This is a genomic window from Gemmata algarum, assembly GCF_034097035.1.
In the GTDB taxonomy this organism is placed as follows: Bacteria; Planctomycetota; Planctomycetia; order Gemmatales; family Gemmataceae; genus Gemmata; species Gemmata algarum.
This window is the reverse complement of record NZ_JAXBLV010000201.1, coordinates 1-53,210: the sequence shown is the minus strand read 5'-3', so window position 1 is coordinate 53,210 and position 53,210 is coordinate 1. Positions and strand designations below refer to the sequence as shown.

38 protein-coding genes and 1 tRNA gene are annotated in these 53,210 nt (G+C 69.3%); 21 read left to right on the top strand and 18 right to left on the bottom strand.

Features of this window, described 5'->3' with window-relative positions; genetic code table 11:
• Positions 1-64: 64 nt before the first annotated feature.
• The 3 genes from R5W23_RS22535 to sthA all read left to right on the top strand — a co-directional run bounded on the left by R5W23_RS22535 (position 65) and on the right by sthA (position 4,488).
• On the top strand, positions 65-1,321 hold the full coding sequence (locus tag R5W23_RS22535) for a coiled-coil domain-containing protein (protein ID WP_320688239.1): 1,257 nt from the start codon (positions 65-67) through the stop codon (positions 1,319-1,321).
• A 590-nt stretch (positions 1,322-1,911) separates the two neighbouring features.
• Positions 1,912-2,325: an FHA domain-containing protein gene (locus tag R5W23_RS22530; RefSeq protein ID WP_320688238.1), complete on the top strand. Its 414-nt coding sequence runs from the start codon at positions 1,912-1,914 to the stop codon at positions 2,323-2,325.
• A gap of 747 nt (positions 2,326-3,072) precedes the next feature.
• On the top strand, positions 3,073-4,488 hold the full coding sequence (gene sthA, locus R5W23_RS22525) for a Si-specific NAD(P)(+) transhydrogenase (RefSeq protein ID WP_320688237.1): 1,416 nt from the start codon (positions 3,073-3,075) through the stop codon (positions 4,486-4,488).
• A 115-nt stretch (positions 4,489-4,603) separates the two neighbouring features.
• Here sthA and R5W23_RS22520 read toward each other — a convergent pair whose 3' ends face one another.
• From R5W23_RS22520 to R5W23_RS22510, 3 genes are all read right to left on the bottom strand, one after another.
• On the bottom strand, positions 4,604-7,147 hold the full coding sequence (locus R5W23_RS22520; RefSeq protein WP_320688236.1) for an excinuclease ABC subunit UvrA: 2,544 nt from the start codon (positions 7,145-7,147) through the stop codon (positions 4,604-4,606).
• A gap of 257 nt (positions 7,148-7,404) precedes the next feature.
• The gene (locus tag R5W23_RS22515) at positions 7,405-8,688 is read right to left on the bottom strand and encodes a GIY-YIG nuclease family protein (RefSeq protein WP_320688235.1); all 1,284 of its coding nucleotides are present in this window, start codon (positions 8,686-8,688) and stop codon (positions 7,405-7,407) included.
• An 8-nt stretch (positions 8,689-8,696) separates the two neighbouring features.
• Positions 8,697-9,338, bottom strand: a complete 642-nt coding sequence (locus tag R5W23_RS22510) for a hypothetical protein (RefSeq protein WP_320688234.1) — start codon at positions 9,336-9,338, stop codon at positions 8,697-8,699.
• 397 nt (positions 9,339-9,735) lie between these two features.
• On the opposite strand from R5W23_RS22510, the gene R5W23_RS22505 reads away from it, so the two are divergent.
• A tRNA-Ser gene (locus R5W23_RS22505) sits at positions 9,736-9,822 on the top strand.
• A gap of 198 nt (positions 9,823-10,020) precedes the next feature.
• Here R5W23_RS22505 and R5W23_RS22500 read toward each other — a convergent pair.
• From R5W23_RS22500 to R5W23_RS22470, 7 genes are all read right to left on the bottom strand, one after another.
• Positions 10,021-11,181 (bottom strand): DUF1501 domain-containing protein, encoded by a 1,161-nt coding sequence (locus tag R5W23_RS22500; protein WP_320688233.1) that lies wholly within the window; start codon positions 11,179-11,181, stop codon positions 10,021-10,023.
• 171 nt (positions 11,182-11,352) lie between these two features.
• Entirely contained in the window at positions 11,353-12,690 is a 1,338-nt protein-coding gene (locus R5W23_RS22495) for a DUF1800 domain-containing protein (RefSeq protein ID WP_320688232.1), read from the bottom strand.
• Between the two features lie 3 nt (positions 12,691-12,693).
• On the bottom strand, positions 12,694-15,570 hold the full coding sequence (locus R5W23_RS22490) for a sigma-70 family RNA polymerase sigma factor (RefSeq protein ID WP_320688231.1): 2,877 nt from the start codon (positions 15,568-15,570) through the stop codon (positions 12,694-12,696).
• Positions 15,571-15,708: 138 nt separating this feature from the next.
• Entirely contained in the window at positions 15,709-18,552 is a 2,844-nt protein-coding gene (locus R5W23_RS22485; RefSeq protein WP_320688230.1) for a sigma-70 family RNA polymerase sigma factor, read from the bottom strand.
• Positions 18,553-18,665: 113 nt separating this feature from the next.
• A complete protein-coding gene (locus tag R5W23_RS22480) occupies positions 18,666-21,623 on the bottom strand; it encodes a sigma-70 family RNA polymerase sigma factor (protein WP_320688229.1) in 2,958 nt (985 codons plus the stop codon).
• 132 nt (positions 21,624-21,755) lie between these two features.
• Entirely contained in the window at positions 21,756-22,865 is a 1,110-nt protein-coding gene (locus R5W23_RS22475; protein ID WP_320688228.1) for a prenyltransferase/squalene oxidase repeat-containing protein, read from the bottom strand.
• On the bottom strand, positions 22,862-23,428 hold the full coding sequence (locus R5W23_RS22470; protein WP_320688227.1) for a hypothetical protein: 567 nt from the start codon (positions 23,426-23,428) through the stop codon (positions 22,862-22,864). The genes R5W23_RS22475 and R5W23_RS22470 overlap by 4 nt, the downstream gene beginning before the upstream one ends.
• Positions 23,429-23,821: 393 nt before the next feature.
• On the opposite strand from R5W23_RS22470, the gene R5W23_RS22465 reads away from it, so the two are divergent.
• Positions 23,822-24,826, top strand: coding sequence for an ABC transporter ATP-binding protein (locus R5W23_RS22465; protein WP_320688226.1), 1,005 nt, complete (start codon positions 23,822-23,824; stop codon positions 24,824-24,826).
• Positions 24,827-24,913: 87 nt separating this feature from the next.
• Positions 24,914-25,726 carry an ABC transporter permease gene (locus tag R5W23_RS22460; RefSeq protein ID WP_261183964.1) on the top strand — a complete coding sequence of 271 codons (813 nt, stop codon included), beginning with the start codon at positions 24,914-24,916 and terminating at the stop codon, positions 25,724-25,726.
• A gap of 97 nt (positions 25,727-25,823) precedes the next feature.
• On the opposite strand, the gene R5W23_RS22455 is transcribed toward R5W23_RS22460, so the two are convergent.
• Positions 25,824-26,369: a hypothetical protein gene (locus R5W23_RS22455; RefSeq protein ID WP_320688225.1), complete on the bottom strand. Its 546-nt coding sequence runs from the start codon at positions 26,367-26,369 to the stop codon at positions 25,824-25,826.
• Positions 26,370-26,668: 299 nt separating this feature from the next.
• Positions 26,669-27,469 carry a DUF2231 domain-containing protein gene (locus R5W23_RS22450; RefSeq protein WP_320688224.1) on the bottom strand — a complete coding sequence of 267 codons (801 nt, stop codon included), beginning with the start codon at positions 27,467-27,469 and terminating at the stop codon, positions 26,669-26,671.
• A 242-nt stretch (positions 27,470-27,711) separates the two neighbouring features.
• On the opposite strand from R5W23_RS22450, the gene R5W23_RS22445 reads away from it, so the two are divergent.
• The 4 genes from R5W23_RS22445 to R5W23_RS22430 all read left to right on the top strand — a co-directional run bounded on the left by R5W23_RS22445 (position 27,712) and on the right by R5W23_RS22430 (position 29,065).
• Positions 27,712-27,948: a hypothetical protein gene (locus tag R5W23_RS22445; protein ID WP_320688223.1), complete on the top strand. Its 237-nt coding sequence runs from the start codon at positions 27,712-27,714 to the stop codon at positions 27,946-27,948.
• Between the two features lie 43 nt (positions 27,949-27,991).
• Positions 27,992-28,177, top strand: a complete 186-nt coding sequence (locus R5W23_RS22440; RefSeq protein WP_320688222.1) for a hypothetical protein — start codon at positions 27,992-27,994, stop codon at positions 28,175-28,177.
• 179 nt (positions 28,178-28,356) lie between these two features.
• On the top strand, positions 28,357-28,545 hold the full coding sequence (locus tag R5W23_RS22435; protein ID WP_261183957.1) for a hypothetical protein: 189 nt from the start codon (positions 28,357-28,359) through the stop codon (positions 28,543-28,545).
• 112 nt (positions 28,546-28,657) lie between these two features.
• A complete protein-coding gene (locus tag R5W23_RS22430; protein ID WP_261183956.1) occupies positions 28,658-29,065 on the top strand; it encodes a DUF2171 domain-containing protein in 408 nt (135 codons plus the stop codon).
• A 113-nt stretch (positions 29,066-29,178) separates the two neighbouring features.
• On the opposite strand, the gene R5W23_RS22425 is transcribed toward R5W23_RS22430, so the two are convergent.
• Positions 29,179-30,195, bottom strand: a complete 1,017-nt coding sequence (locus R5W23_RS22425; RefSeq protein WP_320688220.1) for an ATP-binding protein — start codon at positions 30,193-30,195, stop codon at positions 29,179-29,181.
• Between the two features lie 295 nt (positions 30,196-30,490).
• Here R5W23_RS22425 and R5W23_RS22420 point away from each other — a divergent pair, with 295 nt between their 5' ends.
• Positions 30,491-32,143, top strand: a complete 1,653-nt coding sequence (locus R5W23_RS22420; protein WP_320688219.1) for a YegS/Rv2252/BmrU family lipid kinase — start codon at positions 30,491-30,493, stop codon at positions 32,141-32,143.
• A 111-nt stretch (positions 32,144-32,254) separates the two neighbouring features.
• On the opposite strand, the gene R5W23_RS22415 is transcribed toward R5W23_RS22420, so the two are convergent.
• Complete coding sequence (locus R5W23_RS22415; protein ID WP_320688218.1) at positions 32,255-32,779, bottom strand: hypothetical protein; 525 nt, start codon at positions 32,777-32,779, stop codon at positions 32,255-32,257.
• Positions 32,780-32,843: 64 nt separating this feature from the next.
• A complete protein-coding gene (locus tag R5W23_RS22410; RefSeq protein ID WP_320688217.1) occupies positions 32,844-33,383 on the bottom strand; it encodes a DUF308 domain-containing protein in 540 nt (179 codons plus the stop codon).
• 180 nt (positions 33,384-33,563) lie between these two features.
• Between R5W23_RS22410 and R5W23_RS22405 the strand changes: the two genes are divergently transcribed.
• The 3 genes from R5W23_RS22405 (at position 33,564) to R5W23_RS22395 (ending at position 42,454) form a co-directional block, all read left to right on the top strand.
• Positions 33,564-34,826, top strand: coding sequence for an MFS transporter (locus R5W23_RS22405; protein ID WP_320688216.1), 1,263 nt, complete (start codon positions 33,564-33,566; stop codon positions 34,824-34,826).
• A gap of 125 nt (positions 34,827-34,951) precedes the next feature.
• Entirely contained in the window at positions 34,952-40,054 is a 5,103-nt protein-coding gene (locus tag R5W23_RS22400; protein ID WP_320688215.1) for an alpha-2-macroglobulin family protein, read from the top strand.
• A 516-nt stretch (positions 40,055-40,570) separates the two neighbouring features.
• The gene (locus R5W23_RS22395) at positions 40,571-42,454 is read left to right on the top strand and encodes a M61 family metallopeptidase (RefSeq protein WP_320688214.1); all 1,884 of its coding nucleotides are present in this window, start codon (positions 40,571-40,573) and stop codon (positions 42,452-42,454) included.
• 6 nt (positions 42,455-42,460) lie between these two features.
• On the opposite strand, the gene R5W23_RS22390 is transcribed toward R5W23_RS22395, so the two are convergent.
• Positions 42,461-43,042: a hypothetical protein gene (locus R5W23_RS22390; protein WP_320688213.1), complete on the bottom strand. Its 582-nt coding sequence runs from the start codon at positions 43,040-43,042 to the stop codon at positions 42,461-42,463.
• Positions 43,043-43,641: 599 nt separating this feature from the next.
• Here R5W23_RS22390 and R5W23_RS22385 point away from each other — a divergent pair.
• The 3 genes from R5W23_RS22385 to R5W23_RS22375 all read left to right on the top strand — a co-directional run bounded on the left by R5W23_RS22385 (position 43,642) and on the right by R5W23_RS22375 (position 45,957).
• Positions 43,642-44,025 carry a hypothetical protein gene (locus tag R5W23_RS22385; protein WP_320688212.1) on the top strand — a complete coding sequence of 128 codons (384 nt, stop codon included), beginning with the start codon at positions 43,642-43,644 and terminating at the stop codon, positions 44,023-44,025.
• A gap of 298 nt (positions 44,026-44,323) precedes the next feature.
• Positions 44,324-44,671, top strand: coding sequence for a hypothetical protein (locus R5W23_RS22380; protein ID WP_320688211.1), 348 nt, complete (start codon positions 44,324-44,326; stop codon positions 44,669-44,671).
• A 365-nt stretch (positions 44,672-45,036) separates the two neighbouring features.
• Positions 45,037-45,957, top strand: a complete 921-nt coding sequence (locus tag R5W23_RS22375; protein ID WP_320688210.1) for an alpha/beta hydrolase — start codon at positions 45,037-45,039, stop codon at positions 45,955-45,957.
• Positions 45,958-46,014: 57 nt separating this feature from the next.
• Here R5W23_RS22375 and R5W23_RS22370 read toward each other — a convergent pair whose 3' ends face one another.
• Positions 46,015-46,950, bottom strand: coding sequence for a WD40 repeat domain-containing protein (locus tag R5W23_RS22370; RefSeq protein ID WP_320688209.1), 936 nt, complete (start codon positions 46,948-46,950; stop codon positions 46,015-46,017).
• Between the two features lie 124 nt (positions 46,951-47,074).
• On the opposite strand from R5W23_RS22370, the gene R5W23_RS22365 reads away from it, so the two are divergent.
• Complete coding sequence (locus tag R5W23_RS22365; RefSeq protein WP_320688208.1) at positions 47,075-48,364, top strand: Gfo/Idh/MocA family protein; 1,290 nt, start codon at positions 47,075-47,077, stop codon at positions 48,362-48,364.
• A 546-nt stretch (positions 48,365-48,910) separates the two neighbouring features.
• Here R5W23_RS22365 and R5W23_RS22360 read toward each other — a convergent pair.
• Positions 48,911-50,575, bottom strand: a complete 1,665-nt coding sequence (locus R5W23_RS22360) for a hypothetical protein (protein WP_320688207.1) — start codon at positions 50,573-50,575, stop codon at positions 48,911-48,913.
• Between the two features lie 121 nt (positions 50,576-50,696).
• Between R5W23_RS22360 and hemF the strand changes: the two genes are divergently transcribed.
• From hemF to R5W23_RS22345, 3 genes are all read left to right on the top strand, one after another.
• A complete protein-coding gene (hemF, locus tag R5W23_RS22355) occupies positions 50,697-51,587 on the top strand; it encodes an oxygen-dependent coproporphyrinogen oxidase (RefSeq protein WP_320688206.1) in 891 nt (296 codons plus the stop codon).
• Between the two features lie 276 nt (positions 51,588-51,863).
• Complete coding sequence (locus R5W23_RS22350; RefSeq protein WP_320688205.1) at positions 51,864-52,271, top strand: hypothetical protein; 408 nt, start codon at positions 51,864-51,866, stop codon at positions 52,269-52,271.
• Entirely contained in the window at positions 52,258-52,704 is a 447-nt protein-coding gene (locus R5W23_RS22345) for a hypothetical protein (RefSeq protein ID WP_320688204.1), read from the top strand. The genes R5W23_RS22350 and R5W23_RS22345 overlap by 14 nt, the downstream gene beginning before the upstream one ends.
• The last annotated feature ends 506 nt before the right edge of the window (positions 52,705-53,210 follow it).

Here is a 53,210-nt window from a genome sequence, read left to right as displayed (position 1 = left end):
AACAGTTCCCGCTGTGCCGATAATTCCGGGTATACAGGTTTTACTGTCGGCGTGGGGCGCGGATATGCCAGAAATCGACGACGACCTCGGTCAAGCGGGCTCTGACCGGTCGGAGGCGCGGCGGCTCCTCGCGGAGGCCCGAGCCGCGCACCGCACCGTCGAACGTGCTCGGGCCAAACTGGAGGCCGACCGCAAGGCGCTCGAATCGCGCGTCCTGCGGTTCAACCAGGTGCAGTCGGATTTCAACACCACGATGGCGACCGACCGCGACCGGCTGCGCGACTCGTGGGCCGAGTTCCACGCGCGCCAAAAGCGGCTGGCCGACGAGTGGGACGAGGTGAACCGGTTCCACGCCGAGCAGGCGGCCCTGCTCGACGTCCGGGCGGCCGCTCTGGCGGTTCGTGAGAAGGACGACGCCGACGCTCGCACCCGGCTCCAGCGGGAACTGGTCGAGTTGCGCGAGGAGGCCAGCGCGCTCGACGCCCGCGCCCGAAACGCACGCCTGGTGGTCGAGGAGCTGGAGCGCCAGCGCGAGCAGTTGCGGGCGGACGTGCTGGCCCCGCCCCCCGAGCCGCCGCTGGACCTGAAGGTCGCGCTGGACCGCGCCACCGACCGCGACCTCGCCAAGTGGGCCAACGAACTGGCCAAGAGGGAGGACCGGTTGAACGTGGAGCGGGCCTCCGTGACCGCGCTGTTCGCGTCGGTGGCGCGCGACAAGGCCGGCATCAACGACCAGCGCCGGGTGCTGGCGGAGCAGTTCGCTCAGCTCGCGGCCGCTCGCGCCGGCTGGCAGGCGGCCGAACGCGCCACCGTGCTCGAGATGGAGCAACTCGCCCGCACGTTGCGCCACCGCGAGGCCGAGCTCGACGCCCGCGAGCAGCGCCTGAACCGCGCCGACGCCCACCGCCGCGACGAGGGGTACGCCCTCTGGCAGCTCCGGTTGCGATTGGAGGCGTGGCAGTCGAAGCTGGTCGCGTTCGAAATGCGGTGGCACACCGAGCGCGAGCAGCTCGAGGCCGAGTTCGCGAAGCGCGAGGACACGCTGGCCGTGTACGAGGCGCAGGCGCACGAGGGCGACGACTCGGGAGCGGTGCCTTACGCGACGTGGGTGCCGGAAACGACCCTCCCGGCGATCCCGGCGGAGCTCTCCGCGCTCCGCGATGAGGTGGAACGCATGGCCGCCGTTCTGCTCGAAACGGATCTGCCCGAGCGCCCCGAGCCGGCCGACGCCGAACTGCCCTGGGGCACGGAAGAGGTGCGCGGGTTCGTTGGCAGCACGATCGAGTCCGGTGTGGCGCTGTTCGATGCCCGGGCGGCCTGACCGGCCGGGGCCGTGAGAAACCAGGGCTCGTGCTCATCGGCCGGATGTGTGGACCGCTCTCATCCATAACGCGACTGGTTGTACCTGTTTCTTGTGGCCCGGACGTTCCGGCCTGTGTGGCGCGAGAGGGACCACAGGGCGGAACGTCCGGGCCACAAAGACATAAGTCGAAACGGGACCAGTAACCCGCCCCTTCTCGGGGCTGTGCTTCCAGCAATCCCCTCCTATCAGCTCCTCATTCGGTCGGCCCGAGTGTCGGGTTTTGCGTCAGTGTCCGATTTACGGACGCGAAATTGCCACTCTGTGGGGTCGATTGCAAGTTCCGCGCACTAAGGTGCGGTGAGCGAACTCGTCGGCGGGCTGAGCCCCACAGTGGGTGATGCCCCAATACGGGCGCCGGCCCGGCCCGCACTCGCAAACTCGGGGGCTGGCGGTCGTCGGTCGCCGTCCGGTGGACGAACAGTACTCGCGCGTGTTCCGGCCGTGAACCTTGTCTGCCACGCTCGGCCCCGTGGCACCGTTCGGCGACCCGGCTACCGTCTCCAGCCGCCCGCGAGCCAAACCGGGTGGCAAACGCTCCGGACTTTCCGATGAACGACCTCGAACAACACCCGGTCCACCAAACGATCCCCGCGACCGACCCGGCCGACCACCAGCCGACCGCGCCGGCGGTGCCGGCGGTGAAGCCGAAACTGGTGGTGCTCCGCGGGATGCGGATCGGCGCCGAGTACCCAATCTACGAGGGCCGAAACGTGGTCGGCCGGTTCGCCGACAAGCCGGTGGACATCGACCTCGTGAGTCAGGAGTCCGTGGAGCAGATCTGGTGTTCGCGGCAGCACGCGGTGCTGGTGCTCGACGACGGGAACGTGCAGATCGAGGACCTGAACAGCTTGAACGGCACCTGGCTCAACGGGGTGCGCGTTCGCGCCGGGCAGCCGCGGCCGGTCAAACCCGGTGATGTGGTGCAGGTCGGTACTGTTCAAATGAAGCTCATCCTGGTCTGATCTCGCCGCGCCGGGGGCGGCCCGTTCACGCCCGGCCGTCCGAAACAAATCTCGCCTGAACGGCAACCGGCGTGCTTCGCGCGGCGCGCTCCTTCGACCGGGACGCGGCGGCACGCGAACGCCTCTCCCCGCCGCACACACCTGCTCTTCAAATCGCGAGCGACCGTCACCCTTCAAATTGGGCCAAGACGGGCACCCCACTGTACGATCTCGATCGCTTGGGACCGGATTTCTGAGACTGATCGCGTCCTTTGCGTGGTACCGTGTTTTCGGCGGGTCGGCTTGCGGTTCGCCCACGGCGGAGCCGTCCCGTTTCCCTGATACGTGAGCCCGCCGTGGGTGTCGCTTTCTGACGAGCCGCGACCATCGGTCACGTGTACGAGAACGGGTGGCTTTTGCGGCCCGTGCGGGGCGCATGCTTCGGAAGGGAGTTTTTGACAGGATCGACAGGATGAACAGGATAAAGACTGATTGATTTTAAATCCGGTTCATCCTGTCAATCCTGTCAAAACTGCCTTCGCATCTCCACAGCGCGTTTGCGCTCCGCCCCCGGCGGTCTCGGCTCGTCGAGAAATACGACACGACCACCGGGCACGTGTACGAGACACCACGTCACATTCGCGAAGCAGCACATGGGCCGCTGGCCCCGGTTTTGCTCACCTCGACGCCCCGGACGGGTTCGTTACGCGAGCCCGTTCCAGTTGTCGCCCGTGCCGGCGCCACGCCACCCCACACCGAAGCGTGCTGATGTCCGAACCCGAGATGTTCGATTTGGTGGTTGTCGGCGCCGGGCCGGCCGGCCTCCACGCCGCACTGTCTGCGGCCGCGCTGTTCGGCAAACGCGCCGCCGTTGTCGAGAGGGACGCGACCGTCGGCGGGGCGACAACCGTCACCGGGACGTTGCCGAGCAAAACGCTGCGTGAAACCGCCCTAGCGCTGTCCGGGTACCGGGCCCGTAAGCTGTACGGCGTCGATCTGTCGCTCCGCCGCCGGGCCACGGTCTCGGAACTCCTGTCCCACGAGCGGACGGTTAAGGCGGCCGAGCAGGCCCAATTCCGCGGGCTGCTGGAGCGGTTCGGGGTGCCGCTCGTCCGCGGCGCGGCCACGTTTGCCGACCCGCACACGGTCCGGGTCGCCCGGCCGGACGGCGGCGAAACGTTCCTGCGGGGCGGCGCCGTCGTCCTGGCTACGGGATCGGTCCCGGTGCGCCCGCCCCTGTTCCCGTTCGACGACCCGCGCGTTCACGACTCGGACGAACTGGTCGACCTGGCTGAGATCCCCGAGTCGTTGGCGGTGATCGGGGCCGGGGTGATCGGGGCCGAGTACGCCTGCATGTTCGCTGCCCTGGGGGTCAAAACCACCCTCATCGACGGCCGCTCCAAGCTCCTCGAATTCCTCGACCCGGACGTGTCGGCGGCCCTGGCGAACGCCATGACGGGGCTCGGGGTGGAGTTCGTTTGGGACGAGCGGGTGACCGGGTGCGCCGCGCCGCCCGGCGGGGACGTGACGCTCACCCTGTCGTCCGGCCGAACGTTGGCTGCCGATCACGTTCTGGTCTGCGCCGGCCGGGTCAGCCGGGCCGACGAACTGAACCTCGCGGCCGCCGGGGTGGAGCCCGGGAGCAAGGGCCGGCTCAAGGTGAACGAGCACTTCCAGACCAACGTCCCGCACGTCTACGCGGTCGGCGACGTGATCGGCTTCCCGGCCCTGGCATCCACCAGCGCCGAGCAGGGCCGGGCCGCCGCGGCGCACGCCCTGGGGGCCACGGGACTGGCCGGCATGACGCCGCTGCTGCCCACCGGCATCTACACGATTCCGGAAGTGGCGTCGGCCGGTGCGACCGAGGCCGAGCTGAAGCTGAAGGGCGTGCCCTACGTGGTCGGGCGGGCCGACTACGCGAAGAACCCGCGGGGCAAGATCGTCGGGGACGAGGGCGGGTTCCTGAAGCTCCTGTTCCGGGAGCCGGACCTCGCCCTGGTCGGAGTCCACATGATCGGCGAGCTCGCGACCGAGCTGGTTCACACCGGGATGATGGTGATGCGGGCCGGCGGCGGCATGGATCTGATCCTCAACACGTGCTTCAACTACCCGACCCTCGGGGGGCTGTTCAAGCAGGCCGCCTATGCGGCTCTGCTGGCGCGAGGCGCCGAAGCGCACCGCTGATTTCGCGAACCAGAAACCGATACGCGCCCTCGCCGGAACCGTCCGGTGTCGATCTGCCTCCCGTTTTCATTCCAAAGCAAGCGGCATCAACCGGGCCATGTAAGGACGCAGTCGATCAGGATAACGCACGCAAGAGGTACGGGGCCGTGCGACTCGCCTTGCTCCGCGCCACATCCACCGGTGTGCCCGTGGCGACCACCGTACCGCCTTCGTCGCCCGCACCGGGGCCGATGTCGATGACCCAGTCGGCGCGGGCGATCACCTGCATGTCGTGCTCCACGACGACGACGGTGTTGCCGGCAGCGACGAGTCCGTCCAGTTGCGCGAGGAGCATTTCGACATCCGCGGGGTGGAGGCCGGTCGTGGGCTCGTCGAGCACGTACAGCGTGTCGCCGCGGTCGGCGCGCTGGAGCTCGGTGGCGAGTTTGATCCGCTGCGCTTCGCCGCCGGACAGCTCCGTCGCGGGCTGACCGAGCCGCAAATACCCGAGCCCGACATCCCGTAACGCCGCGAGGGGCCGGCGCACCTGCGGCTCGTCGGCGAAAAACGCCCACGCGGCGTCCACGGTCATGCCCAGCACGTCGGCGATGCTCTTCCCGCGGTACTCGATCTCGAGGGTCTGGGCGTTGTACCGCGCGCCGCGGCACGCCGGGCACGGCGTGTACACGCTCGGCAGGAACAGCAACTCGACCATCACGAGGCCTTCGCCCGAGCACGTCTCGCACCGGCCGCCGGCCACGTTAAAGGAGAACCGCCCCGCGCCGTACTTGCGGCCCTTGGCCGCCGGGGTGGCCGCGAACAGCTTCCGCACGTGGTCGAACAGACCGGTGTAGGTGGCGAGGTTCGAGCGCGGCGTGCGGCCGATCGCTTTCTGATCGACGACCACCAGGCGCTTGACGCGGTCCGCGCCGCTCGCGATGCGCCCGCCGACGGGTTCGACCGGGGCGCGCTCCAGTTCGTTCCCCTCGTCCTCCTCCGCCAGCGGCTCGCGCCCGAGGTGGGCCGCGACGAGTTCGACGAGCGCCTGGCTGACGAGGCTCGACTTGCCCGACCCGGACACGCCGGTCACCGCGGTGAGCGTGGCGAGCGGGAACGCGGCGTCGATGCCGCTCAAGTTGTTCCGGGTCACCCCGGTCAGCCGGAGCCACGCGCCGGGCGCCCGCGGGGGCGCGGGGCGGTGGACGCCCGCGGCGAAGAGGTGCGCCCGCGTCCGGGACTCTTCAACCGCTCTCAACCCGGCGGGCGGCCCGCTGTAGAGCACCCGCCCGCCGCCCTCCCCGGCCCCCGGCCCCACGTCAACGATCCAGTCGGCGTGCCGCACCACTTCGAGTTCGTGCTCGACGACGAAGAGCGAGTTGCCGGCCGCTTTGAGCCGGTCGAGCGCGCGCAAGAGCGCCTCGGTGTCGGCGGGGTGGAGCCCGGCCGAGGGCTCGTCCAGCACGTACACCACGCCGAACAGGTTCGAGCGCACCTGGGTCGCGAGCCGCAGCCGCTGGAGCTCGCCGGGCGAGAGCGTGGGGGTGCTCCGGTCGAGCGTGAGGTACCCGAGCCCCAGGTCGAGCAGCACCTCGAGCCGGCCGGTCAGGTCCCGGGCGATCCGCCGAACGACCTCGACCTTCTCCGGGTGCTCCGCCGCGAACGTCGCGCGGCCCGCCGCGCTCCCGTCGGCGTGGGGTTGGAAGAGCGCGAGCAGGCGCTTGAGCGGCTGGCGCGACAGGTCGGTGATGTCGGAGCCGCCGAAGGTGACGGCGAGCGCTTCGGGCCGGAGCCGCTTGCCGCGGCACGTCCGGCAGTCGGTGCTCACCAGGAACTGCGCCGCCCGCCGCTTCATGAGCGGGCTCTCGGACTTGGCGAACGTCTCCAGCACGTACCGGCGGACGCTGGTGAACGTGCCCAGGTAGTCGTGCCGCTCCTTCTTCTTCTGCGCCCGCTTGACCTCCTCAAGACTGGCGTGCGGGTAGACGGGCACCTGCGGCTGCTCGTCGGCGAACAGGATCCAGTCGCGCTCCTTCTTCGGCAGGTCCCGCCAGGGGGTGTCGATGTTGATGCCGCGGGCGGTGACGATGTCGCGGAGGTTCTGCCCCTGCCACGCCTGGGGCCACGCGGCGACCGCCCCGCCGCGGATCGAGAGCGCGGCGTCGCGCAGCATGGACGCCTCGGTCGCGTCGTACACGCGGCCCAGCCCGTGGCACGTCGGGCACGCGCCCTCGGGCGTGTTCGGGGAGAACGACTCGGCGTACAGGAGCGGTTGGCCGGGCGGGTAGTCGCCCGCGCGGGAGTAGAGCATACGGAGCAGGTTCGAGAGCGTCGTCACGCTCCCCACCGAGGACCGGGTGGTCGGCGCCCCGCGCTGCTGCTGGAGCGCGACGGCCGGCGGCAGGCCCTCGATCTCATCGACCTCGGGCACCCCGACTTGGTGGAACAGCCGCCGCGCGTACGGGGAGACGGACTCCAGGTAGCGCCGCTGCGCTTCCGCGAACAAGGTGCCGAACGCGAGTGACGATTTGCCCGACCCGGACACGCCGGTGAACACGACGAGCGCGCCGCGAGGAACGTCGACATCGACGCTTTTCAGGTTGTGCGTCCGCGCCCCGCGGACGCGCACGAACCCGCCGGGCTCGCCGCCGGTCGTCGCGCGTGGGCGGTTCTTGGTGCTCATAACGAAACGGCCTTGTGACGCCCCGCCACCGCGTCCCGCATCGGACATGCGATCCGGGTTCTTCGCGGTGTGCCATCGGCTCGGAGCGTCACGGGGCTGGAGCCGATGGGCTTCCGAATCCGTTCAGGGTAGCAATCCTCGTACCCACTCACGAAGAGCGCCTCGCGTGGGTGTTGCGCGTGCGAGAGCCGTCCGATCGCAGTCGTTCAGAATCCCCGCGGGCTTGTGGCGTGTCACCTGCGGCTGATGGTCTCGGTTTAGTCATCGGCCGCGACCGGTAGTGCGGCTTCGGCACGGGCGTGGGCCTGTTCAATCACCTGCAACTCGGCCTCGGTCGCTGACCGGCTGTTCAGGTACTCGAGGGCCTCTGGGTCGGCCATGTACTCGACCTCGCCGTGGTGCGCGCGGACGGCGGTCGCGATGTCCTCGATCGGCACCCGGAAGAACTCCTTCCGTAAGTTCACCCGGTTCACCCGGTGGTCTCGAAACGTTTGGTGCAGTGCCGCCTCAAGAGCGGGAGCGTCGTCGCACCGAATCATCATGTGAACGTCGAACGGGAACGGCACGGACGCGTCACCCAGTTCGTCCACCCGGTGCTGCGGCTCTTTGCGCCGGGTCATTCCGATCTTGAACACGTCCGGCCCGAACGAGCCGATGTTGGAGATCACGTACACGTGGCCGTTCCGGGTCTGTTGGGCCAGCGACTTCGCGCGCTGCGACTTGGCCTCGGCTTCGGCCAGTTGCGCCCGGAGCTGCTCTACCTCAGTCGCGTGCCGCCCGGCCACGTCCGTCAGCGCCCGCTCGAGCGCGGCCGCTACCGCCGCCCGCTCGCGCTCCGCCTGCTCGGCTTGGCGCGCGAGTTCCTCGGCCTCCCGCTGTCGGGCCTGCTCCTCGCGGGCCTGATCTCGGAGCCGGGCTTGCACCTCCCGCTCGACCTGCGCGCGGGTCACCCGCTCGAACTGCTTGTGGAGCGCGGTTTGTGCCGCGTCCTCCTCCTCCAGTGTCAGTCCGACACCGTCCGCCCGGACCTGTCGGGCCGCGGCCTGCACCCGCTGGACCGCGGTCGCGAACGTGGTCGGGCCGACCTGCCGCCGCGCGGCCGACGCGATCTCCTCGAAATACAGCCGCCCGAGCCGGTCCCGCTGGTCGGCTGCGGACGACGCGCCGGACCGGCTCGCGTGCTGGACCTGTTCCAGGTACGCCGCGTGAACCGCCGCGTTCTTCAACTCGGTTCGGAGCAACTGGTTCTCGGCGGTCAGGTCGTTGTAGCTGATTACGCGGCGCTCGAGGGCCGCTTCCCGTGTGCCGAGATCGGCGGCCCGGCGGTCGTTCGCGGCGACCGCCGCGGCCAGTTGCCGCGACCGCTGCTCGTGGGCGCGGAGCGCAATCTCCAGCTCTTCCCGGTCGGCCTCCAGATCCTCACGGTCCCGCAGCACCGCCGCGAGCCGCTTCAGCGCCTCCCGGCGCGGCGCGTCCATCAGGAAGTAAGTGGCCGTGCTCCCGCCGGCCAGCGCGAGAACGATCAGGGCGACAGCGAACATGCGGCGTCTCACACAAGCTGGTGGGTCAGAACGAACGGGCAGGTGTGCCGGCACGCGACACACGGGAACGGGTCGAGCAGCCGGACGAGCGGCACTGCGACTACGTGACCGCACCCGGAACACTTTCCGTGCGCCGGCCGGTGCGGGTCGCTCGTGCGGGTGTAGCGGAGCGCGCCGGGAGCCGGGGCCACGGTTACGGCTCCTTCGGCGAGCCAGACGCGGACGATCTCGGGGGACGTGAGGCACGCGGGGTCGAGATCGATCTGAACCCCGGGGACCGCGGACAGCCGCCCCCACAGCGCGACCGCCTGGGCGAGTCGCCCGCGGGCTGCCGTCAGCCGCCCCGGCACGTCCGGGAGCGCGGCCCGCTCCGTTCTGGTACCGCTCAGGTACCACGCTTCGACCGCGTCGAGCGAGGCACGAAGGAACAACGGTGGCGCGTTCCGCAGTAGCACGTCGAGCGTCGGTGCGATCGGTTCGGCCGTGAGGTAGCGGCGGCGGTAGGCCATCGCGGGGTGGACGAGCGGCAGGCTTGTCTCGGCCGTCCGGATGGCGCCGCGCAGGTCGTTGCGGGCCTCGGCCTGGGTCGTCGCGGCGCACGCCGCCCGGTACCGTTCGTACCCGGCTTCCAGTTCGGCTTTAGTGGCCATAGGCGTTGGGCTGTTGAATGCGTCAAACCGGTGTCGGGCAGACATTGTGCGGCCACCGAGCACCGGTTTCAAGCGCCCATGCCCTGCGGTTCGCTGACCGCTCACGCCTCCCGCCCTCGGTTCGTGGGCAGGTTGCCCGGCGGGACACGATTCGGGCGTGATGCGCAGACCGCCTGTAACGCGCAACAAAGGCAGGAGCGTCGGTTGGGGGCTGCTTTTCGCAGGGGGCGCGAACTGCTAGACTGTTTCATGCGTCCCTTATTCGTTCCACGGGCTCGGGGCGCCGATTACAGTCGGTCGCAACCGCCGTCAACGACTCGTAACGGGCGTAAGGGTAGTCAATCGCAGAAGTGGCAAAACGAGGACGGTGACCGAAGTGCTGGACGTGTGAGGACTGGGAAGGGTGGCAGAGTGGTCGATTGCACCGGTCTTGAAAACCGGCAACGCCGAAAGGCGTTCCAGGGTTCGAATCCCTGCCCTTCCGCTGCAAGCTCGGCAAATCTCGTCAGAAGCGGGCCGCCTCCAATCTGGCCCGTTAGGAACAGGCACACCGAAATGAGCCCGGGCACAAGTGCTCCGGGGGCGAACGACGCCCTCGTGTGGTCTTGTTTTTCTGACCACCTTCACGAGGGGGTGTGTATCACGGTGGTTCGCTTAGTTGAGGTTTGCTTGGTTCGTGAGATCACCGGAACAGCTTCACTTCGGCGCCGGCTTTCAGCGCCCCGTCAGCGGGTACGCCCATAAAATCCGTTAGCACCGCCCGGTAGACGCCACGAAAGTCGGTCGTCGCTTTTGGCTCCCCAGCGTCCAGCTCGGTCAGGCTGGGCATCGCACCCACCAGGCCGCCCCGGACCGACGGTCCCGCGACGAAGCACGCGCCGACGGTGCCGTGGTCGGTGCCGGCGGAGCCGTTCTCGCGGATCGTTCGGCCGAACTCGCTAAACGACAGCAGCGTCACCCGGTCCGCCAGCTTCGCCTCGGCCAGGTCGGCGAAGAACGCGGCCACGGCGCCGGCGAACTCGCCGAGCAGTCCGGAGTGAGTGAACTGCTGTTGTGCGTGCGTGTCGTAACCGGACTGCTGGGCGTAGAACACCCGCGCGCCGATGTCGGCCTTCAGGAGTTGGGCAACGAGCTTCAGCCGCTCGGCGAGTTCCGTTTGCGGGTACGTTGCCCCACCGCGGCTACCGGCCAGTGACGCCAACTTCTCGGCCGCGCCGTGGGCTTCGACCGACTGCCGCCGGACGAACTCGAACAGGTCGTTGCCGCCCGTTTGCCCCGCGCCGGCTTTAGCCGCGCCCGGGTCGGCGAGTAGGACCTCTTCGAGCCGCTTGAACGCCACGGCCGAACTGCGCCGGCCGCGGAGCGCCGGCGGCACCTCACCGCCGACGGCGAACAGGTGACCGCCCGACGGGTCCAGCGCCCGGCCGAGCCAGCCGTAACCCTTGCGCGCCTCGGCGTCGAGACCGGCGGTGTGCCAGGTCGCCATGCTGTCGAAGTGCGACCGGCTCGGGTTCGGGTACCCGACACCCGGCACCACCGCCAGGTGCCCCGCCTGGAGCAACTTGTCCAGCGGGCGGAGGGCCGGGTGCAGGCCGACGCCGTCGGTCAGTTTGACGACGTTGGCCGGGTTCACGTTCAGCTTCGGACGGAGTCTGATGTAGGCCTCGTCGGCGTGGGGAACGACGGTGTTGAGGGCATCGTTACCGCCGTCCATCTCGACGACGACAAGGACGCGGGCGTCCTTCTCCGGTGCGGCGGCCCGCACCGACCGGGCAATAAACAACGGCACCGTCGGCGCGAGGGGGAGCAGAGCGGACTTCAGGAGCGAGCGGCGGGTGATCATGGACGACCTCGGGTTTGAGAATACGAGTCCGCAGAGCGAACCCGAACGCGGCAAGGGAGTGTGCTGAGGTTCCGAGCCCGATTCGCGCGGCACGCGGGTGCGGTGCCGTTGGCAACTGGGGGTGAGTACCGGCGGTTGAAGTCGCACACCGCCTCAACCGCGGGGCCAGCGTCAGCCCAGTTGGGCCTCGGGGGACGACAGGAGCGCGGTGACCGCCCGCGCGGGCGTGAGTGATTCGAGCCGCTTCCGCGCGTCGGCGGGCGGCTCGGTGCCGAACAGCAAGCGGTGGTGGAAGGTGAGGACATCGGCGGCGGCCGGCCCGAAGCCGTGCTGCTTCGCTCGCGCCACCGGATCGTAGGCGACGCTCCGGCCGCTGTTCGGGCCGCTGACCAGGGCGGCGGCGTAGTTCGCGCGGGCGATCAGGCTGCGGCTGTGGATCCACTTCCGGCCGACGGGCCAGCCGCCCACGTTCGGCGGGTCGAACACGTCCTGACCCATCCGCGCCGACCAGTCGGCCATCGCCAGTGTGCTCGGCGCGGGGTCGAACAGCTCCAGCGCGCGGGCCGCGCCGGTCACGTACTCGACGGGCGTCAGCGCGCGGGAGCGGAGGTTCTCGTCGGCGAAGAACAGGCGCGAGCGCAGGACCGTCGCGACCGCCCAGCCGATGTCCAGCTCGCGCTCGCGGAGCCCCGCGGCGAGTTGCTTCGCGGCGTCCGCCGGGACGCCCCCCTCGCCGAAAAACTGGCGAACGAGCTTCGTCACCAGTCGGTCGGCGACGCACGGCTGTTTCAGCAACAGTTCGATCAGCGCCGCGCCGTCGAACGTCCCTTCGGCACCCAAGATCGTCTTCCGGCCGTCGTCGTGCCGCTCGCGCACCTCGACGAACGCGCCGTCCTCCACGCCCCAACCGGTGAGCGCGCGGGCGGCCTCCTTGACATCCGCCTCGGAGTAGTTGCCGACGCCGAGCGTGAACAGCTCCAGCAGCTCGCGGCCGAGGTTCTCGTTCGGGTGCCCCTTGCGGTTGGCCGGTGCGTCCAGGTACAGCAGCAGGGCCGGCTCCCGGGCGGCGGCGTTCAGCAGGTCGGCGAACCGGCCCGCGGCGTGCTTCCGCAGGGCGTCGTTCTGTCGCCGCATCAGGGCGGGGCTGTCTACCTTGCTGTTGGCGGTGGCGAAGTGGTCGTGCCACAGCAGGGTGAGCTTCTCGCGGAGCGGGTCCGGCCCGAGCAGGAAGCGGTAAAACCACCCGGCTTTCAACCGGCCGATGTCGCCCTGCGTCACGGCCGCGCTGAACAGGAGTTCGCCGGTGGCGTCGAACTCCGGCGCGGGGTGCCGGTTGGCGGTCCCGGCCAGCAGCCGCGTCACGGCCGGCCCCGGGCCGTCCTTCAGGTCGCGCTGGAGTTCGTCCCAGGTGCCGGCGAACGCCGCGCGGCGGTGCAGGTGAACCACCCGCGCCAGGTTCCAGGGCTGTTTGGCGTCGGGCGCGTATGGGACCCAAAGGCTCTCCGCCATTGGTTATTCTCCTTTGGTTTTGGTCGGTTGCAGTTTCAGGTCGCCGACCTTGAGCGTGTCGCCGTGTTTCTCGATGCGAAACGCCGGGGCCTGGTGGACCTCGGGGCCGAACTGCCGTTGCCCGACGCTGAGCGTGAAGCGGAAGTCGTACCCGGGTAACAGTTCGTCGAACGCGAAGGTGCCGTCGGCGCCGGTGTCGGCGGTCCGGTTTTTGTTGAGCGAGCCGTAGATTTCGGCCACCTCGCGGCGGTCGAAGTGCAACGTTACGGTCACTCCTGCCGCGGGTTTGCCGTCCGCGCCGACGACGCGACCCTGCGCCGTCCCGCCGGCCCCGAGCTTGAGCACCGGGGCCGGTTCGTCCTCGCCGATCTCCGCCGCGCCGACCTGCTTCCGCTCCGGCAGCCGCGCCACCACCAACCGCTTCTCCTTCGGCTCCAGGTCGAAGACGGGGATGGTGTCGGTGTCGCCGATCGACTCCGCGTAGTGCCACGGCGAACGGGTGAAGCCGGTGGCGCGGGCGTTCTTCGCCGGCTTGCCGTCTGCGTCCACCACTTTCACCAGCTTCTTCGACACCGGCTCCAGTTCGACGTCCTGCCTCACTTCCGTGTCCGTTTCCTTCGCGTCGATGACCTTGCACCAGTTGCCGTTCACGCCGCCCTGTCCGCCGGACACCGCGAAGTACCCGAGGCCCTCGCCGCGGTTCGGTTTGGTGAACAGGTGCGGGTAGGCGGGGTCGGCCTTGGGCGGGCCGTACAGCGCGCGGACGCCGTACTCGCCGTTGCCGCACGTCAGCAGCACCGGGCCGGGGATGACAAGGATGCGGTAGGTGCCGTCGGCCCTGCCGTCGGAGTCCTCGAGGCTCGCATACCGGCCCAGTGACGGGTACCGCTTGGCGAACGTGTTTCCGGCGAGCACGTGGGCGCTCAGCCGGGCGCCGGGCACGGGCCGGCCGGTCGCCTTATTCCGCACCGTGCCCGTCACCACCACTCCCCTCTGGCAGGCGATGTCGGCGATCACGGGCTCGTGGCCGACGGTGTCCTTCACTTCCGTCTGTGCGGGCAGGTACCCTCTCTCGACATCTTCCCGCATGCTCACGCCGTAGGTCGGCAGCTTCTTCGCCCCGTGCAGTTCGTACCGGCCGTCGGCGTCGGTCGTTGCGCGGTGCCCCACCCGGGTGACGCCGTTGTCGGAACTCATCGTGACCTCCACCCCGGCCCGCGGCTTGCCGGTCTTCGCGTCGGTCACCCGGCCACGAACCGGCTTCTCGGCTTCCAGCGGCAGGGTGAAGTTCGGGGCGGAGAGGATCGGGTTGAAGTCCCACGTCAGCCGTTCACCGGTCTTCGGCTGGAGGCGGAGCGTCGCCTCGTTGAGGGGCTTCACGTCAAGGCCGGCCCGCGTAGCCACGCACACCGCCCCGTCTTCCCGGCCGGTCGCCTTGATCTCCAGGCTCGCCAGCCGTTCGCCGCCGATGCCGGTCAGCTCGAACCGCCCGTCGGCGTCGGTCTTCGTGCGGAACGGCCCGTCCGCCGGGTGCCAGAAGAAGCCCACCGACTCGACCGGGTGCTCGCGGAAGTCCGTCCGCTTCGGCAGCGAATCGAGGAACGCTTGCATCGACTCGCCCGCGAACGTCTGGACCAACTCCAGGCGGACCGTTGCGCCGGCGACGGGCTTGCCCGCCCCGTCCACGACGCGGCCCTTCACGGGTACGTCTTTGACCAGTTTGAACGTCACGTCGGTCGGGGTGTCTGCGGTCGGCGCCAGAAAGGCGACCCCGAAACCGTCGGCACGCGCGATCAGGAACAAACCGCGTTCGCGGAGCGTGACCGTCACGCTGAACGTGCCATCAGTGGCCGTCTTGCCGAGTGACTCGGTCTTGCTGGTGCTCCATCGGCGCCCGTCCACCCAACTGCGGTTCTCGAACAACAACAGTTCCGCCTGATGGGGCTTGCCGTCGGGATCGACCACCTTGCCGGTGATCGTCCGCTCCATCACCATCGGCCTCTTCGGCTCGTCCTTCGGGTCCGCTTTCGCGGCCGGCGTTTCGACCTTCGCCGTAGCCGTGGGCTGTTCGGCGGCGGTCGGCACCGTCACCAGCCCGAGCCCAGCCACGAGCGTCACTACAGCCAGTAGTCCCTTGAGCTTCCAGCCGTTCACGATCCCCTCCTTCGCGAGCGTGGCCGCGGCGGGAGACGGCGAACCGTTCGCCGCGGCCAGCACGGACTTGGTCAGTCGCGGCGGGGACGCCCCCGCCGAGGAGGTCGTGGTCAGCAGGAGGGCCACGCCGAGCGCGCACCCGCGGGCGGTGAGCGCGTCGGCCAGCTTCTTCCGGCCGCGTTCGAGTTGACTCTTCAGCGTCGCGACCGGCACGCCCAGGCGGGTCGCGGCCTCGTCCCGCGTCAGCCCTTCCAGGTAGCACAGGATCAGCGGCTCGCGGTACCGCGGCGGCAACCGCTCCAGCTCCTCGTCCAGCGCCGCCAGCAGTTCTGGCCCGGTCAGGGTGTCCGCGGGTGGCACCGCTTCGGTCACCGCCGCGGCCTCCTCGCGCCGGATCCGGCGTGTGGCCGCGACGCGGGCGTTCCGGGCGACCTTGCGGGCGGTGGCGTACAGCCAGTTGGCCACCGACGCCTGCCAGCGGGTTGCCCCGGCCCTCTTTGACAGGATCAGGAACACCGCCTGGCACGCGTCCTCGGCGTCCGCCGGCGCGTGGAGCACCCGCTTGCACACGCCGAACACCATGCCCGCGTGCCGTTCCGCCAGCGCCGCGAACGCCGACTGGTCGCCGGCCTCCGCGAACCGCCGCAGCAACTCCTTGTCGCTGGCCGACTCGTCGGGTTCCGCCGACCGCGCCGCCTTCAGCAGCGCCGCCGCTTGCTTCGCCATGACACGCCCCTCGAACGAACCTCACCCGTGTCATGTGCGCCGGGCCGCGATCGGCCGCAGCGCGCTCCGGTTTCCTGCCGCGTCGCCGGTGCCGCCGCACTTCGCCGCGTCCTCTCGGAAGGGCGGTTCGCGTGAGGGCTATCGCAACACCTCCAGCGTGCGGTCGCCTAACGCCTTCGTCTCGCCGGGCTTTAGGGTGATCGGGCCGAGCTTCGGCTTGCCGCCGAAGTAGTGCTCGCCCTTGCGGATCTGGAGGTGGAACGCCATCCCGGGCACGACCGCGGGCAGGGTGAACTGCCCCTTCGCGTCGGTCACCGTTCGCGGTCGCTCCTTCACGGTGAAGCGGTACAGTTCGGCGATGACGCGCTTCTGGGCATTCGCGGTGATCTCGGCCCCGACCAGCGGTCCCCCGTCCGCCTCGGTGAACCGCCCGGTCACGGTGCCCGCCGGCGCCAGTTTCACCACGACCGGCTCCTTCTCGTCGCCGCGGATCGTCGCCACCGCCCCGAGGTTCTCCGCCGGGTGGTACACGGCGATCGTCCGCGGCTTGTCCGGGTTGAGGGCGTAGATCGTGGCGGTGGATTCGGGCAGCTTGCAGTAGATGATCGGCCACGACGCCGTCACTCCCGCGACGAACACCCCGGTCAGCGGCTTGCCGTCGGCGTCCTGCACCTCAATGCGCCCCGTCCGCCCGCGATCGACCGTCACCTCGACGTCCGTCTCGCCGGTCTCCTTCAGGTCGACCACCCGCACCGCCTGTTCAGTGCGGAGGAACTCGAGCGAACCGTCCGCGGCCGTCACCATCCAGGTGTCGTCGTCGGGGTCGTATCGGAACAACTCCTTGTGCGCCGGGTCGGGCTCGGCCGCTCGGTAGGGGTTCAGGTGCGCGCCGTTAAACGTCTCGTCGCCGAAGGCCTGCACCATCAGCAGCGACTGGCCCGGAATCGTGGTCAGGCGGAACTTGCCGTCCTTGTCGGTCGCGCGCATCGTTTTGTCAGAGCGGTAGGCGTCGGAGCCCGGCCCCTTGCCGAAGAACGCGTTCCCCGGCAGTGGGGCGAGCCGCACACCGGCACGCACGCCCTTGCCCGTCTGCTTGTCGATCACCCGCCCGGTAACCACCACGCCCCGCGCCAGCTTGATGTCGAGGGCGACGGGTGCGAACCCGTCGGTGTCCGCGGCGCCCCCGGACGAACTCAGGTACCCGCCCCCGTCCGGTATTTGGACGTGGACCCCGTACCCCTTCGGGCGCTTGGCCACGCCGACCAGCTTGTACTTGCCGTCCGCCCCGGTCACGGCCGCCAGCGCGTCCCCGAAGCCCGTCGGAATGCTGACCGCGGCCCCGGCCACGGGCTTGCCGGTGGCGGCGTCGAGGACGGTGCCTTCGATCGTCTTGCCGCGCTCGGCCACGAGCGTCGGGGCCGGCCCGTTCAGCCCGCGGAAGTAGTTCAGCTCCCGAAGGTCCTGGTGCTCCTTCCGGAGCAGCACGTCGTTGTAGGGCTTGGGGTCGAACCCCGTGCGGGTGATGACCATCGGGTTCTGCCGCGCCGTCCCGCCGCCCTCGACGACCAGGTGGACGATGCGCTCGCCGCCGAGCCCGCTCAGCGCGAACCGTCCGTCGGCGTCGGTCGTGGCGGCCCCGGTGATCGCCGTCAGCGGGGAGTACACCCGCTTCCTCGGGGACGACATCGCCTCGCGCAGGCTCGCCTTCCAGCCCGTCAGGTAGTCGTCGAGCTTCTCGTCCCGCGGGACGTACACGGCCACCGCCGTGACGCTGACGCCCGGGGCCGGTTTGCCCTCCGTGGTGATGACGCGGCCGCGGATCGGCACGTCCGGCACCAGCCGGAGCGTTACTTCCTCGGCCGGGTTTTCGGCCCAATCGATACCCGCCCCCGGCGCGTGGGCGATCAGGTATTCGCTCGGGGCCTTGTCGGTCAGGGTTGCGCGGAACTTGCCCGCGGCGTCCGTCCGCGCGACCTCCTTCAGGACGACGTCGGACGGCGACGTGAGGCGCGGCCCCTTCAGTGCCGGGCGGAAGAGCTTGGCTCCGGCGACCGGCTTCCCGTCGGTGCCGAGAACCGTGCCCCGGACCGTTCGTTCGTCGGCCTTGGCCACCGGCGCGTCCGCCGTTGTCGCCGGTTTCCCGGTCTTGTCGGCCTGCTTTTGTGGGTCGGGGTTCGTGCCCGCCGCGAGCACGAGGCCGAACCCCGCCGCAGCGACCGCTACGGCCAGCAGCCCCTTGAGTTTCCAACTGGTCACGGCACCCTCCCTCACGAGAGCGGCCACGGCGTCCGGCGGCGCACCGCGGACCGCGGCCAACACGGACTCGGTCAGTCGCGGCGGGGACGCCCCCGCCGGGAAGGTGGCGGCAACGGCCAGCAGCCCGGCGCCCAGCCCGATGCCCTTCTTGCCGAGGGCATCCGCGAGCCGCTTGCGCCCGCGGTCCAGGCGGCTCTTGAGCGTGGCCGGCGGCACACCCAGCCGGGCCGCCGCCTCGTCGCGGGTCAGCCCTTCGAGGTGGCACAGCACGAGCGGCTCGCGGTAGATCGGCGGGAGCCGGTCCAGTTCGGCGTCGAGCGCGGCGAACGCCTCCCGGCCGGTCATCTGGTCGAGCGCCGAGGGCACGTCCGGCGGAGCCGGGCGCGCCTCCCGCCGGACCCGCCGGTGCGCCGCGCGGTTGGCCCGCGCCGCGATCCGGCGGGCGGTGCCGTACAGCCAGTTGGCGACCGACGGCTGCCATTTGACCGCCCGGGCTTTTTGGGCCAGGATCAGGAACGTGGCCTGGCAGGCGTCCTCCGCGTCCTGCACCGTCGGCAGCACCCGCCGGCCCACGCCCAGGACCATCCCGGTGTGCCGGGCGACGAGCGCCGCGAACGCCGCGTCGTCGCCCGCGGTGAAGCGGTCCAGCAGTTCCCGATCCGTCTCGGTGGCGCGCCGCGCCGCCATCAGAACTGCCGGGGCCGCCCGCCCGCCGCGCGTCGCCATGTCTGCTCCTTCAACCGTTGCGGAACCTCCGGAGGAGTCATCCCCGCCGGGCGGGAAACGGACGCAAGGAATCGCTAACGCATCGCCTTCGGTGACCGTTGCCGGAGCCGGCGTCATTCCTGGTCCTTGGTCGGTTCCAACTCCAGCTCTCTCATTTTCCACTTCTGACCCGGGAACTGGACCCGCTCCTTCGGGGGCAGGTGGCCTGGGTCGTAGCGCCGTTGGCCGCGGAAGAAGTTCAGTTGGAATTCCTGGCCCGGGAACAGACCGTCGATGCGGTACTCGCCGTTGCCGTCGGTAACGGTGGTGTCCGACCCGTTCAGCCCCCGGAACGCTTCCGCCACCTCCCGCCGCGCGTGCCAGACGTGGACGGTGAGCCCGACCAGGGGTTTGCCGTCCTTACCCACTACCCGGCCGGTGATGCTTCCGGGCTCGGTCAGCATGACCGCCGGGTTCTTGTCCGCGGTCGTGAGTGTGAGCGTGCCGACCAGCTTCTTTTGGTCGTGGTAGACCGCCAGCAGTCGGCCCGGCTTCTCCTTCGGCACGCCCATCGCCAGTGCGACGATGTCCTGCTTCGGCTCCGGCATTGGGAGGTCCAGGTTGTAGACGGTAAGTGTGTCGCCGGCGGTTGCTTTCGGGCGGGCGAACTCGACGTGCGTGATGCCGGTGGCGTACGCCCCGGTGACCGGTTTGCCGTCCGTGTCCACAACCTTTACAAGGGTCTTGGGCGCCGGCTCGAAGTCGATGTCCACGGCCAGCGCGGTGTCGTTCTCCTTCGTCTCCAGGACCTTGCACCAGTTGCCCTGTACGAAACTCATCCCACCGCCGTGGCCGTAGAACGTCAGGGACCGGGCTTGCCAGTAGCTGAAGGCGTCCGGGTACTTGGGGTCGGGTACCGGCGGTCGGAACTCGTCACGGGGGGCCGCCGCCATCAGCAGCACCCGACCGGGGATGACCACCACGCGGTACCGCCCGTCCTTATCCGACCGGAAGTTGCTGGGCGCGCCGGACGCCGAGTGCGTGAACGGCGGGTACTTCTCGACGAACGGGTTGTTGCTCATGACCTCCGCGTACAACTGGGCCTGGACCGGCTCGCGGGTGGCCTTGTTTCGCACCGTACCGGAGACGATGACCCCCTTCGCGCATTTCAGGTTAATGGTGATCGGCTCGTAGCCGGCGGTGTCGTCCGCGAAGCCCTGGCAGGCGATCAGCCCGGCGGCGGTGTCGGCGGGCACTTCGACCATGTACCCGGGGTGCTTGCGGGCGCCGCGGATCTCGTACTTGCCGTCCGTGTCGGTGACGGCTTCCGTCCGGTCGCGCGTCACGTCGCGCTTGTTCGGGCGGGTGAACGCGACCGTCACCCCGACTCGTGGTTTGCCCTCGGGTCCGGTCACCCGGCCGCGAATAATTTTCTCTGGCTCCAGCACCACCGTCGGATCGACGCCGTAAAGCTGCCACTTGCCGCCCCGGGGGAGCCCCTTGATCTCGCTGTCCTTCGCCGCCTTATTGAGTGGAGCGGGATCGAACCCGTCCTGGTTGAAGATGATGATTTCGCGGTTCGCCACACCGGCCCCGTGAACGCGCAGGTGGAAGAGCTGCTTCTCCCCGACGCCGGCGACCTCGAACCGCCCGTCCTTGTCCGAGACGGCGGTGTACGGGGAGCCCGCGCTCTTGGGGCGGTCGGCGTACCACATCTCGCGGTCGCCGTAAGGCGGGACATCGTTACGCGAGCCGTCCGTCACCCACCGCCGGAAATGACTTTCCCGCGAGGTGTCGGAGTTGTACACCGCGAACTCGTTCGCCGTGACGGTCGCGCCGACGACCGGCCGGCCCTGTTGGTCGAGCAGGCGCCCGCGCACCGGTCGCTCCTTCGGTAGCCGGAACGTGACCTCAGCGATCGGAGTCAGGGTCCGCGGGCTGCTCACGCTCCCGTGCGCCACGAAATCGATCCCGTGGCCGGGCGCGGTGGCCACCAGCCACCCGCCCCAGTCGCCTCGCGTCATGGGCACCGTTACCTTGAACGCGCCGTCGGCCCCGGTCTCGCCGACCGGCTGCGGGTTGCCCTCCAGCCAGGCGAGGGCCAGTTCCGCCTTCACCGGTCGGCCGTCGTGACCGATCACCCGGCCGGTGATGATCCGCTCTTTCACTTCGGTCTTGGTGTTCGGCTTGGGCTCGCTCTTCTTTTCGGTCTTCGGCGCCGGCTTGTCGTCCGCGTGGGCGGTGACGGGTTGCGGGGGCACGAGGCCGGCCGTCAGGCCGAGGGCGAACACCGCGGCGGTCAGGGCCGCGGCAAACAGCTTCAGAACGGGGATCACGGCGAAGGCTCCGGTGGCGAGCGCGGCGACGGTCGGGGACGGGCTCCCCTTCGCCAGCCGCACCGCGAGGTCCGTCAGTTCGCGCGGCGGACCGTCCGCCGCACGCGCGCTTCCCATCACCAGAGCCAGCCAGCCGGCCGAGAGCAGGACGCCGCGCCGGGCGATCCGCTTCTCCAACAGCGCCCGGCCGCGCTCGAGGTGCCCCCGGAGCGCCCCGACGGTGGTACCGAGTTCCGCCGCCGCCTCGTCGCGGGTCAGCCCGCGCACCCCGCACAGCAGGAGCGGCAGCCGGTACTTCTCGGGCAGGGCGTTCAGCTCCTCGTGCAGGGCCGCCGCGGCCTCGCGCCAGGAGAGGTCCGACGGGTCCGTCGTCCGGTCGGTGCGTCGGACGGCTTCCGCCTCGCGCGCGGTGCGGCGCCGCCGGTCGGCCCGGCAGCGCACCGCGACCCGGTGGGCGACGGCGAACAGCCAGCCCCCGAGCGGCGCCGGGTCGGCGGCCAGCCGGGGCGCTTTCTTCAGCAGCACGAGGAAGGTGGCCTGGAACGCGTCGTCGATGTCGGCCGGGTCGCGGAGCACCTGCCGGCACGCCACCAGGACCGTTGCGCCGTGCCGCTGGACGAGGGCGCGGAAGGCGCCCTCGTCGCGGGACGCCACGAACCGGGCGAGCAGCGCCTGGTCCGTGGCGGACACGTCGGGCGCCGCATGGGCCGGCTTCCGGACGCGGCGAATCACCTGGGCGAGCGGCGGGCGGGCCACGGCGGGTACCTCCGGTGAGAGGGAACTCAACTCACACTGCCCGGAGGCCCGCCGCGCGGCGCGCCAGTTTCGTGAACGGTTCGAGATGGCGGCCGTGTGAGGGGCGGTCGCGGGGGCGAGTGACCGGGCGGCCTACGCTTGCAAGATGGGCAAGTAGTGGTCGGACAACTGAAGCACGATGAGACTCATCGCCGTCGCGTACACCGGCCCGAAGATGGGGTCGTCCCACGCGCCGTCGCGGGCGCGCGAAAGGAGTTCGTCACGCGCTGCCGGTGCCCACGTCGCCCAGTAGGTTCCGCCGGCGGTCCACATCGCCAGCGCGGCATAGTAATGGGCGTAGTAGTAGTACGCCGGCGGCAACTCGCGGGGCGTGAGCGACCGGCCGGGCCGGAACTGCTGCACGTACCGCAGCCCCCGCTCGACCTCCGGCCCGCTGTACGCCCCGGTGCTGAACAGCCCGACCAGGGCGGCGGCGCTGCGGGCGAACATGGACGTTTCGCCCGCGCCGCGGGTGTACGAGAACCCGCCGTCCGGCCGCTGGCACGCCAGAAGGAAGCACGCGGCCGAATCCACCACGTTCTTGCGAACGAGCACCCCGGCGTTCCGCGCCGCCCGCAGCGCCAGGAGGTGCGCCACGGTGGCCGACACGTCCGAGTACGGCGGGTGCGGGGTGTACCGCCACCCGCCGTCCGCGCACTGCGCCCGGACGGTGTACCCGACCGCCCGTTCGAGCGCCGCCCGGACCCGCCGCTGCCGCTCCGGGTCCGGCAGCGTGCCGGACAGCTCGCCCAGGAACAGGCACCCGAAGCCGTGCGAGTACATGGCCCGCTGGTTCCACTCCTCGGTGCCGGCCCGCGAGCCGCCGGGCGGCGTGAGGAACCCGCTGACCGGTCCGTCAGAGGCCGCGAGCAGGTAGTCGGCCGTGCGGGAAACGGTGCGGGCGTACCGCCCGCGGCCCGGGTGGTGGCCGCCGGCCAACAGGGCCAGCCCCGCCAGGGCCGTGACCCCAACGGCCGCCGGGCCGGGCGGGCGCTCGGTGGCGAACCCGCCGTCCTCGCGCTGGGACCGCGCCAGAAAGGCCAGCCCGCTGTCGATCGCGGTTTGGGTCGCCGGCGTGACGAAGTCCACCGGCCCCTCAGGCGCGGGCGCCGGAGGCGGCCCGGCGTGTCCGGCCTGGAGGAGAGAGCCGGCGCCGCCGATGGCGGCCAGGCGCAGGACCGAGCGGCGGGTGTGTCGGGTCATGAGGAGGTCCGATCGTCCGCGCGGGGCGCCGCGCCTTCATGCGAGCCCGCAAGTGCGGCCGGGTACACGCCGGCCCTGGGGTGGCCGACCGCCCCACCGGCGCACACGCCTGCCAAGGCGCCCGCTACCGCCCCGAACCACAAGGTCGCTTTGAGCACCAACTCCAACCCGGCCCCTCCCCGCCACAGGAGCCCGCCGAGCGCGGCACCGCCGGTCGCGGCGGACGCCCCGCCCACCATCGCAGCGAGGAACGAACTGGTGAGCACCGGCCGGCGGCGTCGGGACGCCCCCACGGCAACCGGGCCGACGGCACTGCCGACCCAGGCGCCGCTCACGAACCCGAAGTAAGCGGCCATCGCAACCGGAGCCCACGGCTCGTCCTTGAACCGGGACAGGCCCGTGTCCAACCCGCCGTAGCCGGCCGCCAGCACCGCCAGCCACAAGAGGCTACCGGCTGAACACCACACCCAGCCGAGACCGACCCCAAGAAAGCCCCGGCCGAGGCGCGCCGCTAACGTTATGGGGCGCGGGACCCGGCCGGCCCGTTCGGCGGCAGTGCGCACAAGAGACCTCGACAAATTGAACAGCCCACGGCGCGCAGGACGCGCCGCGACAACCGCACCGGCGAGAACCTTCCTGCGGCCCGCTCTGCGGCCGGTTAAAGCGCGGTGCCCACCGGAAATGGTATCCGTTCTGCGCGTCACGCTGCGGAAAAATCCCTTCCGGTGCGCGGGCCGGAACCCAAGTCACAACAGGGCTCGGCATTCGCTCTTTGTCCCCAAATCAGCCCCCGTTATAAACGGTACCGTCGGCGCGTCCGGTGCGTTCGGCACTCGGCGCCCGTACAGGTTACCGTTTCGCGTTTGTCGGTTTTACAACTGCCCTGGATTCGTTAAACCCCCGCGGTTATACGCGCTTGATAGACGCGAAATAATCGCACCGGGGGAGTTGCGCCCGTGGCTGACGACGGTCCCGAACTGGTTGTCGAAACACAGCACCTGACCAAGATCTACCAGAACCGGCAGATCGCGCTCAACGACGTCTCGCTCACCATCGAGCCGGGGTGCGTCCTCGGCCTGCTCGGGCCGAACGGCGCCGGGAAGACCACGTTCCTGCGGCTCATCCTCGGGCTGCACCGCCCGACCGCGGGGTGGGCGAAGGTGTTCAAGCAGACGATGTCGCCCAACGCCGCCGACCTGCGGCGCCGGATCGGCTACATCCCCACGAACCCGCAGTTCCCGAAGGGCATGACGCCCATCGTGTACCTCGACTACATCGCGCGCCTCTTCGGGCTCCCCGCCGACGTGCGCAAGCCCAAGCTCGCGACCCTGATCCGCGCCGTCGACCTGCTCCCGCACTCGGGCGAGTCCATCGCCCACTTCACCCCGGGCATGACCGCGCGCCTCGCCGTCGCCGCGAGCCTCATCAACGAGCCGGACCTGCTCATCTGGGACGAACCCACCCACGGGCTCGACATCGAGGCCCGCCGGTCGATGCTGGAGCTCATCAAGTCGCTCGCGGCCGAGAAGACGCTCATCATCAGCAGCCACAACCTCAGCGACGTGGACGAGGTGTGCAACCACGCCTGCGTGCTGAACAAGGGGCAACTGATCTTCCACGGCAGCCTGCAAGACCTCAAGGGCCGCATCCGCAAGAACCACTACGAACTCGACCTCGACGGCGAGCAGAAGTCCATCACCAAGTGCGTGCAGGTGGTGCGCGGCATGAAGGACGTCACCCACGCCGCCCTGCGGTTCCGGCGGCTGGAGATCAAGCTCGGCGACGAGACGCCGAACGCGCTGGTGCTGGCCCAGGTGTTCCAAGCGCTCGCGGACCACAAGATCGCCCTGATCACCGTGCGCAGCGTCGGGATGCAGACCGAGCAGGCGTACCTCGATCTGGTGGAGAAGGAAGAGAGCCGCGGGTTCGCCCGGCTCTACAAGGATGTCGAAGCGGCGTAGGAGTGGCCGTTCCAATCGTCACCGGCCGGAAGCCGTAAACGTGAACCTCGCACCCCACTGACTGCGACGAAGGTGAACCGGTGACGCATGGCAAAGGATAAAGGGCGAAAGAAGATGGACGCGTCGCCGCCGGTGGTCACGGTGCGGTTCAACAAGTTCCTGCCGTACTGGGCCGTGCTCCAGACGGACCTGAGACAGACCGCGCGCAGTTGGGTGTACCGGCTGTGGGTGCTGATGACCGTGCTCGCCGCCGCCGGGCTGCTGCTGTACCGCGTCGGGCTGCACAAAGAGGCCGGCATGTTCCAGAGCGCCGCGGCGCAGACCGGCGACCTGTTCCGGCTGATGATCCTCGGCAGCCTCGCGCTGGTGGTGGTGCTGGCGGTGTCCAGCATCAGCTCCGAGCGCGGCACCGTGGCCGACTCGGTGCTGAGCCGCGGCATCAGCCGCTACCAGTACTTCCTGGCGAAGTGGCACGCCCGGCTCGTGGTGGTGACGCTCACGCTCGCGGCGCTCGCGCTCGGGGTGGTGGTCGCGGCGTACTTCCTCTTCAAGGACGACGCCCAGTCGGACCTGTCGCCGGGCGGGGCCGCCGCCGCCGTGCTGGTGGTGTGCGCGCTGTTCGCGGTCATCGTGTCGTGGGGGGTGGCCATCGGCGCGCTCGCCAACAGCACCATGCTGGGCATCACGGTGTTCTGGCTGGTGCTGTACGGCGTGGGGTTCCTGCTCACGCTGATGCCGGAGCCGTGGCCGTCCCCGGACCGCCAACTGGCCCGGCTGAAGTTCATGCTCCAGGGGCAGTACAACCCCGCGACGCTGACGCAGCTCCTGACCGGCGCGTTCGTGCTGAGCTCGGCCGCCGCCGCGGTGGGCTTACTCGGGTTCAGCAAGCGGGACGTGTAGGGGGGCGCTCAATGACGGACGAGGCCGAACTGAACGGGCGCATCGGGCGACTGCGCATCAGCGAACAACTGCACCTGATCTCGGCGCCGCACAACGTTCACTTCCGCGCGTCGAGCGTGAAGAACATCTTCTGCCGTGCCGGCTTCCCCTTGTACATCACGCCCAAGTAGAGGCCCGGCTCGACCTCGCGCAGCTCGTCCCGCACGTCCGGCCACAGCTTCGAGCCCGAGTAATCGAGAATCAGCGACGGCTGGCCGTCGATCAGACTTTCGCCCTGGTAGACGTCCGCCGGGATCGCCCGCCCGATGCCGAACACGCGGTTAATCATCGTGGCGTCGTCGCGGAAGATTTTACCCTGCCACACGAGGCGCGTCGCGCGGGCGTTCGTTGCGGTGAGGCGCCCTCCGGGGTTTTTGATCGCACGTCCCGGAACGAACCCGCTCGGCACCGACGCCGGCGGCGCGCCCAGGTACAGAGCCTCCAGGTCGGCCTTCGACATCCGCACCAGATCGTGCATCTCGAGCCGGGGGGCGCTCGGCGCGCCCTCACCGGCCGTCGCAACCGGCACGGACACCAGCAAACCCGCAAGAACCGCCAACGTCGCGAAGCCCGGCACAGCCGCCCGGCGCAGTAGGTGCGTCATCGTATCGCTCCCGTCTTCCCAAACTGGATGCGATAACGGGATCGGCACCCCTTGCGCGACTTGTCCAGTTTGCCGGCGCGATCGGAATGCGGGGGTACGAGAGGAGGCCGCGGAGCCCGCGCGATCGTGCGAACCGGAATCCAGCGGGCCTCACGGCGATCACCCGCGGGGCCAGAGCCGGCCGGAGCCGGTAGCTGTTGAGAGGCGTGGGATTCTCATCACGACTTGCGTTCTGGGATGTGCTTGGGGCCGGAGCACCCAACGGCGAGCGCGGAGCCGCTGTTGGGTAGCACCTGACTTCAACCGGCCGGGACCACGAGCCGGACACGTCCCCCGACCTCTTCGACGTGGTACGTTTGAACCGATTGCTCGGCCGGTCCTGCCGTCACAGCGCCGGTTCTCGCGTCGAATTGCGAGCCGTGCCACGGACAGGTGACGGTTCCGCACGCCAGCACCCCGTCGGCCAGCGAACCGCCGCGGTGGGGGCAGCGGTCGTCAAAGGCGGAGTACCCGCTTTCCGTGCGGGCGAGCACAACCCGCAGCCCGTTGACGTGCAGGAGCTTCATCTGCCCGACTTTCAGTTCGTCCGCTGAAGCCACCTCGATCGTCTCCCCGCCCTTGCCGGTCAGCGTCGCCTCCTTCCACTTTCCCGCGCCGGCGTACCGGTGGTCGACGCCGATCTGGTTCCGGAAGACGAGCGTCCCGCCGAGCCACCCGCCCGCGGTCATCACGGCCAGGCCGACGAACTCCGCCACGATCGTTCCCGTTCCGGGTTGCAGCGTGTCGGGGTGGCGGAACGCCCAACCGGCCCCGATCAGCGCAAGAGCGGCGAGGTTGACACCCAGGTGCCACGTGGCCCGACGGCTCGCGGAGCTGTTCGGCGGCACCACCAACACATAATCGATGAGCCCCGGCACGCCGGCGACGAGGCCGCCGATCACGGCCGCGGTCGCGAGGTACGCCCCGGCCGACCACAGCGTCGCCCACTCGCCGATCACCCCGACCGAATCGGCGACCGGCGCCGCCACCCCAAACGCGATCGGGAACGCCACCAACATCGGGTGGAGCGGGTGACCCTTGATTTGTGCGGCGCTTCGCATGGTCGGTCTCGGTGTTTCGGGTGACGGCACGGGCGTCTGTCCGCGCGGCGGTGGCGAGTGCAATCGTTGCGCCACGGCCGCTCGCCCGACTGCGGCGCGAGGTCCGACAATTCTCTGTGACCGTGATCCAGAGGTGAAAAGAACGTGTGAGGGGGCTCGAACCTTTTGCTCCGCACGTGCCGGCGCTTGGCACATCACTTGCGGCCTCATTCACGCACTCGCCCGCATCGTGGAGACGCGCCATGAGCAAGAAAAACCACAGCCCCGGCCCCGTTCCGGCCGGCAACCGCCCGCAATCGGGTACGGCGTTCAGACCGCAAGACGACGAGCCGAGCGCCGCTACGGAGCAGGGCGAGGGCTTTCAGGAGGAAGACCCGAAGCGGCGGCTCGGTGACTTCACCGGCACGGGCGAGCACGCCCGCCAACAACCCGGTCCCAAAAACGACGGCGGCGCCCGCCACGGCGAAGACGCCGGCTGAGCCGAGCACCGCCCGTTCTGGTTTCCCATTTCAGGAGACAGTGATGGCCGAGCGCACCAAACGCGGCGACGAAGATCGCAAGCGCGAAGACGAGGAAATGACGGGCGAACCCGTGAGCACCGGCGGGCCGGATGGTGCGGAAGCACCAACCGCCACCAGAACCCGCGATAAGGGGCTGGAGCCTGCAAAAGACGTGCGTCGCGAAGGACAGGGTGCTGAGGAGGATTGAGCCGCCAGACGTACCCTCGCCTTCGACGCACAAGAACAAGCCCCGGACATCGTCCGGGGCTTTGCTCGTTAGGGGGCTGTCGGACTGCGCGGGGGCGTTTGGTGATCGGCACGGCAGTTGCAAATAGGTAGCTCGCCAAGCCACCGGGCTCAACCCGGGCCAAGACAGGAGACAAACAAATGGCGGACACCATCAAAGAAAAGATCCAAAACGCCGGTGAAGCCGCGAAGGACGCGGCCAAGAAGACCGGTGACAAGATTCAGGAAGGTGCTGAGACGATCGCCGAGAAGACCGCCGACGCGGTCAAGTCGGCGGGCCAAGCGGCCAAAGACGCCGGGCAGAAGTTGAAGGACAAGAGCGGCACGTGAGCCGCGCACACCCGTTCCTGAACCGGTCCGCAAACATTCGGGCGGACCACTCTACTACCGCTCATAATGAGCGCTTCACATAGGCCCCCAGCTAAAACTGAGGAGAACGATTATGTCGAACATCAAAGACAAAGTGACTGACGCCGGCCAAGCGGTTGTTGATGCGGCGAAGAACGTCGGGCACAAGATCGCCGAAGGGGCGTCCGAAGCCGCCGCCTATGTGAAGGAGAAGGCCGGGTTCGGGTGCGCCGACAAGGGCGAGAACCAGGGCGTGGCCGGGATCAAGGAGCACATGGAGGTGTACGCCTCCTGCGGCAAGAAGGTGGGCGTGGTGGATCACCTCGAGGGGAACGCCATCAAGCTGACCCGGAGCGACAGCCCGGACGGTCAGCACCACTTCGTGCCGACCGCGTGGGTCGGGCGGGTCCACGAGGACCACGTTCACCTGACCAAGAACTCGGCCGAGACCGAGAAGGGGTGGAAGTCGGACGCCGCGTCCTGTTCGAGTTGCGGCGCTTGAACTCGCCTCCGGCGATCAACGTGCGGGCCGCCTCTTGAGGCGGCCCTTTTTTGTTTCTGCTCGTCCCGAGCGTGGCGGCAGCGGATTATGCAGCGGCACCTCGGAACCTGAGTTCACACTCCGGCTGGGCGATCTGCGTCCGGCGAGTAGGCGGGCCAATGGAACCACGTGTAGTAGTCGGCCCCTTTCGTGGTCGCGCCCAGGTACCCCCGTGCCACGGCGTCGGTCGGAGAACTCAAACCGAAGCAGTCGGCGACGATTTCGGCGCAGTTCGCCAGCCCCACGCCGGTACCCCCGCGGGTGATCCCCCCCGCGAACAGTCGCTTCAGGTCCCCCACCCGTTCGGCCAGGAACGTCGCTTGGTCGGGGGCGATGGCGTTCTGAACCACCCACCGGGTGAGCCCGGCCGTGACCGGGAACACCCACAACGTTACGCTCCCGCCGGCCGCGAACCGGACCGCGTTGTTCACGTAGTTGTAAACGACGCGGTCGATCGAGGAGGTCTCCAGGCATCGGGCCGAAATGGTTCCGGTGAACGAGGACCGCACGCTCACCTGCACCGGGCCGTTCGGCCCCCGTGTGGCCATGCCCTCCCACTTGGAGGTGAAGTGGTCGATGCCGTGCGCCTTCGTGGCCTCGTCCGCCTCGCGCACCACCGGGTCGATGTCCGGAAGCAGGTTGCGCATAATTTTGGCGTGGTCCCGGGCGGCGTCCACGCACTTGCGGACGACGCCCCGGTTCCCGGGCATGAGGTCGAGCAGGTCGGCGGTGCCGAGCAGCACGGTGAGCCCGCCGCCGCGGATGTCGTGGACCGCCTTGCGGATCGCCGGGTCGGCCGCGCCCGCGGCCAGGGTGGATTCGCCGAGCCGCCCGGCCTCGGCCAGCAACCCGCCGCTCCCGATCCGGCGGATGTACGACTCCAGTGCGGGATAGTTCGGGGTTTGCCGCATCGGGTGCCAGAGCGCCGGCAGCCCGTTAACGCCCTGGTACAGGTGGCCCAAGATCGCGCGGTCGGCCGGCGCGAACCGGGGCAGCGGAACCTCGTAGCCGGTGCCGTCGAACCGCTCCGACCGGCGGCTGGGCAGGGCGGTCGGGGCGAGGGCGTGCAGGGTATTAGGAATCTCGTACATAGATGGTGCGGTGCGCGCGATCGAGAGGGCCACAGTGCCGATAAATTGTAGTACACAGCCGCGCCGCGCCCGCACCGCGTGGGGTGGTTTTCCCACTTCTCCGACATGCGGCCCGAACCTCGCAAGGAGCCCGCCCAACGTGACCGCTCCGCACCTGCCCGCGCGGCGGCCGGCGCACTTCGGGGCCACGGTCCGGGCGGGGTGAGCGGGGCGGCTCGGAAATCGCATTCACACGTGCGGCTTACTAATTACGGCGCGGCGACGCCCTCCATAAATTTCGGCGGTGGCAGATTCCATGAAGGTGTGCGTACTGTTTAACCCTCGTGCCGGATCGGCCGAACAGATCACCGCCCTGCGGGCGGCCCTCGAAGCCGAACCGGGAGTTACGCTGCGCGAACTCGGTCCGGACGACGACCTCGCCGGGCTCGCCGGCGCGGCGGCGGGCGATCACGACGTGGTCGCCGTGGCGGGCGGGGACGGGACCGTTCACGCCGGGGCCAACGGGCTGCTGGCCGCGAACGGGCGGGCCGTACTGGCGGTGCTGCCGCTCGGCACCGGGAACGACTTCTGCCGCACGATGGCGGTCCCCCTCGATCCGGTCGAGGCGGTCGCGCTGCTCCGCACCGGGGCGCCGCGGGCGGTGGACGCGGTGCGCGTCGGCGGGGGCCGCACCGGCTTTATGGTGAACGCCGCGACCGGCGGCTTCAGCGGCAAAGTGGCCGCCGACGTGACCCCGGAGTTGAAGGCGTTCTGGGGGCCGCTCGCGTACCTCCGGGGCGCGGCCGGGACCATTGCCGCTCCGCCTCAGTTCCGCCTCACGATCCGGTTCGACGGCGGCCCGCCCGAAACGTTCGACGCCCTCAACCTCGTGGTCGCCAACGCCCGCACCGCGGCCGGCGGCATCACCGTGGCCCCGACCGCGAACCCGGAGGACGGGTTGCTCGACGTGATCGTGGTGCGCTCGGGCGACGCGCTCGATCTGTCGGTCGTCGCGGCCCGCCTGATGCACGGCGACTACCTCGGCGATGAGAACGTCGTCCACCGGCTCGCGCGGGCGGTCGAAGTTGAGTCGGACCCGCCGCTGCCGCTCAGCGTGGACGGCGAGCGGTGCGAAGGCGCCCGGTTCACGTTCGAGGTGGCGCCCGGCGCGCTCCGGGTTCTGACCGGTCCCGGGTATCACGCGAGCCCGGACGCCGAGCCGCCCCTCGAAGGGCACGACGAGCCGGCGCCGGCCGCGCCGCGGCCGAAGGGGATCGGCCCGCGGCTGTTCGGGTTGCTCGGCGGTGCGCTCCTGCTGGCGAAGCGGGCGCCCCGCGCGGACCTCTTCGGCCTCGGTGCGGCCGCGGTGGCGGTTCTGCTGTTCGTGTGGCTCGCGCGCGGGGTGACCGGTGCGGAGTGGCGCGCGTGGGACGAGCGCACCAGTGCGGCCGTCCGCGTGGGCGGCGAGCTGACGGGAGCGGCACGGGCGGTCACGACGTTCGGAGACCCCGGCGCGTTCGCGGTGCTGGCAGCGGCCGCGACGGCGCTGCTCCTGACCGTGCGGCGGTACGTGGACGCGGCGGCCCTGCTCGCGGTCGTCGCCGGGGTGGTTGTGCTCGAGCTGGTAATGAAGCCCCTGTTCGCGGTCGCACGGCCGGAACTGCCCGACCCGCGGTACACGGCCCACGGGTTCAGCTTCCCGAGCGGTCACGCGCTCCGGACGGTCGGGTTCTTCGGCTACCTCGGCTGTGTGGCGGTCGCCGGGGCGTGGCGAACGGGGTGGCGGTGGGCCGCGGCCGGTGCGTGCGGCGTTCTTGCGGTGTGTGTGTGTTGGAGCCGGGTGTACCTGGGTGCCCACCACCCGACGGACGTGATCGCCGGGGCGCTGGCCGCCGGCGCGTGGGTCGCGGCGTGCGTGATCGCCCGGCAGCACGCGGTGGCACGGACGCGGCGCGCGGCGGGCGCCTGAGCCGGTGACGCGCCCCGGCAGGGCGGCCGCCGACGACCCGACCGGTACCACAGGCGCGAGCAAGCTTTGCGCCGGCGCGCGTCTCAGCAAGCCGTGCCGCCGGCGGCGGCGTCACCCGATTACGAACGCGAGGGCGAGCATGATCGCCCCCACGACACACGTGACCGGGATGGCGATCAGGTGGTAGAGGAACGCGACCAGCGCGGCGCGTTTGAGTGTGGTCGGCAGGGTGACGGTTAGAAGAAAGCTGAGCCCGAACCCGGTGAACGGCAGCCCGGCCAGGAAAATCAACACGACCCCGGCGGGGTCGTCCACGCCGATCCCTAACAACTCCTGGGCTGCGACCACGAGACACAGGTACCCGACTGCGGTCGTGGCTCCGAGCACCAACGTGACGACGACCCCAGCCAGGAATCCCGGCTCGGGGACTGCCCGATCCGGAGCCGCGCGCGGGATCGGTGCCGGTCCGTCGGCGTCCCAGTCGTCCCACTGCCCGAACGGGTCTTGGGGTGTGGACGGCTCAAGCAACCGGTTCGCCGCGGCGACGGCCGCCCGCAGGAGCACAACGCCGACGACCAGCGCCACGCCCGCACCGACGAGGACGAACACGCACCCGAGCCCGAACATAACGGCCATAACTCGTTCCCGCGACGAACGAAGCGGTCATATCGTATCCTGCGAGCGGGGAACGCACACCCGATCAAGCGTCACCGCTCCCGCCGGCCAGGCCCTTGAGCAGCGCAATCACACCGGAAATGACCAGGACGATACCGAAGATCGAGATGCGGTCCCGTGACCAAGCGAAGGCGACCAGCGCGCCACCGAACAATATCGCAATCACCCCGCCGATGATTTCGCGGATGGCGCTGGTGCTGTTGGTGTTCTCTGAGTGACCGTAATCCTCTCGCGGGAACGACCGGGCCGCCTTGATCTTTTGTTTCTTCTTACGCGGCCTCGGCCGCTCTTCTTCATCGTCCTCGTAACGCGACTTCGACACCCCGTAGCCGCGCCGGTCGTCGTCGTCGTCGTCGTCCACCCGCGCGGGAACCGGCTTGCCGCGCACCTTGGGCGACGGGGCGGGCGGCGCCGCGGTGTCGTCCACGATCTCGAACGTCGGCTCGGGCTCCGCCGCGGGCACGGCGGCGACGCCGTTACACGCGGGGCATTTGACGTGCTTGCCGGCGTGCTGGTCCGGAACGCGCAGCGTTTTCCCGCACCCGCAATCGAAGATGATGGGCACGGTCGCCCTCCCTGATTTAAAGAACGTGTGAAGCGACGATCACCGTCGGACCTGCGCAATTGAACCCGGGCGGGCCGAAATTGCAAGCGCGGTCGGTGCGCCCGGCCGCCGCGCACCGCCGCGCGGGGCGCCGCACTGATACAACACGCGTGTCCCCTCTTGCCCCCACCCGGAGTCCCGATGCTCGGCTCGGTGCCAGGACGGCTCGCACTGATGATGTTCTTGCAGTACTTCGGGCTGGCGGCGGTGATCGTGCCACTGACCCGGTACCTCCAGACCGCGGCCGACGCCGGCGGGCTCAACTTCCGACCCACGCACGTGAGTCTGGTGTACGCGACGTTCGCGATGGGCGCGGCGGTCACCCCGCTGGTGGTCGGGGTGCTCGCGGACCGCTGGTTCGCGGTGGAAAAGGTGATCGCCGGCACGCACGCGCTCATGGCCGCGCTGGTCGGCGCCGCCGCGGCGTGGTGCGACACCCACGACGGCGCCACCGCGGACCCGGCCGACGCCGTGCTGCCGCTGTTCCTGCTTGTGCTGGGCTACGCGGTCGGCACCCAGATCACGCTCACGCTCGCGGTGGTCATCAGCTTCCGGAACCTCCCCGCGGGCGGCGGGGCGTTCTGGTACGTGCGGCTGGTGGGCACGTTCGGGTGGGTGGTGGCCGGGTTCGTGACCGGGTGGGCGCTGAACCCGATCTCGCCGCAGCCGCTGTACCTGGCGGCGGCCACGTCGGCGGCGCTGGCGGCGTTCGCGCTGGTGCTCCCGCACACGCCCCCGAAGGGGTACGGGCGCCCGCTCCGCGAGGTGCTCGGGCTGCCGGCGGTCAAGATGTTCCGGGACCGCTCGTTCCTGGTGTTCGCGCTGGTGCTGCTGGTGTGCAACCTGATGAACCAGTTCTACGCGCAGTTCGTCTCGCCGTTCCTGAAGGACCTGGGCGTGGAACTGGACCTCGGGCGCTACGGGCGCCTCGCGCCCGAAGTCGTGATGACGCTGGCGCAGGTGTGCGAGATCGGGTGCATGGCCGCGACCCCGTGGCTGCTGCGCCGCATGAAGCTGAAGCACCTCATGCTGATCGGGCTCGGCGGGCTGCTGCTGCGGAACGCGCTCCTGTACCTCGCGAACGTGCCGGCGGTGGTGGCGGTGGCGCTGCCGATGCACGGCTGGGGGTACGCGTTCTACGGCCTGCTCGGCTCGTACTTCGTGGACCGCGAGGCCCCGCCGCACCTGCGCGCCGGGGCGCAGTCGCTGGTCACGTTTCTGGGGAGCGGTCCGGCGGTGCTGGTGGGCAACTTCCTGGCCGGCGGTGTGGTGGAGGCGAACCGCACCGGCACGGTCACCGACTGGCCGACGGTGTGGGCGGTGCCGTTGATCGGGTACGCGCTCGCACTGGTAGCGTTCGCGCTGCTGTTCCGCGAGCCGCCCGAGCCCGGCGCGCACCGGTGACGGGCGCACGTCGTGTTCTCTCCACCAGTTGCGCCGCCGATCTGGGCCGGCACATCCCCCTTGCCAACGTTTCCGCGCCCCGGGCGTTATAGCACGTGCCTGTGAGCGTCCCGGAAAGGGGTGTGATGATGCGGTGGGTGCCCTCTCTTCCGCGCTGGCTGTCGGTAACGGCGGCCGGCCTCTTCCTCATTTCTGCGGTCGTCGCGCTCGGCAGCAAGCCGCCAGGTCGGACCGAAGGCGAAGCGCAAAAAACACTTGCAACGAAGGAGCGAGAGCTGGTGCCGCTGTTCGCGCAGGTGGAGCCAGCGGCGAACAAGTCGGAGCTGATCCTTCTGCCGGACGAGACCAGGCTCCGCGGCTGGGTCGCGGGCGGCCGCAGTTACGGCGGCACCGCGGTCACCATCAAGGCCGGCAACGTCGAACACAAGGCCACCCTCAGCGAGGACAACACGTTCGAGTGGGCCAACTCCGGCGCGAAGCCGCGGCCGGTGACCGTGACCGTCCCGGCGCGCAACGGGAACAAGGCGCTGACCGCTCGGACCACCCTGCCCGCGAAGGCGGAGCGCCCGCGGCAGTCCGCGTTCATCGTCACGGACCGCTCCGCGTACCGCCCCGGCCACACGCTGAAGTTTGTCGCGTACTTGCACACCACCGGCGACGGGCTGGAGTTCACCCCGCTCGCAAACCAGGACTTCATGGCCGAACTGGTGAGTGAGACGCGCCGCACTCGGGCGGCGCGGGTGAAGGTCCGCTCCGACGCGAGCGGGCGCGTGACCGGCGAGTACACGTTCGCCGACGCCGACGCCCTCGACCACTACACCCTGCGCATCCTGCACGACGCCAGCGCGACCCCGCTCGACGGCGCCGCCCGGGTGCTGCTCGGCGAGTACCGCAAGACGCAGGTGAGCCTCAAGCTGAAAGGCGAGGTGCGGGACGGCAAGCTTGTCGTCACGTTCGACGCCCGCGACTACCTCGGCCGCCCGGTCGCGGGCGCGTCCGCGACGTGGTCCGCGGTGGTCACCCGGGCCGCGGAGGTCGGCAAGCTCGCGCTGGACCCGGAGCAGTTCGTCGCGCACGAGGGCGGGCCGCCGTCGGCCGACGACTTCGACGCGCTGCCGAGCGACGAGCGCCTGCTGACGCTCGCGAACAACGTGTCCGCGATGTCGTTCGCGGGGCTCGGCGCCCGCACCGTCGCCGCCCGCGAGGGCAAAGCCGAGTTCGCCCCCGGGCGGCCGACGACCGCCGAACTCGACCTGTGGCCGGCGTGGCTGCGGGGCGAGCACTCGGTCACGGTGACCGCGCGCTTTCTGGACGAGACCGGGCGCGAGAGCAACGCCGCCGGCACCTTCTCGCTCGCGCCCGCGGGCGCGAAGGCGGTCCGCATCGTCACGCCAAAAGAGCTGTACACCACCGACGAAAAAGTGACCGCGGCCGTCACGGTCGACGGGCTGGGCGCGCGGGAGGCCCACACCACAACCGTTGCTGTGGTGAAGCTCGGGGCCAACTTCGCGACGCCGTGGGCGACGCCGGCGGCCGATGGCGAGCTGATCGCGGGCGGCCCCCGGCTGGCGCCGCTCGGTGCGGCGACCCCGGACCCTGGGGCCGGATGGGTCGCGCGGCCCGTGTTCGACCCGGTGAAGCGCACGCTTCAGAGCGTCGTGCCGGTCGCGAACGGTGCGGCCGAAGTCATGTTGCGTGAGCCCGGGGCGTACAAACTGCTCGCGGTGTCGCGGCTGGGCGACGGGACCGTGCTCCAGAGCGAAACCGGCGTGGTGGTGAAGCACGCCGAACACCTCCCGGGGCTGGCGCTGCGGCTCGACGCCCGCGAGGTGCCCGCGGGGAGCACGCTCACCGGCGCCGTTCACACCCGGTTCGCGGGTGCGCGGGTGCTGCTCACGCTGCGCGACGCCGCGGGCGTGAAACTGGTCAAGGTGCTCACCGCCGGGCCGGACGGAGTAGCCCGCATTGAGGAGCAACTGCCCGCGAACCTGCGGTACGGCTGCGCCGTGTGCGCGCAGTACCCGGAGGCACCCGGCCGCGTCCACGCGGACCAGCACGACCTGTACGTCGTTCCCACCGACCGCACGCTGACGGTCGCCACGACCGTGCCCGAGACGGTCCGACCCGGCGCGGAGGTGAAGCTCGGGTTCCAGGTGAACCGCGCGGAAGAGGTCGATCTGATCGTGTCGGTGTTCGACGAGTCGCTGCTGCGGGTCGCGGGTGATCTGTCGGTTGATGTTAGAAGCCGGTTCCTGGCGGACGCGCGGGGCCGCGGCCGGGCCGCCCGCGATCTGGTCGCGACGCGCCTGGGCTCGGTCACCGTCGCGGAACTGGTCGCGAAGGCCCGAAAGTTACTTGCGGATAAGGCCGCGGTCGCGAAGGAGCCGGGGGTGGAGCACCAGCTCCAGCACCTCACGCACGGCGGGTCCGTCGGGGTACTCACACTGGGCGATATCGTCACGCTCGTGCGGCTCGCCGGGTTCACGGTGTACGTGGCGCAGCCCTCGCACCCGCAGGCGCCGCACTGGAAGGTGCCGAAGGCCGCCCTGCTCGCCGACCTGTTCCGGCCCGACGCGACCGCGGAAGAGACGCGGCAGCGCCTCTCGGCCACGGTGATCGGCGCCGAGGTGCTGATCGGGCTGGCCCCCCACACCGGCCCCGATCCGTGGGCCGGGCACCGCGGTAACCTCAACCAGGCGGTGCCGTGCTACGGGTTCGGGTGCACCGGACCGGTGCCGCCCGGCAGCTTCTGCGGCGGCTTCAACTGTAGCGGCTATCAGTTCAACGGGCAGTTCGGAATCGCCGGGTTCTCGGGCGGGTTCGCAGGCGTCGGGGGCGGCCAGCTCGGCCAGTACGGCAACCTCGGTAACGGCATCGGCGGGTTCGGCGGCGGGTTCGCCGGCATCAGTGGCGGGTTCGGCGGCGGTATCGCGGGTGGCATCGGCGGTATTGGTGGCGGTGTTGCAGGGCACGGCAATCCCCCGCGGCCGAGCGCCGGCGGGGCGGAAGTCGCGCCGCCACAGGGACCGGTCGGGCTGGCCGGCGGACCGCTCCCCGGTGCCGCTGAGCCCGGGCTCGGGGCGGGCGAAGAACTGGTGCGCCGCGACCGTGCCGACAGCGCGTTCTGGAGCGCGGGCCTGCGCACCGACCGGACCGGGGCCGCGACGGCGACCTTCACAGTGCCGGACGCCCTGACCGGCTGGCGCGTCCAGGTGACCGCGGTCTCGCCGAAGATGCACGTCGGCACCGCGACGGCCCGGTTCGAGACCTCGCGCCTGGTGATGATCTGGCCGATGCTCCCGCGGGCGTTCGCCGAGGGGGACGTGGCCCGCGTGTTCGGCACGGTCCACAACCTGAGCGACCAGGAGCAGAACGTCCGGGCGCACCTGCGGGCGGAGAACGGCTGGGTGCTCTCGGCGGCCGAGCAGGTGGTGAAGGTGCCGGCGAACGGCACCGTCCCCGTGTACTGGACCTATAAGGCGGGTGCGCCGGGCACGACCGAACTGCTCATGTCGGTGAAGTCCGACGCCGGCACCGACGCCGCGCTCAAAAAGATCCCGGTCACGAGCCCGGCCGTACCGGAGCGCGTGACCGCGTCCGGGGTTGTTGGCCAAGGCGCCCTCACGTTCACAATGCCGGAGGGGTTCGACCCGAAGACCGCGCAGGTCACGGTGGCGGTGGCGCCGACAATCGCCGCCGACCTCGCGGACACGCTTCCGTATCTGGTCGAATACCCTTACGGCTGTGTCGAGCAGACGATGAGCCGGTTCCTGCCGGCCTTGCGGGTGGCGGCCATCCTGAAGCAATCGGGAATTGGGGTCACCAAAGAGCTGGAGGAGAAGCTCCCGAAAGTGGTGGACGCCGGGCAGAAGCGGCTCGTCCAGCTCCAGCAGCCGGACGGCGGGTGGGGCTGGCAGGGGAGCGGCCAGACCCACGAGATGATGACGCCCTACGCGCTGTTCGGGCTGCTGGCGGCCGAGGACGCGGGTTACCCGTGTCCGAGCCCGACCGCCATCGGCCGCGGGATGGCGCGCCTCAAGCAGTACCTCGACGACGCCGCCGGGCCGTGGGACCTTGCCATCAGCCGGGGGTGGGGGGCGGCGTTCGGGACCGGCGGGCGCGGCGCCACCGAGGTGAACGACGCGCTGTTCTGCCTGTGGGTGGCGGGGCTCAGTAGCGAGCGGCTCAAGGGCGCCGGCATCGATCCGGCTCCGTGGTTCAAGCGGATCGACGGGATCGCGGGCCGCGAGGAGCTGTCCGACACCGGGCACGCGCTGGCGCTCGAACTGGCCGTGAAACACCGGCGGCCGGCGCTGGCCGACAAGCTGGCGAAGGAACTGCGCAGTCGCGCGAAGAAGTCGGGGGAGCGGGTATTCTGGACGCGGGCCGGGTTCTCGCGCTGGGGCGACAACACGACGGAAGTCACCGCCACGGTGATGAAGGCGCTGGTGGCGCGTGACCCCACGGACCCGCTGATCCCGGGCGTGCTGGCGTACTTCCACGGCACCAAGCGCGGCGACCGGTGGGACTCGACGAAGGACACCGCGTGCGTGCTGTACGCGCTGTGCGACTACCTGGCGGTCCGCGCCGGCCCGGCGGCGCTGGGATCTGTTAAGGTGTTCGCCAACGGCACCGAGCGCGGCGGCGCGACGCTCGATTCGCCCGCGTCGAAGACCGTGACGTTCGGTGGCACCGCACTGAAGCCCGGTGAGAACGTGATCGAAGTGCGGGGCGCAGAGGCGGCCGGCGCGCTGGCCCGCGTGCAGGTGCGGTTCACCCGCGCGAGCGGCGCGACCACACCCGCCCGCGACCACGGCGTGAAGGTGACGCGGACGGTGAGCGTGCGCGGCGCGGACGGGAACTGGGCCGAGCTGGCGAGCGGCGCGAGTGTGCCGGTCGGCAGCTTCGTGAAGGTCCGAGTCACCGCCACACCGTCCGCGGGGGCGCTTCAGTTCTTCCTGATCGAGAGCCCGAAGCCGGCGGGCGCGGAAACGATCCCCGCGAGCGACAAGCGGTTCCCGACCGCCGGCGGGCACGTGCTCCGCGAGGACCGCGAGGGAATGACGTGCTTCCACTACGAGACGGCCCGCGCGGCGACCGCGGAGTTCGTGGCGCTGACCGAGTTCGCGGGGGAATTCACGCTCCCGCCGGCCCGCGGCGAACTGATGTACCAACCGGCCAGCGGCGGCCACAGCGACTCGTTCTTGCTGAAGGTGACGGCGAAGTAAGCGCCGCTGTGGTTTGGAATGTGGCCCGCTCGCTCCGCGAGCGGAACGCTGTGCGGGCGGGGAACATCCGTGGTCGATCTGATCCGCATCGCACCGCTCGCGGAGCGAGCGGGCCACACTCCAAACCACAAAAGCGTATCGTGAGTTTGCCCCCGCCCGTCGGTGCTGTAACGCCCGTTACAGCGCCGATCGGTCGCAACCGACAGGGGCATCGACTGGACACTCGCTCCCGTCCGACTGGCAGTTCGCTACCAATTCGCTGGGCGGTTGCTACCACCGAATCACACGTCTCAAAAACCTATTACGCCCTCGGGACACGTCAACGTCGGTCCCGTGCCATCTGAAGGGTGTGGCGCGATGTCTTGCGCATTCGCAGACCGCAGACCATTTGCGGCCGTGCGAGCGGCTTCTCCTTCGGGCGGGAACTCGGTGGAACCCTCGCGCAGAGCATGGCCGCGCGGGGCCGCCTCGGTTACGCTGGCGGGACGGCAATTAACCCAACTGGGCAAAAACCTTATGTCGTTCGTCCGTTCCGCCGCCGCGGTTGCGGCCCTATGCGTCACGGTGCTCCCGGCGGTGGGCGCCGACGCGCCCGCGCTGGCCATCGAAGTTGACGCCCGCGAACTCCCGCGGCGCCTCGTTCACACCACACTCGACATCCCGTGCAAGCCCGGCCCGCTGCGGCTGGTGTACCCCAAGTGGTTCCCCGGCTCGCACGGCCCGCACGGCCGGGTCGAGGACGTGGCCGGGCTCCGGATCGAGACCGACAACGGCACCGTCGTGCGCTGGACCCGCGACGAGGTTGATCTGTACCGCTTCGTCGTCACGGTCCCGGACGGCACTACCAAGCTTCGCGTGAAACTAGACACGGTTTGCGAGTCGGCCGGGGCTGACCGCGCCGGCACCCACACCGTCGGCACCCCGGACCTCGGCGTCATCAACTGGAACACGTGCCTCATCTATCCGGAAGGGCCGGCGGCCGACGACCAGCCGGTGAACGTGCGGCTGCAACTGCCCGCCGGGTGGAAGTACGCCACCGCGCTGAAGGCGGACGGCGAGAAGGGCAAGGGCGACGTCGTGACGTTCGGCACCGCCTCACTCACCACGCTGGTGGACTGCCCGCTCATCGCTGGCCGGCACCTGAAGACGTTCAAGCTCGACGCCGGCGGCGGGCCGCCCGCGTTCTTGCACGTGACATCCGAATCGCCGGAGGTGCTGAACCTGGACCCGAAGATCGTGGACCTGTACTCCCGGCTGGTGCGGGAGGCGTGGGCGCTGTTCGGCGTCGCGCACTACCCGGAGTACCACTTCCTGGTGGTGTGCAGCGACACCCTCGGCCAGTTCGGGCTGGAGCACCTGTCGTGCAGCCTCAACGGTGTGGGCGAACGCGGGCTGGTGGACGAGCGGCTCCGCAAGGGGTGGTGGCTGGCGAACCTGCTGCCGCACGAGTACGCCCACTCCTGGTGCGGCAAGTACCGGCGCCCGGCAGCGATGGTCACGCCGGACTTCAACACCCCGCAGAAGACCAAGCTGCTGTGGGTGTACGAGGGGCTGACCGAGTACCTGGGCGAGGTGCTGTCGGTGCGGGCCGGGCTGCTCACCCCGGACGAGTACCGGCTGACGATGACCGGCAAGATCCGCTCGCTGTCCCGCACCGCCGGGCGGCAGTGGCGGCCCCTGGAAGACACCGCGGTCGCGGCGCACCTGTCCCGCAACCCCGGCAACTCGTGGAACCAGTTGCGCCGCTTGCAGGACTTTTACATGGAAGGGATGCTGCTCTGGTACGAGTGCGACGCCATCATCCGCGAGAAGACCGAGGGGGCGAAGTCGCTCGACGACTTCTGCAAGCGGTTCTTCGCGGCCGTGCCGGGCAAGAAAACGGTCGCCGGGTACGAACTCGCGGACGTGGTGCGGGACCTGAAGGCGACGGCCGAGTACGACTGGGAGCCGTTCCTCCAGCGGCGGGTGGCGGCGCCGCAGGAGTCGCTCCCGCTGGAGGTGGTGGACCGACTCGGCTACCGGCTGAAGTACACCGACAAGGCGCCCGGCGCGGGGCGGCCGAGCGCGCCACCGGACAACCCCGCCGCGGACTCGCTGGGGATGTCGGCGCCCGGCGGGGTGATCGCGAGCGTTGACCCGGGGCTGCCGGCGGACAAGGCGGGCCTGTCGCCGGGCATGAAGGTGATCGGCGTCAACGGCAAGAAGTTCAGCGCGAACCGGCTGCGGGACGCCATCGCCGACAGCGTGGCCCGCAAGAAGGTCGAGCTACTGGTTGAAGACGGCGAGGACTTCCGCGCCGTGGTGGTGCCGTACGCCGACGGGCTGCGTTACCTGGACCTGGAGCGGGTGCCGTCGCACGCGGACGTGCTGGGCGACATCCTCAAGCCGCGCGCGAAGTGACGCCCCTCATCCGGCCGGCACCGCGAGCGTGTCGGCCGGGTTCTGCTTGATGTCGAACGCCGTCAGGACGACCGTTCCGCCACCCGGCAGCGGGATGACGAACGGATCGGTGAGCGAAGGCCGATCCCAGCCCGGGGCGTCCGGCGACATGCCGCCACCGCTCGCCGTCACCACAACCAGGAGGGCAGCGGACTTTTTCCACCCGAGCCGGAGCAGCCGGTCTGTGCCGCTTACGAACTCCCGCCGCCATTCTCCGCCCGCACGGTTCCCGTCGTGGACGAGAACGAACTCGGCGAACGCCCAGCAGTGGTGAGCGCCGTTGTCGGGGCCGCCGACGCGCAAGCCCCCGCGGTCGCGGCGAGAGTCGTCGTTCGGCACACCCTCGCTCGCATACGTGGGTTTGGCGGCGACCTCGCTGAACGGGTAATTCGTTTCAGCGAGCTTACAGGCTAGAAAGGCCTCCCAGTTGAGCCACTCCTCGAATGAAGAGGTGGTTTCCACCAGCAGTCGCAACTCAGCCGCCTTGGCGGCGAACCGGTCGCACACGGTTCGGAACACATCGATGGCAAAGGAGCGGGAGTCGGTCATGGGTATCCTTCGTTTCGTATCGGGTGAAGTTGCGTCCAGTCGTTTCGAGTTCGCACCTCGGAACGGTGCGCTGGTTCTGAGTGTGGTCCGCTCACTCCGTGAGCGGTCGTTCGGCATCTCGGATGCGCGTTGCGCACAACGACGGAGCTGATGATACCGGGAGCGGATCAGATACGCAGAGCGACCGCTCACGGAGTGAGCGGACCACACTCCAGGCCGGAACCGCGGTACGGCCCGAACTTGAAAAGACTGGCGTCGGTTTGGTCCGGCAAGTGGCATTGCAGTGAGACACGAAAACTGAATCGTCCGTTAAGATATAACGAAGGCCGCGGAAACGGGGAACCGATCGGGGGCGAGCGGAAGAACTATCCAGCAGCGTTCAAGGCCCAAGTGGACCCGTTTTCAAGGGCGAAGAATGGTCCGGTCCCGAGAGGTCTTCGCGATACCTTGGCCGACGCTTTGCGGTCGCGTAGAAGCGTAGCCGGGACGGCACCGGCCCCGACCGTGTCGTGCGTTTTCCGTTGCCCCTTTGCGCGCCGTTGCCGCACGGAGGCTCGGGCGGGTCAATGAGTGGGATGTTCTGCTTCCGGAGGGCGCGGATGGACAGGGGAAAGCCAGCACCCGGTTTCTATGTCGGCCTGCTGCTAACCGTTACCCTGGGGCTGTGCGTGGTCGCGGGCGGCACTTGGTTGGTCTTCTGCGGGGACGAACCCAAGAACGGCATCCGGGTCGAGCAACTGGAGGCCGATCTGAACGAGCGGCTACCGGACGGCAGCACATGGGCACAGGCAGAGGCTTGGTTCGCCTCGCACGGCATTGAGGCAACGGTGGGCACAGACCCCGAGGGGCGGAAGATAAGCCTTCACGCGCAAATTCGGAACGACAGTTTCCTGGAATCGGCCGAGATCCGAATCGACCTGGACTTCAGCTCTGACGGGCGAATTCGGGAGCGATCGATTTACAGATTCGTTTACGCATTGTAATAGCTGGCGGCGGAATGGGCGCATGGTCGCGGGTTTCCTCCGGCCCGTGCGGGTTTCGTGTTTACGAAGACGAATTTTGGCAGGATCGACCTGATAAACGTGATAATCATTGACGCATCTCGAATCCTGTTTATCTTGTCGATCTTGTCAAGATCTTCTTGTTAATCGGGCTGGCCTCAGAAGTCGCACTGGTCAGGATCACCGGAACTGATCCCGGTGGCTGTCCGGGCACTGCCGCCTACGAAAAGGTTGTGGACGGGCCGGCGGGACTGATGCTTGGCGCACGAGGGCACGGACGGTGGAAGCGTACCTGTCATACCTGGGCGACCACGCGGTCGCGCTGGCCGTTGTGTTCGCGGTCGGTCGAGCCCTGCGGCGCGACATCGGGGCCAAGTCTGAGCGGCACCGGGTTCACGGTCGCTACGTGTTCTGGTGGGCGGTCGGGGCGTTCGCCGTCGGTGGGGCCGTCGGGCCGTGGATGGGCGCCGACCTGCCCAACGGGGCTATCGGGTTCTCCGGGTTCTGTCTGCTTGGGGGGTGGCTAGCCGGCTCGCTGCACGGTGCGGTCGTGCTGGCCGCTCGGCCCGGGAGCGCCAGCCGCGGACGTACCCCGGACGCCGAACCGGGGCGTGTCGGGCCGGTGTAGCATGAGCGATTCGTCGGCGGCGTGGGACGTGGTCCAACACGCGGCCGAGACGTGTGTACGTGAGCTGGTGTTTTTTGCGGCCCGTGCGGGGCGCACGCTTCGGAAGACCGTTTTTGACAGGATGAACAGGATAAACAGGATGAGACAGACCGATTTTAAATCCTGTTCATCCTGTCAAAAACGGTCTTCGCAACCTCATCGCGCGTTCGTGCCTCGCTCTCGGCTCGTCAAGACAGCGGCCGTATTACCGGGTACGCGCATTCAGAATGGGACGGCGCGTCGGTACCAATAACCGCTACCGGTCCGCCCCGCGCCCGCGTATCATCGGACCGGTTCCGCCCGCTCGTAACCCCAGGCGCGCAGCAATGCTCTCCCGCTTCCTTCCCGCCGCGCTCGCGGCTCTCGCCCTTGCACCCACGGCGTTCGGCCAGGACGGTCCCGTTCGCACCGAGGACGTGATCTACGGGCGCAAGTACGGCCTCGCGATGACGATGGACGTGTTCGCGCCGAAGGACAAGGATAAGGCGAACGGCCGGGGTGTCATCTGGTGCGTCAGCGGGGGGTGGTTCTCAAGCAAGGAAACGGTGCCGGCCGCCGGCGCCCGCGTGTTCACCGACCGCGGGTACACGGTGTTCGCGGTGATCCACGGTAGTCAGCCGAAGTTCACGATCCCGGAGGTACTCGACGACATGCACCGGGCGGTGCGGTTCATCAAGGCGAACGCGAAGAAGTACAACGTGGACCCGGACAAGCTTGGGATCGCGGGCGGGTCCGCCGGCGGGCACCTGTCGCTGATGCAGGGGTGCGCGCCCAAGGAGGGTGACCCGAAGGCACTGGACGCCGTCGAGCGGCAATCGTCGAAGGTGGCGGCGGTCGCGTGCTTCTTCCCGCCCACCGACTTCCTCAACTACGGCAAAGAGGGCAACGTCGCGCTCGGCGAAGGCACCCTCAAAAACTTTCGCCCCCCGTTCGACTTCTGGGAGCGCGAGAAGGAGACGAACAAGCTCGTCGTGATCGCGGACCGGGAGCGGCGCAAGGCCATCGCGAAGCAGATCTCGCCGGTGTACCACGTGACCAAGGACTCGGCCCCGGCGCTGATCGTCCACGGCGACGCGGACACCCTGGTGCCGATCCAGCAGGCCGAACTCATCATCGCGAAGTTGAACGAGAACAAGGTGCCGTGCGTGCTGGAAGTGCGAAAGGGCGCCGGGCACGGCGGCCCGGCGTTCGCCAACGACGTGAAAGGGTTCGCTGACTGGTTCGACAAGCACCTGTTGGGGAAGTGAATCCGGGCGGCGGTCGAAGCACCAACCCGGGGTTCCCGACGGGGCACCGGGTTCCGCTCACTTGGCCCGGGGGTAAAGCCGGATGAGCCGGTCCTTGCCCGCGGTCGCGACGGTCTTCCCGTCCGCACTCACGGCCACCGCGTACACCCCGCTCTTGTGGTTCGGGAGCGCGGCCACTTGCTTGCCGGTCGCCAGGTCCCACACGCGTGCGCTCCGGTCGTCGCTCGCGGTGAAAGCCCGCCCCTCGCACAGTGCGACCGTGAACACCCCGGCCGTGTGGCCCGCCAGCCGGGCGGTCGCCTCGCCCTTGTTGAGGTCCCACACGCACGCGGACTTGTCGCCGGAGCAGCTCAGGAGTGTGTTCGCGTCGCGGAACGCGAGCGTGAACACCTCACCGCCGTGGCCGGTCAGGCTCTGCCGCTCCTCCGCGGTCGCGGCGCTCCAGAGGCGGATCGCTTTGTCCTTTCCGGCGGACGCAACGGTTTTTCCGTCCGGGGCGAACGCCACCGCCCACACCTCCGCCGGGTGACCGGTGAACGTGACCCGCCTTTCCCCGGTGGCCGCGTCCCACACCGCCGCGGTCTTGTCCGCGCCGGCCGTTGCGAGGAGCTTGCCATCGGAACTGTAGGCGAGCCCGCACGCCCAGTTCGCGTGCGCCTTGAAGGCCAGTACGGCTTTGCCGCTCGCCACCTCCCAGACGTGTACGTGGCCGTCGGCGCCGGCACAGGCGACGGTTTTTCCGTCCGGGGCGAACGCCACCCGCAGCGCGTCGGAGGTGTTGCCCTTCAGCACCGCCCCGGCGTCGCCGGTGGCGGCGTCCCAGAGGCGCACCGTTCGATCCTTGCTCGCGGAGGCGAGCCGCTTGCCGTCCGGGGAGAACACAAGCGAGAACACCTCGTCCGTGTGGTCGGTCAGCTCGATCGGCGCGGGCGCCCCGTTTGGGTTTGCGGGCGCGAGGAGAAGTGCGGGCGCCAAGAACAGTGTGTACGACATGAGTCGAGACTCCCGGTTCGCAGTGCGGGCGGCGGGCACGCGAACAGGTTTGCAAAGGTTGTGCCCCGTTCGCGCCCGGGCTATGATCTTCCCCGTTCCCTTCCCACCCCCGAAAGGCCCTTCCATGCTCTCCCGCCGCACGTTCCTGGCCGCGAGCGCCGCAGCCCCTCTCGTGTTCTCCCGCCGTGCCGACGCGCGGGCCGCCAACGACAAACTGACCCTCGGGTTCATCGGCGTCGGCACGATGGGCCGCGGGCACCTCGGCGGGTTCCTCGGCCGCGGCGACGTGCAAGTGGTCGCGGTGTCCGACGTTGTGAAGGAGCGCACCGACAGCGCCAAACAGACCATCGAGAAGCGGTACGCCGAACAGATCAAATCGGGCGTCTACAAGGGCGTCAAAACGTACCCGGACTTTCGCGACCTGATCGCCGACAAGGGCATCGACGCGGTGGTGATCGCCACCCCGGACCACTGGCACGCCATCCCCGCCGTCCTCGCGGCCCGCGCCGGGAAGCACATTTACTGCGAGAAGCCGCTCACCCAGAACCTCGCGGACGGCCGCTGGATCGTGAACGAGGTCGCGAAGGCGAAGGTCGTGTTCCAGACCGGTAGTCAGCAGCGGAGCGAGTTCGGCGGTCACTTCCGCAAGGCCGTCGAGTACGTGTGGAACGGCCGCATCGGCAAGCTGAAGACGGTCCGCATCGGCGTCGGCGCCGCGGCCCGGCCGTGCGACCTGAAGGGCGAGGAGAAGCCGGCGGGCACCGACTGGGACATGTGGCTCGGGCCGGCGCCGGAGCGCGAGTACAGCTCGGTCCTGTGTCCGAAGGGTGTCCACGGCCACTTCCCCGCGTGGCGCGACTACCAGGAGTACGCCGGCGGGCAACTCGCCGACATGGGCGCGCACCACTTCGACATCGCGCAGTGGGCGATGGGCACGGACACGAGCGGCCCGGTCGAGGTGCTCCCGCCGGAAAAGAAGAGCGACCGCGGGCTGCGGTTCGTCTACGCCAGCGGCGTGGTGGTGGTCCACAACGAGTTCGAGAAGGGGAAGGACGGCAGGGAGATCAAGGCCGATTGTGTGTTCGAGGGCACCGAGGGCACCATCCTGGTGAGCCGCGGCGGCATCAGCAGCCTGCCCGACACGATTCTCAAGGAGCCGATCGGCGAGAAGGAGAAGCGCGCCTACCCGAGCACCGACCACAAGAAAAACTGGCTGGAGTGCGTCCGCAGCGGGAAGGAGACCATCTGTCCGGCCGAGACCGGTCACCGCTCCGCGAGCATCTGCCATCTGGGTAATATCGGTTACCGGCTCAAGCGCAAGTTGAAGTGGGACCCGGCGAAGGAACTGTTCGTTGGCGACGAAGCGGCGAACAAGGAACTGTCCCGCGAACCGCGGACGAAGTGGAAGATTTGAAGCCGGCCGATGCGGGGAACGCGGTTACTCGTTCCCCGCATCGGTCGGTAGCGCTGTAACGGGGGGTACAGCGCTACCGATTACTGCCGACTGGGTCGCGAACTGGACATTCGCTGCCGTCGGACTGGCGATTCGCTGGTAGTTCGCTGGGTGGCTGCTACCACCGAATCAAGCGATTGAGCCCCATGTGAGAGCCCCGCAGCCAAGCGGGGGCGGACACAATGGCGACCGGGTCACAATACGTATCGTGTTGTATTTCTGCCGCTTGCGTCGAATCGATCCGCGTGAAGGGGCGCCTTCCCTCGGACGGAAGGCCGGTCCCGAACACCACACGCGATGGGGCGCGAACTTCTGGAAGTGCAATTTGAGGGGAAATAGGGTGGGGAAATGACCGATGTGCCGACAATTCAGTCTGCTACCACCCGGCACCGTAGACACGCGGGCGGCGACAGCCGGCCTACGGTTGCAGCGGCGACCGTGACCGCCGCGGGCATCAGAAAAGGGCGCCGCCCGTCTGACCTGGGGGCCGACGGACGGCGCGTTCCGTCACTTCTTGAACGGGACCGATTCCGTTTGCGGCTTGCCGTCCTCGCCCGCGAAGATGGCCTTCGGGAACACCCGCAGGTTGAGCCCGAACCGCACCTTGAGTTCCTTCCCGCCGGTGACGTCGAGCGACGCCGCGGACAGCAGCTTGTCCTCCGCGCCCAGCGCCCGCTCGACTTCCAGACCGGGGCCACCGGCCTTCTCCACGAACTTCTTCATGCGAGCCGGGTTGAGCACCACGTCCAGCACAGGGGACTCGACGGGCTTGACCGCCAGCGCGGCCTTCATGGCGGGGACGGGGTCCGCGCCCACCACCACGAACACCCCGGTCGGCGCGAAGGCGAACGCGAGCGTCGCCTTTTCGTCCCCGAACGGCTTGTTGAAGTCGAAGAAGTCGCGGCCCTCGGGCATTTTGAACGTGTGGATGTCGACCTTCCCGAGCTTGTCCGCGTCCCACTTGAACCGGTTGCCTTCAATCGGAACGGTCCCGCTCTCGACCAGCTTCTTGAACTCCTTACCCAGCGCCGCGGGGTCGTCGAACGCGACCGCCACGACCAGGTCGTAATCGCCGGTCTTGCTCGGCCCGCGGACCGCACCGACCACGTCCACCTCGCCGGTCTTCACGGTGCGGATCAGCCCCTTGAACAGCTCGTCCACGAGGTCCTTGCCGATCGGCGGCGCGCCGGCCTCCTTCTGGGCCGCTTCGATCCCCTTGACGGTCGCGGTGCGCAGCTCGTCGTTGAAGAACGGCAGGCGCGTTTTGAACCCGGCGACCGTGTCGGGAGTGAGGAGCGAGGCGAATTTGTTGCCCGTGGGCTTCCGGGCCGCGATGGCGGTCGCGAGCAGGGTGTCGGGCTTGCCCTTCAGCGTCGCCTCGACCGCGAACTCCCCGGCGGCCACGTCGAGCCCGACGCGGAGCGCCGCGGACTCGCCCCCGCCGAGCAGGAGGGCGTACCGCGTGAACATCTTCTCGAACTGCTCGATCACGGGAATAATCAACTTGTTGTCAACGCGGGTCACCCCGGTAACGTCCGGCCCGTCCTTGCCGTCCAGGCCGAGTTCCTTGCGGAGCTCGGCGATCACGCCCGGGATCGCCAGCTTCACCTCGGGCGTGAGGCGGTCGAAGTGGAACTTGCTCGCGAAGATGGCCTGGTCGGCCGGGTCGATCACCTTGTTGAGGGGGACGAGGGCTTTCGCGTCGAGCGCCGGTTCGGGGTTCACGCCGTAGGCCACGTACGCGTGCCCGTCGGCGAACTTCATGCGCGCCTTGTGCTTCGGGTCGATCGCCGGCAGCGCGTACATGCCCTTGCCCAGGCTCTTCGGCGGGAACTCGAGCACCCGGTCGCACAGCTCGACGAAGTCCTTCTCGTTGGTGACCGGGAACGCGATCACCGCGACGGCGTCCGCCGCCTTCGGCGCGAGCTGAACGTAGCCCGCGATCGGGCGGCTCAGGTCGAGCCCCTCGAACCCCTTGTCCCCGAACTCTTCTTTGATCTTGTCGTTGAAGCCTTTGACCGCCCGTTCGCCGCCGATCAGGTCGGCGGCGGCCCGAACGTCGTCCAGAACGCGGTTGAGCGGTTGCGTCTGGAACGTGACCGGCGGGTCGGCCGCCCGAAGGGCGGCGGGCGCGACCAGGGCCGCGGCGACCAGGGCCAATGCGTACCGCATTATGGGGACTCCGAACGAGTAATGTGGCACCGATTAGAATACGCGCTCCGGGCGGCATTTGCCATCTGCCGAAAAGACAAATAGAACCTCGTTGTCCACAATTAACTCTCGGAGAGTTGCCATGCACCCCCGTGCTGCCGAGTACCTCAAGGGGCTTCAGGACCGCATTTGTGCCGCACTCGCGGCCGCGGACGGGGGCGCAACGTTCCGCGAGGACAGTTGGACCCGGCCCGGGGGCGGGGGCGGGCGCACGCGGGTGATCGAGAACGGCGCGGTGTTCGAGAAGGGCGGCGTGAACTACTCCGAGGTGTACGGCGAGTTCGCACCGGAGTTCGCCAAACAGATGCCGGGCGACGGGTTGAGCTTTACGGCGGTGGGCGTCTCGCTGGTGCTGCACCCGCACAACCCGCTGGTGCCGACGGTCCACGCGAACTTCCGCTACCTCACGCACGGGTCGAAGGCGTGGTTCGGGGGCGGCGGCGACCTCACGCCGTATTACCCGTTCAAGGAGGACGTGGTTCACTTCCACAAGACCTGGAAGCGGGCGTGTGACGCGCACCCGACGGTCGCCGACTACGCGAAGATGAAGAAGGATTGCGACGAGTACTTCCACCTGAAGCACCGCAACGAGGCGCGCGGCGTGGGCGGCATCTTCTTCGACTACATGGACGCCACCGAGGACGCGTTCGCGTTCGTGCGGCGAGCCGGGGACGCGTTCGTGGAGGCTTACGTGCCGATCGTGGACCGCCGGAAAGGGCTGAGCTACACGCCCGAGCAGCGGTTCTTTCAAGAGTACCGGCGCGGGCGGTACGTGGAGTTCAACCTCGTGTACGACCGCGGCACGGTGTTCGGCCTGAAGACCAACGGTCGCACGGAAAGCATCTTGATGAGCCTGCCGCCGGTGGTGCGGTACATCTACGATTACACGCCGGGCCCGGGAACGCCGGAGGCCGACCTGACTCGCTACTGGCTCCAGCCCAAAGACTGGGCCGACATGGACGGCGACGTGTAACGGTGCAGGCAGTATGAGGTAGCGTGAGGGTTGCTGAACTCGACTGATGCCGATTCCGGGACTGTCATGTGGCCGGTGCGAGCGTGGTGAGTACGGGTTCGCGAACGGGTTCCGGGAGTTCCTTCAGTAGCGTGCCATTTCCGGCCTGTGGTACAAGGGCTTCGTCCCAGAGCCACCGGCGGTGCGTGCCGGTGGCGTCCCGCATGAACACCCAGCGGAGCGGAACAAGGCCGCAACCGGCTATCGGCTTCGGCCCTGGATGCGCTGTTCGCGCGGGTGGCGGAGCGCGGGTACACGCGCGAGCTGCTGTTCTCCACGGTGGTGGAACTGATAGGCGCGGTGGTGTGCGGCAAGGCGTATCATGTGCAGTCGGCGTATCAGCAGATGGCCGATCGGATCCCGGTGTCCCTGAAGTCGGTGTACGAGAAGCTGCAGAACATCGAGACGGCGGTGTCGGCGGAGCTGGTGCGGCATGTGGCGGATCGGTGCCACGAGCTGATCCGGCAGTTGGGTGGGGAGCGCCCGCCGGTGCTGTCCGGCCGGGTTGTTCGGGTTCTGGACGGGAATCACCTGGGGGCCACCCAGAAGCGGCTCCGGGTGGCCCGCGGGCGCACCGTCGGCCCGTTGCCCGCTGTGGGTCGCGGATCGCAACTTCTGCACCGCCGAGTTCGTGTCCCGAATTGATCAGCGGGTTGCGTTCTTCGCGATCCGCCGACACGGGACCACTGCACTCGACCCGGCCGGGGAATGGACCCCGGAAGTGCGCACCGAGACCGGGTGGGTGAGCGAGCGGCCGGTGTGCGTGGGCGGGGAGCCGGTGCTGCGGGTGCGGTTGGACCATCCGACTGGAGACGGGGACGCGGAGATCGAGATCCTGACCAACGTGCCGGAGGACGAGGCGGGCGCGGCGGTGGTAGCGGTCTTGTATCGGGGTCGGTGTGCCATCGAAGGCGCGTTCCACGAGTTGACCGTGGCGCGGCGGTGCGAGGTGAACACACTCGGGTATCCGAAGGCCGCGCTGTTCGGGTTCGCGGTGGCAGTGGTGGGGTACAACGTGCTGGCGGCGCTCAAGGCCGCGATGCGGGCGGTACATGGGGCGGATGTGGTCGCGAGCTAGGTGTTCGGGTACTACGTGGCCCTCGAGTTGGCGACCGTGTACCCGGGCATTGCTGATCGCCCTCCCGTCCACCAAATGGGCCGCGTTCGGAAACATGTCGGGCGCCGAACTGGCCCCGCTCCTGCGCACCTGGGCCGAGAAGATTAACCTGAAAAAGGTTAAAAAACACCCGCGCGAAAGCCCACGAAAAATAAGCTCGAGCGCATCGAAGACACGAGCACACATGTGTCGACTGCTCGATTGTTGGCTGGCAACAAGGAGAGCTATCAGTCGTAAAAGCGGCAGCCAAAACATAGGGTGGCCACTGTGAATGGCCTCGGTTCATACCCCGAGCCCCCAGCGAACACGAACGTCCGGCCCGGGAACCGGATCAACAACCGGCGCCGCAACACGCACAGGATTCGGGCCGGAGTGCGGTACGGCCGGTTCCGCTTGTGGTCGTCTTCGGCCGACCTTTACCGGTCGATGAGCGCCGGTAGCGCCCACGGGCGTGCTCGTCGTCTCGC

What these genes read in the sequence shown, in the direction of transcription:
- R5W23_RS22495 (WP_320688232.1), bottom strand. Translation starts at nt 12,690, where the DNA reads ATGGCGGAGAGCCTTTGGGTCCCATACGCGCCCGACGCCAAACAGCCC.
- R5W23_RS22440 (WP_320688222.1), top strand. Translation starts at nt 27,992, where the DNA reads ATGGCCGAGCGCACCAAACGCGGCGACGAAGATCGCAAGCGCGAAGAC.
- R5W23_RS22520 (WP_320688236.1), bottom strand. Translation starts at nt 7,147, where the DNA reads ATGAGCACCAAGAACCGCCCACGCGCGACGACCGGCGGCGAGCCCGGC.
- R5W23_RS22500 (WP_320688233.1), bottom strand. Translation starts at nt 11,181, where the DNA reads ATGATCACCCGCCGCTCGCTCCTGAAGTCCGCTCTGCTCCCCCTCGCG.
- R5W23_RS22425 (WP_320688220.1), bottom strand. Translation starts at nt 30,195, where the DNA reads ATGTACGAGATTCCTAATACCCTGCACGCCCTCGCCCCGACCGCCCTG.
- R5W23_RS22485 (WP_320688230.1), bottom strand. Translation starts at nt 18,552, where the DNA reads ATGGCGACGCGCGGCGGGCGGGCGGCCCCGGCAGTTCTGATGGCGGCG.
- R5W23_RS22475 (WP_320688228.1), bottom strand. Translation starts at nt 22,865, where the DNA reads ATGACCCGACACACCCGCCGCTCGGTCCTGCGCCTGGCCGCCATCGGC.
- R5W23_RS22435 (WP_261183957.1), top strand. Translation starts at nt 28,357, where the DNA reads ATGGCGGACACCATCAAAGAAAAGATCCAAAACGCCGGTGAAGCCGCG.
- R5W23_RS22450 (WP_320688224.1), bottom strand. Translation starts at nt 27,469, where the DNA reads ATGCGAAGCGCCGCACAAATCAAGGGTCACCCGCTCCACCCGATGTTG.
- R5W23_RS22365 (WP_320688208.1), top strand. Translation starts at nt 47,075, where the DNA reads ATGCTCTCCCGCCGCACGTTCCTGGCCGCGAGCGCCGCAGCCCCTCTC.
- R5W23_RS22360 (WP_320688207.1), bottom strand. Translation starts at nt 50,575, where the DNA reads ATGCGGTACGCATTGGCCCTGGTCGCCGCGGCCCTGGTCGCGCCCGCC.
- R5W23_RS22385 (WP_320688212.1), top strand. Translation starts at nt 43,642, where the DNA reads ATGGACAGGGGAAAGCCAGCACCCGGTTTCTATGTCGGCCTGCTGCTA.
- R5W23_RS22400 (WP_320688215.1), top strand. Translation starts at nt 34,952, where the DNA reads ATGATGCGGTGGGTGCCCTCTCTTCCGCGCTGGCTGTCGGTAACGGCG.
- R5W23_RS22370 (WP_320688209.1), bottom strand. Translation starts at nt 46,950, where the DNA reads ATGTCGTACACACTGTTCTTGGCGCCCGCACTTCTCCTCGCGCCCGCA.
- R5W23_RS22415 (WP_320688218.1), bottom strand. Translation starts at nt 32,779, where the DNA reads ATGGCCGTTATGTTCGGGCTCGGGTGCGTGTTCGTCCTCGTCGGTGCG.
- R5W23_RS22445 (WP_320688223.1), top strand. Translation starts at nt 27,712, where the DNA reads ATGAGCAAGAAAAACCACAGCCCCGGCCCCGTTCCGGCCGGCAACCGC.
- R5W23_RS22530 (WP_320688238.1), top strand. Translation starts at nt 1,912, where the DNA reads ATGAACGACCTCGAACAACACCCGGTCCACCAAACGATCCCCGCGACC.
- R5W23_RS22460 (WP_261183964.1), top strand. Translation starts at nt 24,914, where the DNA reads ATGGCAAAGGATAAAGGGCGAAAGAAGATGGACGCGTCGCCGCCGGTG.
- R5W23_RS22455 (WP_320688225.1), bottom strand. Translation starts at nt 26,369, where the DNA reads ATGACGCACCTACTGCGCCGGGCGGCTGTGCCGGGCTTCGCGACGTTG.
- hemF (WP_320688206.1), top strand. Translation starts at nt 50,697, where the DNA reads ATGCACCCCCGTGCTGCCGAGTACCTCAAGGGGCTTCAGGACCGCATT.
- R5W23_RS22430 (WP_261183956.1), top strand. Translation starts at nt 28,658, where the DNA reads ATGTCGAACATCAAAGACAAAGTGACTGACGCCGGCCAAGCGGTTGTT.
- R5W23_RS22535 (WP_320688239.1), top strand. Translation starts at nt 65, where the DNA reads ATGCCAGAAATCGACGACGACCTCGGTCAAGCGGGCTCTGACCGGTCG.
- R5W23_RS22395 (WP_320688214.1), top strand. Translation starts at nt 40,571, where the DNA reads ATGTCGTTCGTCCGTTCCGCCGCCGCGGTTGCGGCCCTATGCGTCACG.
- R5W23_RS22390 (WP_320688213.1), bottom strand. Translation starts at nt 43,042, where the DNA reads ATGACCGACTCCCGCTCCTTTGCCATCGATGTGTTCCGAACCGTGTGC.
- R5W23_RS22510 (WP_320688234.1), bottom strand. Translation starts at nt 9,338, where the DNA reads ATGGCCACTAAAGCCGAACTGGAAGCCGGGTACGAACGGTACCGGGCG.
- R5W23_RS22375 (WP_320688210.1), top strand. Translation starts at nt 45,037, where the DNA reads ATGCTCTCCCGCTTCCTTCCCGCCGCGCTCGCGGCTCTCGCCCTTGCA.
- sthA (WP_320688237.1), top strand. Translation starts at nt 3,073, where the DNA reads ATGTCCGAACCCGAGATGTTCGATTTGGTGGTTGTCGGCGCCGGGCCG.
- R5W23_RS22515 (WP_320688235.1), bottom strand. Translation starts at nt 8,688, where the DNA reads ATGTTCGCTGTCGCCCTGATCGTTCTCGCGCTGGCCGGCGGGAGCACG.
- R5W23_RS22490 (WP_320688231.1), bottom strand. Translation starts at nt 15,570, where the DNA reads ATGGCGAAGCAAGCGGCGGCGCTGCTGAAGGCGGCGCGGTCGGCGGAA.
- R5W23_RS22405 (WP_320688216.1), top strand. Translation starts at nt 33,564, where the DNA reads ATGCTCGGCTCGGTGCCAGGACGGCTCGCACTGATGATGTTCTTGCAG.
- R5W23_RS22420 (WP_320688219.1), top strand. Translation starts at nt 30,491, where the DNA reads ATGAAGGTGTGCGTACTGTTTAACCCTCGTGCCGGATCGGCCGAACAG.